This window comes from Roseateles albus (genome assembly GCF_028595345.1).
Lineage (GTDB): Bacteria > Pseudomonadota > Gammaproteobacteria > Burkholderiales > Burkholderiaceae_C > Paucibacter_A > Paucibacter_A albus.
On record NZ_JAQQXT010000005.1, the window covers coordinates 281,774 to 337,961 of the forward strand.

Genomic DNA, 56,188 nt, shown 5'->3' on the forward strand with positions numbered 1-56,188 from the left:
CAGCGGCCCTGAGTTTCGCTTGAAGCTGTATTACTTGAAGCTGTAGTCCACCAGCAGCGTGAAGGCGCGACCACGCGGGTCGGCCACACGTGGGTCCCAGGAGCTGCCCGAGCCGAGATCGGCGTCGTAGTAGGCGCTGAACGGCGGCTTGGTGTTGAACAAGTTCTTGATGCCGCCGGTCACGCTCAGGTTCTTGAAGCCGCGATAGGTTGCGGACAGCTCATAGACGATATAGGACTTGACGTCGGCCTGCCAATTGGCCGGCTTGACCGTGCCGTTGGCCACCCCTGGCAACACCGCGTCGGTATAGCCGCCGGTATAGCGCTGCGTGAAGGTGCTGCTCCAGCTGTCCTGGGCATAAGTGAGGTTGGCCACATGCTTCCAGCGGATGCCGGGGTCGTCATAGCGGTTGAACTGACCCAACTCGCTCGGGCCCCAGGGGTCGGTGTCCGCGATGCGCGACTTCTTGTTGAGCAAGTAAGAGCCCTCCAGGCTGGCCGACCAAGTGCCCGCCAGCACTTTGCCGCTGGTGGATGCGCTGAGCTCCAGACCTGAGGACTTGGCCCCGCCGGCATTGAACCAGCGCTGATCAACCCCGACCAAGCTGCCGCCCGCGTCGCGCAAGAAGCGATCCTGGAAGCGGCTGTAGTTGTTCTTCAACTCGTCCAGCGAGGGCGTGCGAATCGCGTCGCTGCGCTCGATCTGCCACCAGTCAAGCGACAGCAAGGTCTGCTTGAAGGGGGCCAGCACCAGGCCAAAGGCCGCTTGCTTGGAGGTCTCGGGGCCCAGCTTCATATTGCCGCCGTTGACGATGTCCGGGAACACGGCCACGCATTTCGGGTCATTCGGGTTGACCACCAAGCTTGGGCAAGCGGCCGGGTCGACCAGGTCTTTGCCGTCAAAGGGTGAACGCGTGGCGCCGTTCAAGGCCTGGTTGAAAGTAGGCACCCGAAAGCCGCTGGAGTAGGAGCTGCGCAAGACGAGCGACTCCACCGGCGTGAAGCGCGCCGACAGCTTGGGATTGGTGGTGCGGCCAAAGCCGGTGTAGTCATCGGTGCGCACCGCGGCGGTGACTTCCAGGTTCTTCAGTACCGGGATCATCAGCTCGCCATAGGCGGCCTTGACATCGCGGGTGACGCCGTCCACCGCATTGCTGGAGTCAAATGGTGCGGCGATCACCACCGCGCCATTGGGTGCGCCGTCGGCGCCCTTGAAGTTGAACTTCTCGCGCCGCAGGTCAATGCCGACGGCCGCCATCATCATGCCGGCCGGTAGCTTGGCGACCGGCCCGCTGGCCGAGAAGTCGCCCTGCATGACCTCGAATTTGCCGCCATACAGGGTCACGCCGCGGGCCGATGCGGCCTCCAGCGCGCTCAGGCCTGCCGCGCTTTGCTTGACGCCAGGCAGCAAGAACGGATCCAGATTGCCCGAGCCCAGCGCGGCGATCATGCCGTCGCGGAAGTAATAGCCGCTGCCGAGCTTGGACTTGTCATCGCTATAGGCCGAGGAGACGCCAGTTTTGTAGTCCCAGCCGGCCCAGGGCAGCGGGCCGTCCAGGCCGACGAAGAAGCGTGCCGATTCGGTCTCGGTGGCAATTTCGCGCGGGCCGCAATCCATGCAACGCCAGCGGAATGCGATCGGGTTGCCCTTGTTGGCCGCAATGCTGGGGAAGACCTTGGCAATCGAATCAAACACCGCGTTGTACGAAGCCCCGGTGCTGGGGTAGAGGTATCTGTTGGTGCTGCTCGAAATCAGCTGGACCTCCGAGAACTCTTTGGCCGAGTCAATCTTGGCGCCGACGAATTCGGCCGTCAGCAGATGCTCGCCCAAGGTCTTGCTGAGGCGGCCGACAAAGCTGGTGTTGGTGACCGGCTGTTGCAGCGTGGCCGACACGCCGGTGTCCCAGGCGCAGCCATATTCGGTGCCTGGCGAGGCCCAGAGCTTGGCGTCATAGGCTTGCGAGTTAGGCATGGTCTGGCAGCCTGCAGCGCCGGGCAGGCCCAGCATATTGATGCCGTTATAGCGCTGCGTGCCGCCGGGCAGCAGCACGCCTGAGCTGCTGGGGCTCAAAATCGTGGTCAGCCCTGCGCGGGCAAACACCGTGGCGACCGGGGTTCCGCGCGTATCGACCGACAAGCCGCGATCGGGCTGGAAGGTGTTGACGAAGTCGCGCTGTGTGCCCTTGAGGATTTTGTTCTCGGTGCGGGCCAGCGCAAACATCGCGTTATAGCCATCGGTAGCCAGATTGCCGATGCCGCCGGAGGCGGACAAGCGGGTGATATTGCCGCCGCTTTCTTGGGCCATGTCGGTAAAGGCTTGGACGTTGAGGCCGCTCAGGTCCTTCTTCAAGATGAAGTTGATGACGCCGCCGATCGCGTCGGTGCCGTAGAGCGCGGAGGCGCCATCCTTGAGAATTTCAACCCGCTCGATTGCGGCCATCGGGATGGTGTTGAGGTTGACGGCCGTGCCATTGAGACCGTGGGCAGCGATGCGCCGTCCATTCAGCAGCACCAAGGTATTGCGCGAACCCTGGCCGCGCAAGTTGGCGAAGCTCGCCCCGTTATTACCCCGCGCATCGCCGCCGACCACGTCGGACTGGCTGGCCATATTGTCCAGGCCATTGCCGTTGGAGGTGATGCGGCCCATCAACTGCTCGGCCGAGACGATGCCGTCACGCGCCAACTGCGCCGCCGTGATCACTTGTACCGGCAAAGCGCCTTCGTCTTGCAGGCGCTTGATGCGCGAGCCGAGCACTTCGACGCGTTCAATCTTCTGCACCGCCTCGCTGCTTTGTGCCAAGGCCATGCCGCCGATCAAGCTGAGGTGGCCGCCGAGGCCGATCAGCGCGAGTTTGCGTGTCAAGGTGTTCAATTTCATCGGGAAGCTCCGGGACTAGAGGAAGGATGGGGAGGGTGGGGTGTTGCAATGTCCAATCCATGATCCGTTAGGACTGCGGCGCCGGCCAGAGGGGTTGACCGCATTTGTTGCTTAGATCGCAATGAATGCTTGAGGTGCACACATAACCTGTTGGAATGCGCCGGCGCGGGGCTATGTCTGCAACAGACGCAGGGCGCACAAGAATTCATAGGCCAAAGTCGGTCGCCGCCTTGACCTAAGGCTACATTGGCGCTTGTTAGGCCCAGGCGTGTGGATATCCGACCTGGGCTTTGTCTTCAGAGCTTGCCGCGACACCATATGCCATTGAACAACAAAGCCGAATTCCGCCGCATGGCTAAAGTCCTCAGTCTTGCCGCCTTGTCCTTGGCGCTGGGGGGCTGCGCGGGCATGCGGGCCGCGCCGACGCTGCCGGCCGAGGTGACGCAGGCGATGGCCGAGGCCGGCGTGGCGCAGGCAACGCTGGGCGTGGTTGCCTATCCGCTGCATCAGCGCACACGCGCCTTGCAGCTCAATGCCGAGTTGGCCATGCAGCCGGCGTCCACGATGAAGATCGTGACCACGCTGGTGGCTCTGGACCGTTTGGGTCCGAACGCACGCGGCCGCACCGACTTGCTCGCTGCAGCGCCCTTGGTGGGCGATGTGTTGCAAGGGCCGCTGTATCTGCGCGGCGGAGCCGATACCGACCTCGACTGGGGCGCGCTGCACATGCTGCTGCGTGAGCTGCGCGAGCAGGGCGTGCGCGAGATCCAAGGCGGATTGGTGGTGGACCGCAGCCTGTTTCGCCCGGCGCGTTTGGACATTGGCCTGGCGCCCTTCGACGAGGCGCCGGAATTTGCCTATAACGCGGTGCCCGATGCGCTGAATCTGGGTGGCGCTGTCTTGAGCTTTCGGCTCAGCGCGGATGCGGCGACCGTGCAGGCCCGCGTCTCACCGGCCTGGCCCGGCATCGAGCTGGATGCCTCGGCCATGACGCTGAACGACAAGCCCTGCAAGGACTGGGATGAGGACTGGCTGGCGCCGCAAGTCAGCAGCACATCGCAAGGTCAACGCATCCAGTTGGGTGGGGCCTTCCCGCGCAATTGCCGCCAGACTGCCGAGCTGAATCTGCTCGATCGCCAATGGTTGACGGCGCAGGCGCTGCGGCAGATGTGGCGAGAGCTGGGCGGGGTGATGGGCGGTGACGTCGAATCGGACCGCGAAGCCGCCACCCCGAGCGACGCGCGCCTCTTGGCCAGCCACCAAGGCCGGCCCTTGGCCGAGGTGCTGCGCGGCATGATGAAGCGCTCGGACAATTTGCTGACGCGCCTGACCTATCTGCGCCTGGGCGCGGCGGCGGCCCAGCCGGGCGAAGACACGCGGGCGGCGGCCGACAGAGCCGTGCACGACTGGTTTGCCGCCAAGGGCTTGGACAGTGCCGGTCTGGTCTTGGACAACGGCTCGGGCCTGTCGCGCAGCGAGCGCATCAAGCCGGCGCAGCTGGCCGCCGTGTTGGCGCAGGCTTGGGACTCGCCTCACGCGCCCGAGCTGCTGACGACGCTGCCGGTGGCAGGTGTGGACGGCACGCTGAGCAGGCGCTTTAAAGGCGCGCCCGCCGAGGGCCGCGCCCGCATGAAGACCGGCACGCTCAATGAAGCCGTTGCCTTGGCCGGTTATGTTCGCGACGCGCAAGAGCGCCCTTGGGTCGTCGTCGTCATGCTCAATGGCCCGGACACCGGCGCCAAGGGGCGGCCGGTGCTGGATGCCTTGGTGAATTGGGTGGCGCGCCAAAATGATTGAACAGCGCCTTTGGCTTTTTGACTTCAAACCTATGCAAATTGGAACGCACATCGCTCGCGCCTTGAGTCACGGTCTGTTCCTCGGGCTGTTCCTTGGATTGGGGCCTGCTATGGCGCAAGGCCAGGAGACTGCGGCCGAGCTGCCGGCCGCCAAGACCTTGTTTGGCAAGGTGCGCAGCGCGGCCGCCTTGCCGCCGCAGACCATAGGCTTTTACTCCCGCGGCTGTGTGGCCGGCGCGCAGGCGCTGCCGCTGGACGGGCCGCATTGGCAGGCGATGCGGCCCTCGCGCCAGCGCATGTGGGGGCATCCGGACTTGATTCGTTTTGTCGAGCGTTTTGCGCCGCTCGCGGCACAGGCCAGCGGCTGGCCGGGCATTCTGGTCGGCGATATCGCGCAGCCGCGCGGCGGCCCTATGTTGACCGGCCATGCCTCGCACCAGCTGGGCCTGGATGTGGACATCTGGCTCAAACCGATGCCGGCCCAGCGCATGACGAGCGCGCAGCGCGAGCAAGTCTCGTCCATCACGGTGGTGCGGGCCGATCGTTTGGACGTGGACCGGGCGAGTTGGACGCCCGGCCATCAGGCTGTGCTGCGCGCTGCCGCCGAAGACCCTAAAGTTCAGCGCATTTTCATCAATGCCGCCATCAAGCGCGCGTTGTGCCGTAGCGCCCAGGGCGCCAGCTGGCTGCGCAAAATTCGCCCCGAGCATGGCCATGACTATCACTTCCATGTGCGCCTGTTCTGCCCCGAGGGCGACGCGCAATGCAAGGCGCAAGACCCGACCCCCGAGGGCGACGGCTGCGATGCCTCCCTGGATTGGTGGTTCACCGATGAAGCGCTGCACCCGAAGCCACCCGCAGTGAAGCCTGCGCCGCTGACCATGGCGGATCTGCCGGCAGATTGCCAGCAGGTGCTGGAGGCGCGCTGAGCGAGCCGCCCTAGGGCGCCTTAGAGCGTCCTAGAGCACCCTAGAGCACGCGCGGTAAATCGCGCCGCACCGCTTCCCGGTCGCCGAAATCGAAGTGCCACCACTCGCTGTGTATGCCTTGAAAGCCGGCTTGTCGCATCGCCGCCCGCAGCCAGCCACGCTCGGCGATTTGTGCGGGCGTCAGCAGACCCAAGGCCATGTGTTCGGCCTCGTGATCGGGGTGCGAGAGCAGGTTCATTTCGTCAAAGCCCGAACCCATATCGACCTCGCGGCCCTGCGGGTCCAGCATGGTGAGGTCTAGCGCCATGCCGAAGGAATGGATAGAGCCCCGCTGCGGCTCGGCCAGGTATTGCAGCAGCGGCGTGCCCTGCAGCTCGGCCCACAAGACCTCTTGCACGCGCTGCGGGCGCAGCGCGTCCAGCACCCGCAAACGGTAGCCGGGGCGCTGCGTCGCCAGCCATTGGGCGGCGTTGACCAAGGCGGCGGCGGCCTCGCGGCGCAGCCAGGCACAGTCGAGTCCGCCGTAGACGGCGCGCTGGACAAAGTTGTCCGGCGTGGCGTAGCGCAAATCGAGATCGATCCCGCTCAGGCTCAGCAGCGAGCAGAAGTCGGCATGCGCGGGGATGTCTTCGCAGGCAATCATCATCATGCGGTGTTCAATCCTTCCAGGCTCTTGCGGGCGGCTTCGCCCAGGTATTTCACCAGCCGCCGCGCGGTCTGGGCCAGCGGCGCGCTGGCGGTCGTCAGCAGATACAGCTGCACCGGCACGGCAGGGCTGAGCGGCCTGAGGCAGACGCGGCTGCGGTCGGCCGAGGCGGCGGTGAACGGGTCGACCAAGGTCATGCCAACGCCGGCTTCCACCAAGGCCCGCGCCAGCTGATAAGTCTGCACGGTGATGCGGCTTTGCAAGGGAGTTTCCAGCGCCTCGGCATTGCTATGCACCAGGGCGGCGAGCGGATCATCGCCGGCCAGCCCGACCAAGGGCGTGCGAATCTGCGCCAGCGACAGCGGCCCGCTTTCGGCCGCTTCGGGGCTGCCCAAGGGACATAGCGCCGTCATCAAGCCGCTGGCCAGCACCTCGGCCTTGATACCGGGGTGGTGCGGATCCTGCAGCGACAAGGCGAGGTCGGCCTCGCCCAAGAGCAGGGCGGAGACGATCTCGCGCGTGTGGTTGGTGGCCAGCGAGCAATGGCTTTGCGGGAAGGCCTTGCACCACTGCGTCATTGCCATCGGAATCACCGCCGCGCCCAAGGTGGGCGTGGCCACCAGCCGCACCAGCTCCGACTCCCCGCTGCGCAAATTGGCCGCCAGGCGCCGGATGCCGACCAGGTCGCGGTTGAGCTTGTCCACCTCGATGAACAGCCGGTGTGCTTCCGGCGTTGGGTAGAGCTTGCCGCGCACGCGGTCAAACAAATTCATGCGCAGCTGCAACTCGCAATGCTGCAAGACCTTGGTCACCGCTGGCTGCGAGATGTGCAGCAATTGCGCGGCGCCGCTGATGGTGCCGGCCTGCATGATGGCGTGGAAGACCTCGATATGGCGTAATCTCATAGGCTATTTTCTGTACACATGCTCGAAGTCAACGCTGCCATTGGGCGCCATCACGAAGCCCTGCACATCCTTGCGCATCGGGATGTAGACGGTCGAGTGCGCCATCGTGATCCAGGGCCGCTCGCGTTTAAAGATCTCCTGCGCTTGCTCGTACAGGGCGACGCGCTTTTGTGGGTCGGTGCTTGCGCGGGCCGCGTCGATCAGGCGCTCGAACTCGGGGTTGCAGAATTTGATGCCGGTCTTGTTGGCCGCGCAGCTCAAATTGGGCGTTAAGAACTCATCCGCGTCACCGGTCTCGCCGGCCCAGCCACTCATATAGACGCTGTGTTCGCCGTTGTTGGCCCGCTTCAGGTACTCGCCCCACTCAAAGGTCTTGATATGGGCCTTGACGCCGATCTTGGCCCAGTCTTGCTGGATCAGCTGCGCCATCAACTGCCCATTCGGGTTGGTGGGTCTGGCCACCGGCAGCGCCCAGAGGTCCAGCTCCAGGCCGTCGGCAAAGCCGGCCTTGGCCAGCAAGGCCTTGGCGCGGGCGGGGTTGTATTCGTTCTTCAAGGCCTTGTTGAAGCCGGCAATCGCGGGCGGAAAAGCGCTGACCGCCTGCATGGCATCACCGCGCGGGAACAGCGCTTTGAAGATCGAATCCCGGTCAATGGCGATGTCCAGCGCCTCGCGCACGTCGCGCCTGTCGGTCGGTGCCTTGCGTAAATTGAAAGCCAGGTAGGAGATGTTCAGCGCCTGCGTTTTCATCACGGTGATGTCTTTGCGGCCGTCCATCGCGCTGAGGTCAAGGTCGCGCACCGCCGCGGTGATGTGGCATTCACCGGCCAGCAGCTTTTGCACCCGCACATTGGGTTCGCGGCTGATGCTGAAGATCAGCTTTTCGGTCTGCTGCTGGGGGCCCCAGGTGTCTGGGTTGGCTTGCATGCGCAGCACATGGTCCTTGGCATAGGACTTGAAGCGGTAGGGGCCGGTCCCTATCGGTTGGGTGTTGATCTGGCTGGCCCGGCCCAGGCTGAGCAACTGGGCGGCATATTCGGCCGAGTGAATGCCGGCCCAGGCCATCGCGAAGTTGGCAGCAAAAGTGACGTTGGGCGCCTTCAAGCGAAAGCGCACCGTGTGATCGTCAATGCGGTCTATGCCCTCCAGCAGCTTGGCCAGGCCGAGGTTCTGCGGGTAGACAAAGGTGGCAGGGAAGGCTTTGTTGAAGGGGTGTTGCGGGTCGATGAAACGCTCAAAAGTGAACATCACATCATCGGCATTGAATTCGCGCGTGGGCGTGAAGTAGGGTGTTTGGTGGAACTTCACGCCTTGCCTGAGGGTGAAGGTGAAGCTCTTGGCGTCGGGCGAGATGGTCCAGGCGCTGGCCAGCTGCGGCTGCAACTCGGTGCCGCCGCGCTTGAAGCCCAGCAGGCCTTGGAACATCTGGCCGGTGGCCGTGTTGGTGCTGGCGCTGTCCCACATGCCGGGGTCAAAACCCTCGGGGCTGGCGTCGGCGCAATACACCAGCGGTTTGGCCAAAGCCGGCAGGCCGATCATCAAGGCCGCCGCGAAGCCAAGCAGGACTCGCAAGACGGTGAAGCGCTGAAGATTCATAGGGGGCAAGCCAAGCAGGCAAGGAAGAGGGCAATCCAAGGCATTGTTGAGAGCGCAAGGCCATCACCACAAGTGAATAGAAGGCCGCTATCTATAAGTTTTGATTATGGGGCAGGGGGCTCAGACGCTGCCGACGACGTGACAGGCCACTTGCCGGCCGTCAAGCGGGCGCAACTGTGGCGCCTCTTGTTGGCACCGCGCTTGCGCCAAGGGGCAGCGTTGGTGGAAGGCGCAGCCGGGCGGCGGCTTGAGCGGGCTGGGCAGCTCGCCTTGGAGCTGAATTCGCATGCGCCGGTCGGCCGCGCGCAGGGCCGGCGTGGCGCTCATCAGCGCTTGCGTATAGGGGTGCAATGGCCGCGCGAACAAGGTCTTTTTGGGGCCGACCTCGACCGCGCGGCCGAGGTACATCACCATCACGTCATCGGCCACATGCTCGACCACGCTGAGGTTGTGGGAGATGAAGACATAAGCGGTCTTGAACTCGGCCTGCAGATCCAGAAAGAGGTTGAGGATTTGCGCCTGTATCGACACATCGAGGGCAGACACCGGTTCGTCCGCGACCACCACCTTGGGGTTCAGCATCATCGCCCGGGCGATGGCAATGCGCTGGCGCTGGCCGCCGGAGAACATATGCGGATAACGCTGTAAATGCTCGGCTCGCAGGCCCACCTTGGCGACCAGCGCCTCGATGCGTTCACGCCGCTCGGCCGGGCTCAGCAAGGTGTTGAGGCTGAGTGGCTCATCCAGCGTGGCGCCAATGCTGGCGCGCGGGTTGAGCGAGGCAAAAGGGTTTTGAAACACCATCTGCACCTGCTGGCGCAGCGCCTTCAAGGCTGGCTTGTCGGCGCCAGCCACATCCACGCCGCTCAGTTGCAAACTGCCCGAGCTGGGGGCTTCGATCAGCGTCAGCTGGCGCGCCAGCGTTGATTTGCCGCAGCCTGACTCGCCCACCACCGCCAGCGTGCGCTGCGGCCATAGCTGGAAGGAGACACCGTCGAGCGCCTTCACCGTTGTTTTCGGTTTCAGCCAGCCCTGCGCGACCTTGTAGTGGCGGCTCAAGCCTTGCGCATGGACCAAGGGCGTGGCATCAGACATGCTCTGAGTTCCTTGTCAGCGGGAAAAAGCAGCGCACTCCGGTCAGCAGCGCAGGGCGCTCGCTCTGGCAGCGCGGCTGCACCTGGCCGCAGCGCGGAGCAAGCAAGCAGCCGACCGGCCGGTCCAGCGCGCCCGGCACAATGCCTGGCAAGGCCGCAAGCCGCTGGGCGCCACGGTTATGTTCTGGAATCGCGGCCAGCAAGGCCGCCGTGTAAGGGTGTTTGGGCGCCTCGAAGATCGCCGGTGCTGCGCCGGTTTCAATCACCTGCCCGGCATACATCACCGCGACCTGGTTGCTGCCGGCGCGGGCACTTTCGGCCGCTTCTGCCATCTCGGCCACCACGGCCAGATCATGCGTGATCAAGAGCAGGCCCATGCCCTGCTCGGCCTGCAAGCGCAAGAGCAGCGCCATGATCTGGGCTTGAATGGTGACGTCCAGCGCGGTGGTTGGCTCGTCGGCAATCAAGAGCTTGGGTCCACAGGCGATCGCCATTGCGATCATCACGCGCTGATTCATGCCGCCCGAGAGCTGATGCGGGTAAGCCTCGGCGCGCCGCGCGGCATCAGGGATCTCCACCAGCTCCAGCAACTCGATCACCCGGCGCTTTAGGGCCGCGCCGCGCAAGCCCAGATGCACGCGCAAGACTTCGCCGATCTGGAAGCCCACGCTATAGCTCGGGTTCAAGCTGCTCAAGGCATCTTGAAACACACAGGCGATCTCGCGCCCGATGATTTTGCGGCGCTCGGCCGCGCTCATCCGCAGCATGTCCCTGCCTTGGAATTCAAGCGCATCCGCCGTCACCCGGCCGGGCGCATCGATCAAGCCCATCAAGGCCAGCATGGTGACCGACTTGCCCGAACCGGATTCACCCACAATGGCCAGCAAGTCGCCGGCGTCAAGACGCAGGTCCACGCCGTCGACGGCCGGGAAAGCGCCGAACTGCACGCGCAGGTTTTTGATTGTCAGCAGCGCGGCCATCAGTGCAAGACCTTCAGCTTGGGGTCAAGCGCGTCGCGCAGGCCGTCGCCCATCAAATTGATCGCCAGTACGGTGATCAGAATGCTCAAACCCGGCAAGGTCACAACCCAAGGCGCGCGCAGCATATAGTCGCGCGCCGCCGACAGCATGCCGCCCCACTCGGGCAGTGGCGCCTGCACGCCCAGGCCCAAGAAGCCCAGGCCGGCGGTTTCCAGAATGGCCGAAGAAAAGCTCAGCGTAGCGTTCACGATCAGTGGCGCCATGCAGTTAGGCAGTACGGTGATGAACATCAGGCGCAGCATGCTGGCACCGGCCATGCGACTGGCGGTGACATAGTCGCGGCCAATCTCGGCCAGCGCGCTGGCGCGGGTCAGGCGGGTATAGCCGGGCAGCGCGCCGATGGCAATCGCGATCACGGTGTTGATCAGGCCAGGCCCCAGCACCGTGATCACACAGATCGCCAGCAGCAGGCCCGGCAGGGCCATCATGATGTCCATCACGCGCATGATGAGGGGCGACAGCCAGCGCGGCTGAAAGGCGGCCAGCAGCCCCAGGCTGACGCCGGGCAGCATAGACAGCAGCACCGAGGCCAGTGCGATCCCCAGCGAAATGCGCCCGCCATGCAGCAAGCGCGAGAGCATGTCGCGGCCCAGCTCATCGGTGCCGAGCAAAAAGCGCGTGCTGCCGGATGAGGCCCACACCGGCGGGGTCAGCATATGGTCGCGGAACTGCTCGGTCGGGCTGTACGGAGCCAGCCAAGGCGCCAGCACGGCGGCCGTAGCGATCAGCGCGAACACCACCAAGGCGAACAAGGCGCCGCGATTGGCGGCAAAGCCGCTGCAGAACTCGCGCCAGGGAGTGGGCATAGGCAGGGCGGGCGTTTGCGGCTGCGCCTGCTGCTGCACTTGCTCCTGCGCCTGATGCTGCTTGAGGAGGGCCTGGTTCATCAATGCGAGGCGCGGATGCGCGGGTTGAGTACGCCGTAGAGCAGATCGACGCCGAGGTTGACGAGGATGAAGCTCAGCGCAGAAATCAAGATGCCGGCTTGCACGACGGGATAGTCGCGCCTAGCAATCGAGTCGATCAGCCATTTGCCTATGCCGGGCCAGGAAAAGATCGTCTCGGTCAGCACCGCACCGGCCAGCAGGCTGCCGGCCTGCATGCCGATGACGGTCAGCACCGGGATCAAGGCATTGCGCAGCGCGTGGACGAAGATGACGCGCGCCGGTGACAGGCCCTTGGCGCGGGCAGCGCGGATGTAGTCCTCGCGCAGCACCTCCAGCATCGAGGAGCGCGTCATGCGCGCCACCACTGCCATGGTGCTGGTACCCAGCACCAGCGCCGGCAGCAGCAGATGCAAGCAGGCCGAACGAAAGGCGCCGGCTTCCTCCGAGACCCAGGCGTCGAACAACATGAAGCCGCTGATGGGCGCCACCTCGAACTCGATGCCGATGCGCCCGGAGATCGGCGTCCAGCTCATTTGCACCGAGAAGAACATGATCAGAATCAGCCCCCACCAGAACACCGGCATCGAGTAGCCCACCGTCGCCACGCCCATCACGCCCTGGTCCAGCCAGGAGCCCCGTTTGAGCCCGGCCAGCACGCCCAGCAGCAGGCCCAGCAGCACGGCCATCAGTAGCGCGGCCACCGCCAACTCCACGGTGGCCGGGAACAGCGTGGCGAACTCCTTGGCCACAGACTCGCGGCTGACCAGCGATTGCCCCAGATCGCCCTGCGCCAGCTTGCTGACGTAATCCCAATACTGAGCGGGCAGTGATTGGTCCAGCCCCATTTGCTTGACCAGCGCGGCGTGGGCCTCGGGCTCAAGGCTGCGTTCGCCCATCATTACCTCGATCGGGTCGCCTGGGATCAGCCGGATCAAGCCGAAAGAAACCAGCGTGATGCCGAGCAGCGTAGGCAGCAGAGCGGCCAGTCGTTTGAGTATGAAGGCGAACATGGTGCTGAAGCGTCTACCAGCGCGGGGTGTAGGGCTTGGCGCCTTGAGTCGGCGTGTTCAGCAACATGCCGTTCGGGCTGAGCATCACCTCCAGCAGCGCTGCGGTTTCGGCGTCGGGCGTACCGCTGTAATCGCTAGCGCGGTATTTCATCTGAAAAGTCGAGATCACATCCTTGGTCGCTTGATCAAATTCGCCGGTAAGCGCCAGCTTGTAGCCAACGCGGGCGAGCTTGTCTTGGAACCAAGCCGCGCCCGGTGGCAGGCTTTCGAACAGCGCGATCTTGTCTTTCACCTGCGCCAGATCCGGCCACGGGATGATGCCTTCGTCGGCCAGGCGCTTCCACGGGAACTTCGGGCCGGGGTCTTGCTTGCGGCCAGGGGCGATATCGGCGTGGCCGATGATGCGCTCGGGGCGGATCTGGTGGCGCGCCACGATGTCCCTGACCAGCCGAATCACTTCCTGCACCTGCTGCTCGGGGAAGTCTGCATAAACCCGACCGGCGGGTGTGTCCACATAGCCGGCGTTGACGATTTCGATGCCGATGGAGGAGGAATTCAGCTGGGTGTGGCCGGCCCAGAAGCTGGGGCCTGCGTGCCAGGCGCGGCGGTTCTCGTCGACCAGCAAATAGCTGCGCGCGGGCTCATCGCGCACCAGGTAATGGCTGCTGACCTGGCCGCCTTTCGTCAGCACGCGCAGTGATTTCTCCCAGTCCAGCACGGTGTAGTGCAGGACCAGAAAGAGTGCCCGGCTGTCTTGGTTGTCCGAGTTGTAGCTGCGGTCGATGTGGGGGCCGCCGGGCGTGGTGGCACAGGCGCTGAGCAGCAGGGCCAGTGTGAGGGCCAGCAGGGACTTTGAGTGCAGGGTTTTTGGCATGGCTTGGAGGCAGAGTTTCATATGGCCGCAAGGGCGGCGGCCAGCGCCGCCTGTCTTTGCGGCTGCAATTGTTGCAGCTGAATGTCGGCCGCCGCTCCCAGCGCCTTATTCAGATGCTGGCGCAGGCTGTGTTCGATCAGCGGGCTAAGCGTCAACGCGCGCCCTGCCAGCACGATAGGGCGCGGGCCGAAGCGGTGCACCATCGCCTCAGCCAAGCGCGCCAACTCTTGGCCGGCGCGGCGAAGCAGCGCAGCTGCACGCGGGTCCTCCTGCGCGCTGGCGGCAACGGCCATGGCCAGTTGGCCAAGCTGGCCGCGTGAGCCTTTGTAGACATAGGCACGGGTGCTGGTCCAGTCGCTGCTGCCCATGGCCGCAAACAAGGCACGCGCCATCGCCGACTCGGCCATGGCGCTGCCCGGTGCGGCGTCTTCCATGCGCCAGACCTGGGCGAGTGCTTGGGCGGCGATCCAGCCGCCGCTGCCTTCGTCACCGAGCAGCAGGCCGCGTCCACCGGCCCGGTGCAGCCGATCGTCCGAGTCGACAAAGGCGGCCACCGAACCAGTGCCGGCATAAATCAAATAGCCGCCGGCCTTGGCGCTGAAGGCGGCGTGCCAGGCTAGCCGGATGTCGCTGCGGCAATGGATCGCTTGCGGTGTCATCGCCAAGCTCTGGGCCAACAAGCATTTCATCTCGGCGATGCCTTGCAGATCGCTGTCCGGCAAACCGGTGATGCCGGCGTGGATGGCGCCTATTGGGCCGTAGGGTTGAAGCGCCGCCGCCAGCGCAGCCAAGGTGCGGGCCAACTCGGCACGGCCGCCCTCGTCCGCCATTTGCAAGCCGCTCAGGCCGGCTACCTGGCCTTGCGCCAACACCTCGCCGGCACGGGCCAGCGCCCAGCGGGTCTGCGTGCCGCCAGCATCAATGCCCAGCCCCAAACTTGTTGGCGGGGCTGTTTTTGACAACTGGTCAGGGGCGACATTCATGGCCGTCAGCCTAGGGCTGGCGATCAAAGCAAGCAAATGTCAATGCGGGCGACGGGCATAACTTTTCAGAATGGGCCGGCGTTTCAGTGCCTTGCCGGGTGGGGGTGGGGCCGGGTGCAGCACTACACCTAGATCTTGATAAAGCAGCGCCGCGCCCAGAGCGCCCAAGCCATCAGCCAGAGCGCCGCCGTGAAGGCTAGCGCATAGAGCAGCGAGGCGTTCTCGGGGCGCATTTCGAGCGCCAATATAGGGGCGTAGAGCCAAGCCTTCAGCGTTTGAGCCTTGCTGAGCTGCCAGTGTCCCAGTAGCTTGGCCAGCAGGCCCGACAGGGTAAAGATGAACAAGGCGTTCATGCCCAGCATCAGCAACGGGCTGGCGCCTCGACTCAAGCACCTGCGCCAACGAGCGCTGGGCATGGCGTCCAGCAGCCAGTAGAAAACCACGAAGATGAGCAAGGCCCATCCCGTCATCGCGACTGCGTAAGACGGCGTCCATAGGCTCTTGTTGATCGGCATCAGCCAGACGTTCAGCAATTCGCCCAAGCCAAGGCAGGCAAGACCCGCCACCATCAAGCCTTGCGACTTTTCACTCGGCTCGCGCTTGCTCAATAGCCATTGGCCAGTCAAGGCGCCGGCCAACAATCCTGCCAGCGCGGGCAGCGTCGACAGCAAGCCCTCGGGGTCCCAGGTCTTGCTGTGCTGCCACAAGTGCCCGTCCAGCAGCGCGCGGTCAAGCCAGGCGCCGACGTCTTCGCCCGGCAATAGCGAACCGCGGTGCCAGACGCCCTGCGCGTCCGGCACCGGCACGTAAAGCTGTATCAGGCTATAGCCGACCAGCAGGCCGACGGCCCACCACAGCTGGGCCCGCCAGCTGCACCACAAGACGATGGGAGCCGCCAGCAAGGTGCACAAGCCCAAACGCTGCAAAACGCCGGGAATGCGCAGTTCACTCAAACTGAAGCTCGGGATGAAGTTGAGCAGCAGGCCCAGGGCGATGATGAGCAGCGAGCGACGCGCGGTTTGCCACAGCAAGAGCAGTTTTTCGTCGCCGAGCTCGATGCGTCGAGTCAGGCTGATGGTCATCGAGATACCGCAGATGAACACGAAAAAAGGGAAGACCCAGTCGGTGAAGGTCCAGCCGTGCCATTTGGCGTGGGCCAAAGAGGGGTAGAGATGCGCCCAGTCACCGGGGTTGTTGACCAGCAGCATGGCGGCGATGGTGAAGCCTCTGAAGGCGTCCAGCGAGAGCAGGCGTTGCTTCATGGCGCCCCTGCTTGCTCACGCCGGGGTTTTTGCATATTCAATCAATCAAGCCAGCGAGCTGGCCTTGCCCTCTGCGAGCGCCTGCCTGACGTTGCCGTCGGCCTGTTCCAGCGCGATTCGCGCTTGCTCGACAGGCAGCTGCAGCCGCAGCGCGACGACGGCCAGCTTCACATGATTGCCGCAGGCCTCAAGCATGGCCCGCGCGCTGGCCTCATCGGCCGCGCCGGCCTGCATCGTCATGGCCAACGCACGCCGCACAAGTTTGGCGTTACTGGCCTTGAGGTCCACCATCAGATTGCCGTAGACCTTGTTCAGCTTGACCATCAAGGCGCTGGAGAACGTATTCAGCGCCATCTTTTGCGCGCTGCCGGCTTTCAGCCGCGTGCTGCCCGAAATGACCTCCGGGCCGGTGTCCAGGGTGATGCCGATGTCGGCTTGCTCGGCCACCGGTGCGTGCGGATTGTTGGCAAAACCCAGGGTCAAGGCGCCGGCGAGGCGGGCCTCGCGCAGCGCGCCCAGCACATAGGGCGTGGCGCCCGAGGCTGCCAGCAGCAAAACTACGTCATTGGCCGTGGGCTGCAGTGCGCGCAGGTCCAGCGCGCCTTGGGGCTCATCATCTTCAGCGCCCTCGACCGCCACAAACATGGCCGAGGGGCCGCCCGCCAATAAAGCCAGGGCGCGCTGATGGGGCCAGGAAAAAGTCGGGTGCAACTCGACGCTGTCCAGCACGCCCAGGCGCCCGGATGTGCCGGCGCCGACATAAATCAAGCGGCCGCCGGCCTGTATGCGCGGCAAGGCCTCGGCGACGGCGCGCGCCAGTTGAGGTGCGGCCAACCGCACCGCATTGACGGCGTCGGTCTGATCCTCGATGAAGCAGGAAATCAGCTCAGGCAGCGCGTACTTATCCAACTCTGGATGCGAGCTGCTGGGAGATTCGGTCTTGAGCATGAGGTGGCCCCGGAGTCTCGTGACACTCTAAGGGCCAAGCTGCATTTGTGCCAATCACGAGGGGCGTGTTGGCCATAACGGCAGGTAATTGTGTCGCTGAGCGGACTTTAGCCCGCGAAGCGTCCCCGCAAGTAAGCAATGATGGCGCCGGATTCGCCCAGCCACTGCACCGAGCCATCGGCTTCGGTGATCTTCAAGCAGGGCACCTTGGTGGCACCCGAACCCTGCATCAGCGTGGCTTTATTGCCTTCGTCGTGCTGAGCGTCCAATTGAGCGATAGGCAAAGCCAGCGCGTGGATCTCTTGCCGAACCTTGATGCAGAAGGGGCAGGTCTTGAACTGATACAAGGCCAGGCTGGCGCATTGCTGATCGACCTTGGCTTGTGCCTCGGCGCTGCGCTGCATGGGTGCCGGGCGGGCCAAGCGCTCTTTCAGCAGCATGAAGGGGCCAAGCACGATGCGCAAGGTTCTGAAGAAGAGGCGGATCAGTGGTTTCATGAAGGAGGGCCGAAATAGGAAAAGCGAGCGGCTATGAAAAAACCCCCAACACCTTTGACGATGCTGGGGGTTTAGTTTGGCTCCTCGACCTGGGCTCGAACCAGGGACCTACGGATTAACAGTTGAAGCCGTAGGCCTTCGAGGCGGTTTGCCGCCATCTAAAAGTTAAGTGTATCAAACACTTAGTCGCGCTCATCCGAATTCACGCGAACATGACCGCAGCTCTCCGAATGCTCTGCGCTATCAAATGCGCTATCAATTGGGACCTACGGACAAGGTGCCAATACGGCAACGCCCTTAACCAGAGGTTGACGTGCGCGCAGTTGGAGGTTGAGCTACGCCGCTGCCCGTTTCTGTGTGCTCGCTGTCGCGAGCAAGTTGTGCTGTGCCGCAGCTGCGACCGCGGCTGCTTCTATTGCAGCCAGGCATGCTCGAGGGCGACCCGCATAGAGTGCCAACGTGACGCCGGGCGGCGTTATCAGTGCAGCATTGCCGGGCAAGCCCTGTCGATTGGTCGGCGTCACCTATCAAATCAGCTTGTTTTATCGTCATTGGCGATATTGTTAATTTACCGCCGGCAGCGATTTTTTGCATTTATCGCTAATAACGATATGATCTGAAAATCGGCATTGGCGATGCAAATGTTTCGCCGCCTCTACTTATGAATCAACTCCTCTCCGTCCCCAGCCAAGTAGGCCTCGTTCTTCGGGCCGTGCGTAAAAGCGCCAAACTGACCCAGAAACAGCTCGCCGCAAAACTTGGCCTGAGCCAAAACCGCTTGTCCGAGTTGGAGACCGACCCCGGCTCCATGCGGGTAGATCAGCTCCTTGCCGTACTGTCCGCGCTGGGACTTGAATTGCAGGTACAGACTCGCGGCGGCCCGCCCGCTGCCGGCAGCGAGGACGGCGAGGGCCCAGCGACCGTTAACAAGGTGGAGTGGTAAGCATGGGACGCGCTACGAGCGCTCGTGCCCTCTCCGTCTGGGCCAACGGCGAGCGGGTGGGCACCTGGACCATCCCTGCCCGCGGCGACATGGAGTTCGTCTACGACCCGGACTGGATTACCTCAGAGGCAGGTCGGCCGCTGTCGCTGTCCATGCCCTTCACGGGCGTCCAGGCCTTGCGCGGTGCCCCGGTCCACAATTATTTCGAGAACCTGCTGCCCGACAGCGAGCCCATCCGAAAGCGCTTGGCTACCCGGTTCAAGACCGACACCTTGGAGGCGTTTGACCTGCTCGAGGCCATCGGGCGTGATTGCGTGGGCGCCATCCAGCTGCTCCGCGCTGACGAGTCGCCGGTCAACTTCGCAAGCATTGAGGGCACGTCGCTCAACGAGAGTGAGGTGGAGGAGCTGCTGTTGCTGGCTGCCGGCTCAGGCGCGCACCCGGGCGTGGAAGATGACGACAACTTCCGAATCTCGCTTGCTGGCGCCCAAGAGAAGACGGCGCTCTTGTGGCATGACGGCCAATGGAAGCGTCCTCACGGCTCCACCCCTACCTCGCACATCCTGAAGCTACCCATCGGACTTGTGGGTGCGCGCAAGGCCGACTTCGGCACATCGGTGGAAAACGAGTGGCTTTGCATGGAGCTGATGCGCGAGCTCGGGCTGCCGACGGCAAAGACCCAGATTCTCCAGTTCGGGAGCCAGAAAGTTCTCTCCGTAGAGCGATTCGACCGACAGATGCACTCCTCAGGCACTTGGCTGCTGCGCCTACCCCAGGAGGATTTCTGCCAAGTCGGTGGCACTGCGCCCCATCGCAAGTACGAAGCCGATGGCGGGCCCGGCATCGCGGACATCGCCCGTGTTCTCGTAGGTTCCGTGAACGCGCAAACCGACCTCAAGAATTTTCTAAAGACGCAGCTGCTTTTCTGGATGATGGCCGCCCCCGATGGTCACGCCAAGAACTTCAGCCTGCGCATCATGCCGCGCGGCCGCTACGCGCTCACGCCGCTCTACGACGTGATGTCCATCTGGCCTGTTGAAGGAAGCGGTGCAAGCCAGTTCTCCTGGCACAAGGCTAAGCTCGCCATGGCGCTGCATAGCAAGAATCGGCACTACAACTTCAAGGACATCCAGCGTCGCCACTTCAACGCGACGGCTGCAAAGTTCTTCCAGCGCGAAAGTGCGGAGGATGTCATCGAAGAGGTGCTGGAGGACCTCGAGCGAACCATCGCAGCCGTAACTGCCCGACTGCCTGCTGGCTACCCGGAGAAGGTCGCGACATCCGTCTTCGCGGGCCTGCGGCACACGGCCAAACTTCTTGCCAACTCGGCACCCTGAGTCATGGCCCGGTCGAGCGAATTTGTGGTTTCATGAAAGAGGGCCGTAATAGGAAAAGCGATCGGCTATGAAAAAACCCCCAACACCTTGGAAGATGCTGGGGGTTTAGTTTGGCTCCTCGACCTGGGCTCGAACCAGGGACCTACGGATTAACAGTCCGGCGCTCTACCGACTGAGCTATCGAGGAATTATTCGGTGTCAGCAGGCTTGACTCAAAAGAGTAGGCCTACATAAATGGGAAAAGCCGCTTGACCTTGCGATCAAGCGGCTTTTTCGTTTTCTGTGGCTCCTCGACCTGGGCTCGAACCAGGGACCTACGGATTAACAGTCCGGCGCTCTACCGACTGAGCTATCGAGGAACAGAGCCTCAGATTATAGACCAGTTTTCTAGAGCTTTACAAGTGGTATTCCAAACTGGCGCGGAAAGTTCTTGGTGCCAGCGGGTAGAGGTAAACATGGCCGAACTGGAACGGCGACTCTTTCCAGGCCCGCTTGTCGATCAAATTGTCGACGCCGACTCGCCACACCAGCAACTGCCGGCCCATCAATGCCTGCTCGAAGCGGGCGCCGGCGTCTAGGCGGGTCCAGCCAGGGATGCTGACGCTGTTGTCCGCCAGCACCGCGCGTGGGCCTTCATAGACGAGCCCGGCCTGCAGTTGCAGGCCACTCAAGGCGGCGACATCTTGGCGCGCTTGCAGGCGCAGGCTGCGCTCGGCCACGTTTTCGGGCCGCAGGCCGTTGAGGCTCGCGTCGGCGCTGTCTTCGCGGCGCGCTTTGAGCTGCATCGCGCTGGCCAGCAGGCCACCGCCGGCCCATTTCAGGTCGGCCTGCGCTTCCAGGCCTTGATGGCGAGCGATGCCGTCGGCGCGGCGCACGCAGCTGCCCGGCTTGCTATCCGAGCATTCGCCCAGATCGGCCCATTTAGGGCGGCTGGTGTTGAACCAGTTGAGCGACCAATCGACGGTGTTGGAGCCGGCTTTCAGGCCGATTTCGATCTGGCGGCTTGTCAAGGCAGGCAGGGCGCGGCCGGCAGCGTCGCCATAGCGCTTGCGGTTCGGGGTGACCTCGCTCTCGACGCCTTCGCCCCAGCTGGTATAGGCCATCAGTTGGCTGTTGATCGCATAGCTCAGGCCCAGCCAGGGCGTGGTGATGTTTTGCGTGTAGCCGGTGGCGCGCGAGCCATCGGTGCGCACGCTGTCGCGCTCCAGCCGCGTATGGCGTAGGCCGGCCCAGGCTTGCCAGTCGGCGCTGAGCTGGACGGCGTCGCGCAGATAGAACTCGCTGCTGCGCTCGTCGCGGTTGGTGTTCTCGTCCGTCAGGCTGGGGTCGGCGACGGTGATGGCCTTGCCGTCAATGGTGCCGGTGCCGGCCCAGTTATAGGCCTGCTTTTGAAAGCGGCTGTTGAAGCGGCTGAGCAAGACGCCGGTGCTGACTTGGTGGGTGATGCTGCCCGTTGCCAATTTGCCGGCCAAAGACAGATCCAGAGCCTCGCTATTGCGGCGCTCGTTCTCGCTGCGGAAGTCGTACATGTCGAAGCTGCCGTCGGGGCAGTAGCGATCGGCGTAGTAGTTGCCGTCCGCTGCGGTGCAGCCATAGGCATAGGCCAGCCTGTCATCGGTCTTCAGGCGCTGCACGCCCAGGTGCGCCTGCGCGCGCCAGTCGGCATTGAGCTTTTGCGTCACACGCAAGGAGGCGTGGCTGTTGTCAAACACCACCGGCTGCGTCCAGCTTTGGTTGTTCAGGTTGATGCGAGGGTCGAAGTCTTTGGCGCTGGGCAGCTTGTCGCCCAGCATGCTCATGCCGGGCTGGCTGGGCTGGCTCTGCTTGTTCAGCTCGAACTCGGCCTCGACCAGGGTGTCAGCGCTCAGGCGCCAGTCGCCTGCCATGGCCAGCAAATGGCTGCGGCCCTCGGCGTCGCGCAATTGCGGCTTGAGCTCGGCGGCGGCTGCGTTGACTCGCAGGCCGAAGGCTTGGCCCTCGCCAAAGCGCTGGCTCCAGTCCAAGCTAGCCTCGGTCGTGCCGCGCTCGCTGATCGCGAAACCCAGAACGGTCATGGGCTGAGCTGTCGGCCGCTTGACGATCATATTGACCAGACCGCCGGGCGAGCTGGTGCCGGCCTGGATGCCGCTGCTGCCCTTGAGAATTTCGACGCTGGCCTTGTTGCCTAGCGGCAGCACGGTTTCTGCGTTGATCGGCAGGCCGTCACGGCGGTAGTTAAAACGGTTGTCGAGGTCGAAGCCGCGAATCTTCAGGTAGGACACATAGCCTGCCGCGTTATAGGCGTCGCCGACGCTGGCGTCCAGCGCGGTCAGTCCGGATAAAGCGTTAATGCCAGCGTCCAGCAGGCGCTCGTTGCTGATCAGGCTGAGCTGCAGCGGCAGCTTGGCGACCGGAATTTCACCGAAGCCGCCGACTTGCGAGGGTGTGTCGGCAGCGCGACCGGTAACAGATACCGTGGGCAGGCTTTGCGCCAGTGCGGCAGTGCCGCAGATCAGGCCGGCCGCAGCGGCCAGCAAGGACTTCTTGGAAATTGGATTTGTTGTTGTCATCGGAACAGCAGGCGATGACAGGGCGGCAAACGACGGGGCTCTCACGTCATGAGAAAAGGGAGAGAAGGACGTGGACCGTGATGCTTGCTTCCCTGCGCGAGGATTACCTCAATCAGGTTCAAAGGGTTATCTCAGCCGACCCAAAATTAAATGAATCAGCACCCCTAGCGAAGGCAGCGACCTTGATCGCTGCTTGGGGCTCATTGTATCGGCCCATCAAAAAGGCCCGCATTTCGCGGGCCAATCAAGAAGAAAACTAAGTTCTCGGGCTTGCGCAAAGCCGTTCCAGCTGGGCGCATCGCCGAAGACAGTAGCAGCGCTACGGCAAGGCGGTGCAACGACGCCGGGCCGGCTTTTCGCGAGCCCCTTCCACCTCAGTCGAAGACTGGCGATTCCACGCCCAGCACCTTGTGCAGCTTCGGGCTGGTGGTCGTGTACTGCAGATGAATGCGCTTGTCCGGGCTGATGTAAGGCATGGCGCCGAAGGCGGCCAAAGCGCATTCATGGAAGCCCGACAGGATCAGCTTCTTCTTGCCCGGATAAGTGTTCACGTCGCCCACGGCAAAGATGCCCGGCACGCTGGTCTGGAACTTCTCTGTGTCCACGACGATCTGCTTGCGCTCCAGCGCCAGGCCCCATTCGGCGATCGGGCCCAGCTTAGGGCTCAGGCCGAAGAACACCAGCAGCTGCTCGCAAGGCATCACGCGGGTGACGCCGTCGCCGCCGGTGACCTTGATGTCGGTCAGAACGCCGTCCGCTTCGACGATGTCCGTCACCTGGCCGACCACGAATTGCATCTCGTAGGCGTCGCAGAGTTCGCGCATCTTGGCGACCGAGGCGGGCGCCGCCTTGAAGCCGTCGCGGCGGTGCAAGAGGATCACGCTCTCGGCCTTGTTGGCGCTGCCGTCGGCATTGCCGGCGCAGAAGTTCAGCGCCCAGTCGAGCGCGGAATCACCGCCACCGACGATTACCAGGTTCTTGCCGGCGAACTGCGCCGGGTTGCGAACGCGGTAATGCAGCTGGTTGCCTTCGTACTTGTCGATGCCGTCGACCTTCAGCGTACGCGGCTGGAACGAGCCCACACCGCCAGCGATGAAGATGGTCTTGGTCAGGAACTGCGTGCCCTTGGAGGTCTCGACGAAGAAGCGGCCGTCTTCTTGCTTCAAGACGGTGGTGACTTCCTGGCCCAAATGGAAGGTCGCGCCAAAGGGCTCGATCTGCTTGAGCAGGTTGTCGGTCAGCTCCTTGCCGGTGCAGATGGGCACGGCCGGGATGTCATAGATCGGCTTGTCCGGATACAGCTCGATGCACTGGCCGCCGGGGTAGGCGAGCGAGTCAATGATGTGGGCTTTGACTTCGAGCAATCCGAGCTCGAAAACCTGGAACAGTCCGACTGGACCGGCGCCGACGATGACGGCATCGGTCTGAATCGCGTCGGGTCCGGGCGTTGGGTTTGCGTCGGCCGTCGTGGCAATCTCTGCGTTCAATTGAGCATCCATTTTTTCTTGGGGCCTGAGCTTGGAGCCAGGCGGCGTTCTACAAATTAGCGGAGCAGCTCGGGCAGCTTGCCCGTGCGATCCTTCCAGTCATCGGCGTCCGGCAGCGGTGCGTGGCGCTTGGTGATGCTGGGCCATTTCTTGGCCAGATCGGCATTCAGCTTGATCATGTGCTGCATATTGCCCGGCACATCTTCCTCCGGCACGATCGCATTGACCGGGCACTCAGGGATGCAGACAGCGCAATCGATGCATTCATCGGGATCAATGGTCAGAAAGTTCTGGCCTTCGCGGAAGCAATCGACCGGGCAGACATCGACGCAGTCGGTGTACTTGCAGCGGATGCATGATTCGAGGACGACGTGGGTCATGATGGTGCAGCTCGTGTTGTTGTTTGGTCTGAATTACCGCGCAATGCCATTTCACTCTGAGGCTAAACGGCGGCAAAACGCGGATTTTAATCGCTTGGGGTACTCATGCCGGCTTGATGCGTCGCAAGACCCGGCGTGATGCTGGAATTTGTTGGCGCGGACTGGGCTTGCGGCGGCGGCAAAGCCAGCGCTTTGGCACCAGCGCCAACGGTCACCACGGTCGGCCGGCCCTTGTGCAGCAGCGAGGCCGCAGCGAGCGAATCCACCCGGTGATCGCTGGCCAAGGCATCGACACAGCCCGCTTTGGAGACCACGCTGACCGGCGTATCCGCCGGCCAACCGGCCTCGATCAGTTTGCGGCCCAAGGGGCCGAGCTGGCGTCCGGCCATATAGAAAACTTCGGTGTCGGCCGAGCGTGCGGCCTGCAACTCACCCAACTGTGTCATCGCCGTCGTCAGGCTGACGCTGCGGCCCGTGCCGCGCCGGGTCAAAGGGCGCTGCGTCTGCGCGGCAGCGGCAATCGCGGCGGTCACGCCGGGCACCACTTCGCTGGCGATGCCGGCCTCGGCCAAGGCCAATAACTCTTCTTCCAAGCGGCCAAACACGCTGGCGTCGCCGCCCTTCAAGCGCACCACCAAGCTGTGGCTCAAGGCCTGCTTGACCAGGGTCGCGTTGATGGCGGTTTGCTTGGTGGAATGGCAAAAGCCACGCTTGCCGACGTCGATCCAGACCGCGTTTGGTGCCAAGTCGCGCAGGGCCGGGTCGGTCAAGGCGTCGAACAGGACGACCTCGGCAAGACCCAAGGCCCGCGCGCCGCGCACGGTAATCAAATCGGCCGCGCCGGGGCCGGCGCTGACGAAGATAACTCGGCCCTTGCTCGTGCTCATCTTCAGCTCGCTGCGCGCACCAGCAAGGCGCCGCTGGTGCGGTTGCTGGTCGGGTCGACGACGATCAAGGCGCCGCCGATGCGGTTGCTCGCATAGGGCTCAACCGGCAGCGCGCTTTGCGTTTCGATGCGCACATGGCCGATTTCGTTGACCTTGATCTCGGCGGCCTCTTGCTCGGCCAGGGTGTGGATGTCCAGGCGGTGCTCAATTGAGCTGATGCGAGCCTGCACCCAGCGGTTGCCATGGCGCAGCCAATATTTGCGCCCGGCGACTGCCGGCTCGGTGTCTAGCCAAGCCAGCGTCGCCTCAAAGCTTTGCGTCGGCGTGGCCGAGCCGGGCGTGACGATCCAGTCGCCGCGCGAGACGTCGAGTTGACGGTCCAGCAGCACGCCGGCCGACTCGCCGGCCACGCAATGCGCGACCGTTTCGCCGGCGCGCCGCACTTCGGCCACGATGGCTGTTTGGCCACTCGGCAAAATCTGAATCTGGTCACCGGCCTTGACCTGGCCGTGCGCAATGCGGCCCCACAGCGTGCGCGGCTGATGGCCAACACCGTCGCCGGCATCGCCAGGCTCACGCGCCACATACTGCACCGGGATTGACAGCCCACCTTCGACCTTTTCCTGCACGCCGGGCAGGCTTTCCAGCACTTGCAGCAGCGAGGGGCCTTGGTACCAGGTCGCCCATTCGCCGTCCAGCGGCTGGGTCACGTTGTCACCGCGCAGCGCCGACACCGGCACGATGGCGGTCACCTCGATGCCTGCTTGTTCGGCAAAAGCGCGCAAGGCTTTGCTGACCGCCGCGAAGGCCGGGCCGGGTTGCTCCAATGCGTCGAGCTTGTTGACGGCGAAGACGATGCTGGGCACGCGCAGCAGATGAGCTAACAGGCTATGCCGACGGGTTTGCGGCAGCAGAGTGACGGCGTCCACGCTGGTGTCCAGCTTGGTGATGTCGACCAGCACCACGGCGGCGTCCGAGCCGGCGGCGGCGGTCACCATATTGCGCGTGTACTGCTCATGGCCGGGCGCGTCGGCGATGATGAATTTGCGCGACTTGGTGGCGAAATAGCGGTAGGCCACGTCGATGGTGATGCCTTGCTCGCGCTCGGCCTCCAGGCCGTCGGTCAACAGGCTCAGGTCGAGCGGTTGTCCGGCGGCGCGCTTTTCCAGCATGTCGAGCTGGTCGGCCAGGATCGCTTGGCCGTCGAACAGCAGGCGGCCGATCAGCGTGCTCTTGCCGTCGTCAACGCTGCCGGCGGTCAGGAAGCGCAGCGCGCGGTGGTGGGTGTCCACATCTAGGTCGTGGACGATATCGAGATTGGGAACTGCACTCATGGCTTGGCTCATCCGGTATTGTTCAAGTGGAGCCCATGGAACCGGCTTTGCCGGGCCATCGGGCTCGCCCCCTTGAGGGGGTGGCGCGTGAGCGCCGCGGGGGTGGTCCTAAAAGTAGCCTTCCTTCTTGCGGCGCTCCATTGAGGCCTCCGAAGTTCTGTCGTCCATGCGGGTGGCGCCGCGCTCGCTGACGGTCACGGTCAGCGTCTCGGCGACGATGTCGGTGGCGGTGGCGGCATTGCTTTCAACCGGGCAGGTGCAGGTCATGTCACCGACGGTGCGAAAGCGCACGGTGGCTGTCTCGACCACTTCGCCGGCTTCCGGCGGCGTCACCTCGGTCAGCGGCACCAAGAGGCCCTTGCGGCGAATCACTTGGCGCTCATGCTTGTAGTAGAGGCTCGGCAGCGGGATGTTCTCGCGCGCCAGATAGAGCCATACATCCAGCTCGGTCCAGTTGCTGATCGGGAAGGCGCGGAAATGCTCGCCCGGCCGGATGCGCGTGTTGAACAAGCTCCACAGTTCGGGTCGCTGTTCCTTGGGCTGCCATTGGCCGAAGCTGTCGCGGTGGCTGAAGATGCGCTCTTTGGCTCGCGCCTTTTCCTCGTCGCGGCGGGCGCCGCCGATCAGCACGTCGAAGCGGTTCTCTTCGATCGCTTCCAGCAGCGTGACGGTCTGGTGGCCGTTGCGCGACTCAAGCGGATAGGCCAGGCGCACCGTACCTTTTTTGATCGACTCGTCCATGTGCGCGACGATCAGGCGGTCACCCGACTCGGCCACCAACTGGTCACGGAAGGCGATCACTTCGGGGAAGTTGTGGCCGGTGTCCACATGCACCAGCGGGAAGGGCAGCTTGCCTTTGTAGCTGCCGTCGGCCTGGCGGGTCTTGAAGGCTTTTTCGGCCAGACGCAAGACCACGCAGGAATCCTTGCCGCTGGAGAAGAGCAGACCCGGGCGCTCGAAGGCGGCGGCCACTTCACGCAGGATGAAGATCGCTTCTTCTTCCAGGTGGTCGAGGTGGCGGTGGTCGATGTTCGGCAGCAATTGGTTCAAATTCACGGGGGCGTTCATGCCGAGGCTCCAGTCTTTTCTTCTTCTGAATTTTGGCGAGTTGCGTGCAGTCCGCACTCTTTGGCCGAACTCTCCTCCCACCACCAGCGCCCCGAGCGGAAGTCTTCTCCGACCGAGATCGCCCGCGTGCAAGGCGCGCAGCCGATGCTGGGCATGAATTGGTCATGCAAGGCGTTGAAGGGCACATCAAAGATGGCGATGTAATGCCAGACGTCAGCCCAGCTCCAGTCGGCCAGCGCGTTGATCTTGGTCCGGCCGTTGTTGTCGGTTTCGCTGAAGGGCACGACCGCGCGGTTGCTGGATTGTTCGCGGCGCAGGCCGGTGATCCAGGCGGTGTGACCTTCCAGCATGCGGCTCAGCGGTTCCAGCTTGCGAATCGCACAGCATTCTTTGCGCAAGTCAAGGCTCTCATACATGGCGTCGGCGCCGCGCACGCGCACGAAAGTGACGACCGCATCATTGACCGGGCTGTAGACAGCGACCTTGAGGCCGTAACGCGCCTCGATCTGCGGCAGCAGCGCCAGCGTTTCGGCATGCAAGCGGCCGGTGTCCAGCGTGGCGATGCTGATGGGCAGTTTGTGGCGGGCGATCAGGTCGGTGATGACCATGTCTTCGGCGCCCAGGCTGCTGGATTGCAGCAGGCCAGTGCCATGATCGAGCGCGGCCTCTTGCAGCAGCTCTACCGTCTTGGCCAGGCGTTCGGCAAAGCCGGCAGTTTCTCGAGCGTAGAGCTTGATGGCCGAGGCGCTGGTCGCTGCGCCCGGTAGCGAAAAGACCTCGCCGCTCATGCCTCACCTCGCGCAAACAAAGGCTGCTTGGCGTCCACATCGCCCTGGTAATGCCCTTTGAAGAAGCCCAGCGCGCGTTCGGCCGCGGCCTTCGACTGGTCGGCGCGCATGTGCACCGCGTCAAAGCCGGTGCGGGCCAGCAGCGGCAGCATGTCGACCAAGACTTCGCCGGTGGCGCGGATCTCGCCGGCAAAGCGGTAGCGCGAACGCAAAAGCTTGGCCTGGCTGTAGGCGCGGCCGTCCACCCATTTCGGGAACTTCAGCGCGATCATCGTCAGGCGCGGCAAGTCAGCCACCAGGCCTTCGATGTCGAAGTCGTTGTTCAGCTCAACGGCGGTGACCAGGCCTGCCGGCCAATGGTCTCGCACCGCGTGCCATTGCTCCAGGGTCAGCAGGATGTTCGGCGCCGGATCGGGGTGCGGCATCGGGCCGTCTTCGCCGACCACGTGGTGCCATTGCTGATTGTGGTTGTCAATAAACTTCATGATGTTCTGGTCTTTCAGTGAGCTGCGCTGGTAACGCCAGTCACGGTACGCACGGCGTTAGCGGGTGCCTTGAAGGGCTCCAGGCCGATGCGGCGCACGGTGTCGATAAAGCGCTCGGCTTGGCTGCTGCGCTGGGCGCGGTAGGTGTCGATGACGGACTCGATCACATCGGCCACTTCGTCGGCGGCAAAAGAGGGGCCGATCACGCGGCCGGGCACCGATTGGCTCGACAGCGTCGAGCCGTCCGAGCCGCCCAGCGAAATCTGATACCACTCCTTGCCGTCCTTGTCGACGCCGAGCACGCCGATGTGGCCGCTGTGGTGGTGGCCGCAGCTGTTGATGCAGCCGCTGATGTGCAGATCGATATCGCCGATGTCGTACTGCTCGTCCAGGTCTTCAAAGCGCTCGGTGATGGCGGCCGCCACAGGGATTGAGCGAGCATTCGCCAAGGCGCAGAAGTCGCCGCCGGGGCAGGCAATCATGTCGGTCAGCAAGCCGATATTCGGTGTCGCCAGGCCCAGCGAGCGGGCGGCCTCGAAGACGGCGGGCAGGTCGGCCTCGCGCACCCAGGGCAGCACCAGGTTCTGGTCATGGCTGACGCGTAGCTCGGCCGCGCTGTAACGGTCGGCCAAGTCGGCAGCGGCTTCCATTTGCGCGTCGGTGGCGTCGCCGGGCGCAATGCCAGCGCGCTTCAGCGACAAGGTCACGGCCCGGTAGCCGGCGAGCTTGTGGCGCGCGACATTGCGCTCCAGCCAGCGCTTGTAGGCGCCAGCTTCGACACCGGCAAAGATGTCTGAGGAGGCAGTGGCTTGTACACCGGCCGGCGTGACGAAGCAGGCGGCCACGCGGTCCAGCTCGGCCTGTGGAATCAGGTGTTCTTGGCCCCCGGCGTCCAGCTCAAGAATCTGCTTGAATTCGGCGTTAACGTCGTCGAAGAAGGCCTGGCCCTCGGCCTTGACCAAAATCTTGATGCGTGCCTTGTAGGCGTTGTCGCGCCGACCGTAGCGGTTGTAGACGCGCACGATGGCCTCGATGAAGACGAGGATCTGCTGCCAAGGCAGGAATTCGCTGATGACCTGGCCGACGATAGGCGTGCGGCCCATGCCGCCGCCAACCAGCACCTTGAAGCCGACCTCGCCGGCCGCGTTCTTCAGCAGTTGCAGGCCGATGTCATGCCAGGCAATCGCGGCGCGGTCTTCCGTCGTGCCGGAGATCGCGATCTTGAACTTGCGCGGCAGGAAGGCGAACTCGGGGTGCAGCGTGCTCCACTGCCGCAGCACTTCGGCATAAGGGCGCGGGTCGACCAGCTCGTCATGTGCAACGCCGGCAAAGCAATCGCTGGTGATGTTGCGGATGCAATTGCCGCTGGTCTGGATGCCGTGCATGTCAACGGCGGCGAGGCGGTCCATCACATCGGCCGACTTGTCCAGCGGAATCCAGTTGTATTGCAAATTCTGGCGGGTGGTGAAGTGACCATAGCCGCGGTCGAATTCACGCGCGATGCCGGCCAACTGACGCAGCTGCGCGCTGCTCAAGGCACCGTAAGGCACGGCGACGCGCAGCATTGGCGCGTGGCGCTGCACATACCAGCCGTTTTGCAGGCGCAGCGGGCGGAAGTCCTCGTCCGGCAGATTGCCGGCCAGATGGCGCTCCAGCTGGTCACGGTACTGCGCCGCGCGGGCGTGGACGAATTGGCGGTCAAAGTCGGTGTAGGCGTACATAGTTCTTCGAGATTAGATTAGGTCGCTCGCCGGGCCGCCCCAAGAGCGGCCTGCGCCCTCTCGGAGGGCAGCGAACGGAGTGAGCGTGGGTGCATTGTTTCAGTGAATGACTTTCCAGCCGGCCAAGACCAGCGAGCCACAAAGCAGGCCGCGCACGACGTTGTCAGGCAAGCGCCGCGTCAGCTGCGCGCCCAGCCAGATGCCGGGCATCGAGCCGATCAGCAGCGGCACCAAAAGGGCCCAATTTACATTGCCCAGCGTCGCATGGCCAATGCCCGCGACGAGTGTCAGGGGAACGGCGTGCGCAATATCGCTGCCGACGATGTAGCGGGCTTCCAGGCGCGGGTAGAGCAGCAGGATCAGCGTCGCGCCAATGGCACCGGCACCGATCGATGACAGCGACACCAGCACGCCCAGGATCACGCCGCAAGCCACCGTCAAGGCCGGTTTGCGCGACTCGGGGATGTAGCGCTCTAGGCGCAGCCCCACCGCCTGCCATGACTTCTTGAAGGCCACCACCACGGCGGTCAGCAGCAGGGCGATGCCCAGCGAAAAGGTCAGCGTGCTGGCCCAGCCCTTGGTGATCTCGGTCATATGCATGACGGCGACGGTGGCGATCGAAGCCGGGATGCTGCCGGCCAGTAAGAGGCCGGTCAACTTCCACTTCACATGGCCGTGGCGTGCGTGGGCCACCGAGCCCGATACCTTGGTCAGCGCGGCAAACCACAGGTCGGTGCCGATGGCGACGGCCGGGCTGAGCTTGAAGACCGACAGCAGCAGCGGCGTCATCAGGGAGCCGCCGCCCACGCCGGTGATCCCGACGATGATGCCGACACCCAAGCCGCTCAATACTGCAATCCAGTCCATGCATCTCCTTTGTTGAGCGGCCATGGTGGCAACCCTAGGGGGCGGACTTTAAAGTCCGCTCATAGATATACAAACCATTTGTTCGTAAATTGCTTATTCGAAATTTCGTATATGGGCAGTTTCCGGCTCGCGGTAAGCTCTGCGTCCCCGCCTTCCCTGAATTCCATCGCCCACATGTCCCAATTCCCCAGCTCCCGCGCCGAAGCCACCAAAGTGGCGATTTACTGGGATTTTGAAAATCTCCATGCCGTGCTGGCCAATGCCGCCCATGGCGACAGCGCTTACCGCGACAACCGTCTCAAGCTGCAGCCGGTCTTTGTAGACCTCAAGCCCATCCTGGAATATGCAGCCTCCCTGGGTGACATCATCATCAACCGCGCCTATGGCAACTGGCAGTTTTTTGCCAATTACCGCCATGCCTTGAATGAGGCTGGGGTCGATTTGATCCAGATGTTCCCGCGCGGCTCGAATATGAAGAACAGCGCCGACATCCGCATGGCGCTGGATGCGCTCAGCGATGTGCATAACCACCCGCATCTGACCCATGTGGTGGTGATCTCAAGCGATAGCGACTTCATCAGCCTGGCGCAAAAGGTCAAGCAAGCCGGCCGTTTCATCGCCGGCGTCGGCGTGGCTGGCTACAGCAACCGCTTCTGGACGGTCAGCTGCAACGAATTCAAGTTCTATCAAAACCTGCTGGCCGCGTCGGCGCCCAGCGCGGTTGAAGGAGAGCCGCTGGAGTTGGAAGCTGGGGCAGGCGTCGTGCCGCCTGCGGTTGACGAGGTGGAGTCGGTGGAGGCCGTCGGCTCACCGTCGCTGGAGGACGCCAAACAAGCCTTGCTGCGCGCGCTCAAGCAGTTGGTCGACCGCAACGGCGAGAACTATGTGTCGCGCAGCGCGCTCAAGGTCTTCATCAAGCGCCTGCTGCCTTCGTTCGACGAGCGCGCGCTGGGCTGCGACAACTTCTCCGAGTTCTTGCACCGCTTCCCTGACTTGGTGGTCGAGGTCGATGCGATCAGCGGTGGCCATGTGGCTTTCGCCAACCAGCCAGTTGGGCAGGCAGCGCCGGAAGAGCCAGCGCCTTAAGTCTTGGCCAACTGCACCAAGGCCCGCACCTGCTCCGTGATGCGCGGCGGAACGGCCTCGCTGCCGTCCAGCATCGCGCGGATCAGCGCCGCGTTGGCATGGGCTTCGCAGGCGTCTGAGAGCGGCCAATCAATGTCGTCTGTATCGGCTGGATGCAGGTCCGAACGGTGGCCGTCGGCATAGCCGTAGAGCTGGGCCTTGCGGCGCAGATGCGCGTAGGCCTCGCCCTCGCTGGCGCGCATCAAGAGCGCGCGCCCGCCGCCAGCCGTCAGCCCTGTCAGCGCCTCGCCCATGCTGAGCAGGTACTCCGGGTGTGTGACGGCCACCACCCGGACGCTGCGCCCCGGTGCGGCGTCGAGCAGTTTGGCCACGCTGTGGCCGCTATTGCGTACGCCCAGCCTTGGTCGCAAGGCCATCAAGGCGTCTAGGCCGGGGTTCAGTGCGGCCAGCGGTAGGCAAGCCAGATGGGTGCTCAACAATTGCTCGGAAGCTTCTGCCACCGAATCGGCCAATGGCAGACCCAGCGCGGCCAGCAATTCGAACGGGCTTTCGCGGCTGTCGAAATCATGCCGACCGTGGATCAAGACTGGCACCCCCTCGCGCGCCAGCAGCAGCGCCACCAATGGCAGCAGATTGGCCTGCTTGCGGGCGCCGTTGAAGGTGGGGAGCAACACGCAGCGCGGGCCTTCGGGCACGCTCACATGGGCGGTGCGCACCTGCATCGCACGCTCAAATCCAGCCAACTCGGCCTCGCACTCGCCCTTGATGCGCAGCGACAGCAGAATGGCGCCCAACTCCATATCTGGCACACCACCGTCCAGGATGGCGCCAAACAGCGCCTCGGCCGTGGCCGCGTCCATATCGCGAGCACCTTTGCTGCCGCGGCCGATTTCTTTGATGAGGGGGGCGAATTGCATGGCGGGAGTTTAGTGGCTGGATCAAGCCGCCCTGAACTTGCCAAAACCAAAGCTCGGTTGGCCTGCCAGAATGGTGCCTTTCCAAACCAATCCACTGCGGGATCATTCATGAGCAACCCTATTTTTCAAGCCTCCGTACCCGTGTTCAAGCAGATGTTGGGCGGCCTGTCCGACGTGCTGGCCAAGGCCGAGGCCCATGCCGGCGCGCGCAATATCGACGCCGACGCCTTGCTGCAAGCGCGGCTGTTCCCCGATATGTTCGCGCTGACCAAACAGGTGCAGGTGGCTTGCGATTTCGCCAAGGGCGTCTGCGCCCGTCTGGCCGGTGTCGAGGTGCCCAGCGCCGAGGACAAGGAGCAGAGCTTTGCCGATCTGCAAGCCCGCATCCAATCGACGCTGGCCTTTATCGAAGGTTTGCCAGCTGACAAGTTCGATGGCGCCGCCGACCGTGCCATCGTCACCCGTCCCGGCACCCCCAAAGAGCGCCGCTTCACGGGCCAAGACTATCTGCTGCATTACGGCCTGCCGCAGTTCTTCTTCCATGTCACTACCGCCTATGCTTTGCTGCGGCATAACGGTGTGGAAGTGGGCAAGAAGGACTATATGGGCGCCTATTGAGCATGCGGCCGGCCCCCTTGCAGTTCATGGCAAACTCGGGGCCGCAGTAAACAGCTTTAACAACATTGGCGCGATATCGATGTGATGAGCGCCACCCAAGGAGATCGCAATGGCAAAAGGTCAGCAAAAAACCAATAAGGAAGCGAAGAAGCCCAAGAAGGACACTTCTCCTCCAAAGCCGATTTCGCCTGACGCGGTCACGCCCACCCGGGTGACCGTCGTGCCTGATCGCAGCAAAAAGGCGAAGTAAGGGCTTTGCCGCCCAGGGCCTGACGCCGGCCTGCAGTCCGATCAGCTTGCCGGCCTATTCAGCCAGATAAACTGCTGCCCTTGCGCAGCAGTTTTTTTAGCGGGAACAACCCTCATGGCCGGCCTTAGCACCACCACCCCCACGCCCACCGAAATCACCGTTCACCAACAGTCGCGCGTGCTGGAAATTGCATTCTCTGACGGTGCGCGCTTTCGCATCCCCTTCGAGTTGATGCGTGTCTACAGCCCTTCGGCCGAGGTCAAGGGTCATGGCCCAGGCCAAGAAACGCTGCAAACTGGCAAGCGCGAGGTGCTGATCACCGCCTTGGCACCGGTCGGCCATTACGCCGTGCAGCCTCAGTTCTCGGACGGCCATGACAGCGGCCTGTTCTCCTGGGACTATTTGTACGAGTTGGGCGCCCATGAGGCTCGCATGTGGCAAGACTATGAAGACCGCCTGAGCGCAGCAGGCCTCAGCCGTGATCAGCCGATGGCGGCCAAGTCTGGCGGTTCAACATCGACGGGCTGCCATTAAAGAATGACAGGATGTTAGCGAGTTTGCTAACATTCGAGTGATGAATCATGGCATTCCAAATTGAGTACTTTCACGAGCGAGTCCTCACGGAAGTCGAATCTTGGCCGGTTGATGTGCTGGCTGATTACGCCAGATTGCTCGAATTGTTGGCGGAACATGGCCCCAGCCTTCGGCTCCCGCACTCCCGAGCGTTTGGGAGTGGGTTGTTTGAATTGCGTCCGCGAGGGCGGTCGGGCATTGGCCGCGCCTTCTATTGTTTTTTGATGGGGCAACGCGTGGTGATCTTGCATGCTTTTATCAAGAAAACTCAGCAAACGCCTGACAGTGAATTGAAAACCGCGCGCAAGCGCCTGAAGGAGGTCCAAGATGGCTGATCTGACTTACAAACCGGTGCGCCACGACCACGCTAGCTTTGTCGCCAAGGCCAAGCAGCGCGAGGGCTTCACCCAGGCCTATGACGAACTGGAACTTGAATACGCATTGGCCAGCCAGATGCTGGCGGCGCGCGCCAATGCCGGCTTGACGCAAGACGCCGTGGCCCAGCGCATGGGCACCACCAAGAGCGCGATTTCTCGACTTGAGTCGGCGGGCCGCCACGCCCCCTCACTCGCGACGCTGAAGAAATATGCGTCTGCCGTGGGCTGCGATCTGCAGGTCAAACTGGTGCCGCATAAAGCGAGCTGATAGTTCGCCGCCACTGATGGCTGACCCTTCCCCAAACAAACCTGAACTTGAGACAAGCCCCATGACCAGCACCCATTTCGGCTACAAAACCGTTGACGAAGGCGAAAAAGCCAGCCGCGTGCGCGGCGTGTTCGACTCGGTCGCCTCGCGATACGACGTGATGAACGACCTGATGTCCATGGGCATGCACCGCGCCTGGAAGGCCTACACGGTGGCGGTGGCCAACCTCAAGGCCGGTGAACGCGTGCTTGACATCGCCGGTGGCACCGGCGATTTGTCGCGCGCCTTTGCCCGCAAGGTCGGCGACAGCGGCATGGTTGTGCACACCGACATCAACGAAGCGATGCTGCGCCAAGGCCGCAACCGCTTGCTCGATGAAGGACTGGTGCTGCCCACCAGCTTGTGCGACGCCGAAAAGCTGCCCTTCAAGTCGGCCAGCTTCGATCTCGTCAGCGTCGCCTTCGGCCTGCGCAATATGACCCACAAAGACCAGGCGCTGGCCGAAATGTGCCGGGTGCTCAAGCCCGGCGGGCGCCTGCTCGTTCTGGAGTTCTCCAAGGTCGCCGCGCCGCTGCAAAAGCCCTACGATTGGTATTCATTCAAGATTCTGCCTCGCCTGGGTCAGATGATTGCCGGCGACGCCGACAGCTACCGCTATCTGGCCGAGTCCATCCGCATGCACCCAGGTCAGCAAGAGCTCAAGGCCATGATGAAGACGGCCGGTTTTGGCCATGTCGATGTGCACAACCTCAGCGCCGGCGTGGTGGCGCTGCATGCGGGGATCAAGTGTTGATGCATTGAGCGATGCCTTGAGCGCCACGGCCTTGGGCTTGACTAGGCTCGGTCTGAGATTCACCGCCCAGGCGATTCTGGGTAAATGGCCGCTCAGCTATCAAGCCAGGGATCGCTCAAAACATCGGGTAAACCGTAGGTAATATCACCGGGTTTTGCCACATAGTTTGAGATGAATTGTCATTTTCCAAAGTTACACTCGCACGTCCCTCAGGGGTGGCCGCGTATTGCACTGCGGCAAAAGTTCAGAGATGCCGGGGCCGGCATTTAGCAACGCTAGGAAAAAGGGTAGACAAGTTATGAAGCTGAAGACGACTCAACAACAAAAAGAATCCCTGGGCGCGAGCACGGCTTTGCGCAGCCCCATGCGCCTATCGGCCCTCGTTGCGGCCGTGTCGGTGACCCTTTTGCTGGCAGCTTGCGGCGGCGGCGCCAAGTCCGACAAGGCCTCGCAAACGGCGGCCAAGGTGAATAAGGAAGAAATCACCGTTCACCAGATCAATTTTGTGTTGCAGCGCCAGCAAGGCCTTAAGCCCGAGCAAGCCGAAGCCGCCTCCAAGCAAGTGCTGGAGCGCTTGATCGAGCAAGAATTGGCCGTGCAAAAAGGCCAGGAGCTGAAGATTGACCGTGACCCCAAGGTGGTCCAGCAAATCGAAGCCGCCAAGCGCGAAATCATTGCCCGCGCCTATGTTGAGCGCATCGGCGAGTCCATCTCCAAGCCCACCAACGAAGAAATCAGCAAGTATTACAACGAGAAGCCGGCGCTATTCAAAGACCGCCGTATTTTCAGCCTGCAAGAGCTGGCTATCGAGGCCACGCCCGAGCAAATCCCGGCCATTCGCGAGAAGCTCCAGTCGTCCAAGAGCATGGCTGAGTTTGCCGAGTATTTGAAGAGCAACGAGATTCGCTTCAACGGCAACCAAGCCGTGCGCGCCGCCGAGCAACTGCCACTGGCTGGCTTGGACGCCATTTCCCGCATGAAAGACGGCGACTCTGCTGTTACGCAAACTCCAAACGGCCTGACCGTCTTGTTCCTGGTCGGCTCGCGCAGCCAGCCGGTTGACGAAGCCCGCGCCAAGCCGGCGATCGAAGCTTTCCTGAGCAACCAGCGCAAGTCTGAACAGGTTCAAAAAGACATCAAGGCCCTGCGCGACGCAGCCAAGATCGAGTACGTAGGCAAGTTCGCCGAAGGTGCGCCGGGCAAGGATGGCGCTGCTTCGGCTGCGGCCCCAACTCCCGCGCCGACCCAGACTCCGGTTCCAGCTCCAGCCCCTACCGAAGCCCCTGCTGCTGCCACGCCTGCCGCTCCAGCCGCAAGCGGCCTGGACGCCAGCGCCATCTCCAAAGGCATGGGTCTGAAATGAGCGCAATGATGATGAAGATGAAGAAGCCCACCATGATCAAAACAATGGCTAAGCAATCTAAGCGGAATTTGCTGGTCTGCGCATTGTTTGGCGCGCAAGCGCTGGTCCTGGCACCTGCGGCCTTTGCGCAAGGCCCCGCCACAGCAACAAGCCCGGTCGCTTCGGCCGAGTACCGGCTCGGAGCCGGCGACGTCATGCGCATCTCGGTCTACCAAAACCCCGACTTGACGCTCGAAACTCGCGTCTCCGAGAACAACGTCGTGTCTTTCCCCCTGCTGGGCAGCATCAAGGTCGGCGGCTTGAGCGTCACGCAAGCCGAGCAGCTGATCACGGATGGGTTAAAAAAGGGCAACTTCATCAAAAACCCGCAGGTCACCATCGTGGTTTTGCAGGTCAAGGGCAACCAAGCCAGCGTTTTGGGCCAAGTCAATCGCCCGGGCCGCTACCCGATCGAAACCGCCGACATGCGCCTGACAGACCTGATCGCCAACGCCGGTGGCGTGGCCAGTGGAGCCGGCTCTGAAACCCTAGTTCTGACCGGCAAGCGTAATGGCCAGCCTTACCGCTTGGAAATTGATTTGCCTGGCATTTTCGCCGCAGGCGGCGGCACGCAAGACGTGTTCATCCAGCATGGCGACGTGGTATGGGTTGACCGCGCACCGATGGTCTATATCTACGGCGAAGTGCAGCGTCCCGGCCCGATGCGGTTGGAGCGCGGTATGACCTTGATGCAGAGCCTGGCAACCGGCGGCGGCATCACACAGCGCGGCACCGAAAAAGGCATCCGCGTGCACCGCAAGAATGCCGAAGGCAAGGTCGAAATCATTCAACTCCCGATGGATGAGAGTTTGAAAGATGGCGATGTTGTTTATGTCAAAGAGAGTTTGTTCTAAGGGGCCTAGGCAATGCACATAGCTCAATTTTTGTTGGTTCTGAGAGCGCGCTGGAAGGTGGCGCTCGCAGTATTTTTGATAACGGTTGTCTCAACGATTGTCGTTAGCCTCTCAATACCTAAGAAATATGCGGCAACCGCATCGGTAGTTATCGATGTGAAACCAGATCCAATCGGTGGAGCCATTTACTCGGCGATGATGGGCCCGGCTTTAATGGCCACTCAGGTCGATGTAATGCAAAGCGACCGGGTTGCCTTGAAGGTTGTTCGAAATTTAAAATTAGCGGAAAACCCGCAAATTCGGGAGCAGTTCCTAGCCGGATCGAATGGAATAGGCACTATCGAGCAATGGTTGAGCGAGTTGTTTCAGCAAAACCTGGAAGTTAAACCCGCACGTGAATCAAATGTTATCAATGTGACTTACAAAGCTGCTGACCCACGTTTCGCGGCTGCAATTGCTAATGCATTTGTGCAAGCCTACATTGAAACATCGGTTGAGCTTCGTGTTGATCCGGCGCGCCAATATTCAGCCTTTTTTGAACAGCGAGCTAAAGAGTCGCGCGAAAAGCTGGAAAAAGCGCAAGCGGCTTTGTCTAATTTTCAATCTGAAAAGGGCGTAATCATTAATGATGATAGGCTCGATGTTGAAAACAATAGGCTAAATGAGTTGTCCTCCCAGCTGGTTATGTTGCAAGCATTGGCTGCTGAGTCTGGCAGTCGTCAAACCCAAGCAACAGGTGCCTCCGCTGATCGGATGCAGGAAGTTTTGAGTAACCCATTGCTTGGTAGTATGAAGGCCGATCTGAATCGTGCCGAAGCTCGATTGCAAGAGCTGAATGCAAAATTGGGCGATCGCCACCCACAGGTAATTGAAGCAAAGGCCAGCATCAGTGATATCCGTTCCGCGATCGAAGCTGAGACAAAGCGTGTGACTGGCGGTGTGAGCATCAGTAACAAAATTAACCTCCAACGGGAAACTGAAGTTCGGGCGTCACTAGAGGCGCAAAGGGCGAAGCTGTTGCGTTTGAAGGGGGTGCGGGACGAGGGTTCTGTGTTGTTGCGCGATGTTGAAAATGCGCAACGTGCCTATGAACAAGTTTTGGCTCGTTTGAATCAGTCGAACCTGGAAAGCCAGACAACACAGACGAATGTTGCCATTCTCAACCCAGCTTCGCCGCCAAATGCCGCAGCTTCACCGAAGCCGCTGCTGAATGCTTTGCTGTCTGTTTTCGTCGGAAGCTTACTTGGACTTGGCATCATATTGCTACTTGAAATGATGAACAGGCTGGTGCGATCGCCGGAAGATGTGTCCGAGATTTTGGGCCTACCTGTCTTGGGCGTGGTGCCAAGTCCGGCCTCAAAGCGCATGTTTGGCCTAAAAGCGATTGGAACCCAGATGGAACAGCGAATTCTTGGTCAGCTGCCAATGTCTGGCAAGGGTGCATGATGACAAGTTATACAGATACAAATACAGCTGCGGCAGAAGGTTCTGGAATGGAGTCAGGGGTACCAAAACCGGCTACACGTGACCGTTCTATTGGCGACATTATTCGAGACACGCGAAATTTGTCAGCAGAACAAGTTGAGCAAGTCTTAAAGCATCAGCGGGAAAAAGGGGTCCGATTCGGAGAGGCAGCAATTGCACTTGGGTATGCAAGCTCAGACGACGTGCTTTTCGCACTGGCTCAGCAGTTTCACTATCCGCTCACAGCTGGGGAAACAAAGCATGTAAGCCCCGAACTTGTTGCCCTCAATCAGCCATTTTCTGTGCAGGCTGAAGCTTTCCGAGCATTGCGAAGTCAAATCACTATGCGTTTTAACGTCGAAGGCGAACCTAGGCGCGCCTTGGCTGTTATTAGCCCTGACTCGGGCGACGGTAAGACTTTTTTTGCGGCAAACTTGAGTATTGTTCTAGCGCAGTTGGGCGGGCGTACTCTGTTGGTCGATGCGGATATGCGCAGCCCTCGCCAGCACGAGGTTTTTGGCTTGAAGAATTCTGCAGGTCTTTCAGGAGTTTTGTCTGGACGTGTGGAGCAGCAAGTTATTCAACAGATTGCAGGAGTTGCCAATCTATTTGTCTTGCCTGTCGGATCAACTCCACCAAATCCACTGGAATTGGTTGAGCGGCCTGCATTCGGATTACTAATGCATGAGTTAGTTTCAAAATTTGATCATGTAATTGTTGATACACCGGCGGCGGCATTCGGCGCCGATGCTTCGGTAATCGCCTCCCGTTGTGGTGCTGCATTGGTAGTCGCGCGCAAAAATTCATCTCGCATTGCTGCCCTTCAAGAGCTGATCAATTCACTTGCAGAGAGCCCTGCAAAGCTGGCTGGTGCAGTTTTTAACGAGTATTGAACAATGAATTCATCCGAGGCAAAGAAGCCAGCTGGCGTTAAGGCCAATGGTTTCATTCAGGGATTGCTTCCAGTCGGATTTGATCGACTGGGTTTAGGCCTGCTTTTTTTGGCATTCTTGGCGATGTATGTCCCGACATACTTTAAGTTGGGTGCAACTATCTGGCCAACAGACGAGCAAGGGCATGGTCCGATTATTTTGGCTGTGAGCTTATGGTTGCTTTACGAGAAGCGACATGAGTTGGCGGCGTTGCCTGCCCCCGCCTTCAGTCTTATGGGTTGGGGACTGTTAGGCTTTTCTTGTATTTTGTACGCTATCGGCCATTCTCAAGATCTTCTATTCTTTGAGGCGGGCTCTAAAATTGTTTTGCTGACGGCTTTGGCATTGATTTTCAAGGGGGTACCGGGTCTTAAATTGATTTGGTTTCCCTTGTTCTTTCTGTTATTTATGGTGCCATTGCCAGAAAACTTGGTCGCGGCGGTGACGGCACCATTAAAGACGGCAGTATCGTATGTGGCAAGCGGCTTGCTTTACCAGCTTGGCTACCCCATAGGGCGATCAGGTGTGACGTTGACAGTCGGCCAGTATCAGTTGTTAGTGGCCGATGCTTGTGCTGGTCTCAACTCTATGTTCACGCTTGAAGCATTGGGGCTGCTGTATATGAATTTGATGAAATACAAGTCATTTGCCCGGAATATTTCCCTGGCCATACTGATTATTCCAATTTCATTTTGCGCAAACATTATCCGGGTGATGGTGCTTGTATTGGTTACCTATTATTTTGGTGACGAGGCCGGGCAGGGTTTTGCCCATGGATTTGCCGGTATGGTTCTGTTTTTGGTAGCTTTGACTTTGATTTTGTCAGTGGATGGTTTGTTGGGCTTGGTTTTCAAAGAGAAGAAATTACCATGAAGTTGACGCGAAGACGTGCAATTGGCGCCTCAGCTTTGATGTTCGGTGCTGTTGCTTTGGGTACTTTGGGCACGCCGAACCAATTGCTGTCAAAGAGTTATTCGGCCCTAGATTTGGAAGCTTCAATTCCTCGCGTGATAGGCGATTGGACAGTAGACTCGGCGTCAGTACCAATTTTGCCATCGCCAGATGTTCAAGCGACGCTGGGGAAGATTTATGACCAAACGGTCAACAGAACCTATGTTAATTCGACCGGGCAACGAGTAATGTTGTCAATTGCGTACGGCGGGGCTCAAACCCGGCAGTTGCGTGCTCACCGACAAGAGGTTTGTTATTCGGCTCAAGGTTTTCAAGTAAGTAAATTGCGGCGAGAGCGGTTGGAGTTGGCTGGTGCTAGTTTGCCCGTCGCCAAGATGATTGCAAAGCAGGGTAACCGCATAGAACCAGTCATGTATTGGTTCACGATGGGTGATTATGCCGTCATGAGTCTTTGGGATCGACAGAAAGTACAGTTTCTGTATTCCTTGAAAAATCAAATTCCAGATGGATTCTTGGTTAGATTCTCGTCAATTTCTGAGAATGAAACTGAGGCTTTTGATTTGCAGTCGCGTTTTGCAGAAGAAATGTTTGCAAAACTACCTCCAGAGGTGGCTGGGCGATTACTCGGCACGAAGAACTAATAAAAGAAGCACGAAGTGACGCGGCACTCAACGCGCTTTTTTTATCTGTGCAGCCCTCAATCACATATGCAGCAAAAATCAAAAATAAATCAAATGCTCGGTCCTGTGCTGTTGTTTATCGCAGTGGCAGGGTTGGCTATTATCCTGGCAGGTTTGATTGGGCTTGGTGCGGGAATATATGTTTTATTGTTTGTTTTAGGCTTGGTTTTTATTGTAATTGGATCAATTGATTTTCGGGTCTGTGTAGTGGCAATGGTCATTATGCTTCCGCTTTCGAGTACCCAGTTCTTCCCTCGACAGTTGTTTGGCTTAACTGGAGTGAATCCGTTCAACCTGATGTTTATTCTCGGGTTTTTAAGCTTCGGGTTGTCTAGATTCTTTGCACGAACTCAGACTAGCGTGAAAGTGGAAGGTTTTAGATTCTTTTGGCCTGTTATGTTGGCGATGCTCGTTGCTACTTACATTGGGTCTGGGCACCTACACCAAATCCCATTGTTCTACCGTTTGGAGCAGCCAGACTTGTTCGAATCGAGACCTCAGTACTTTCGCGACGTGTTTGTCAAACCACTAATGCTGTTTGGTTCGGTGTGGCTTTTGGCAAATGCAGTAGCCAGGTCTAAGGGCGTGCAGGGCTGGATAGCTGCCATAGTGGCGGGTTCAGCAGGAATAGCTTGTATGGTTTGGTTTTTTGTAGCGATGTCCGGTTTCTCCTTTGGTAGTTTATCCTCGGCAGGCGCCCGAACATTCTTGTCCCCTACCGGAATGCATGCCAATGAGATTGGGGTGGCCTTGTTGCCTGCCTATGCAGCCTGCCTGTTTATATTCAGGCATTTGAAGAGTGGCTGGTCTAAGGTCGGCATAGCAGGAGTTGGTGTGTTGGTGTTGTCGGCGACTTTGTTGACGTTTTCCCGCGCCGCCATGTTGGCACTTTTGATAGTTACCATTTTGTTCGTATTTAGACTTCGCAAGCCAGTTTGGATTTTAGGAGGTTTAATCGTAGTTTCAGTTGCAGTGCTGTTTGCGCCACAACCTATCCAAGACCGGGTTACCGAAGGTTTTGAAATTGGGGCGGTGGGCGCGAAGAATGACGCACTCACTGCTGGTCGGGTGAGAGATATTTGGGCTCCATTGGCTCCAGAAATTGCAAGGCAACCATTGCTTGGGAATGGCATCAACTCCACGATGTGGAGTCAGGCGGCCCGTAGCGGCATAATTGTCGTTGGGCATCCACACAATGCGTACTTGCTTTTACTGATGGACTATGGCGTAGTGCTTGGAGCCTTGGTTGTTTTCTTTCTTGTTAGCATTTGGCGGCTTTGGCGTGCACTGTCGCGAGATGCCGAACGTGATCCTGTGGAGCGGGCATTTTTCGATGGTATTTGCGCTGCCTTCCTGGCCTTTCTAGTGCAAGGATTGTCAGGTTCTTCTTTGGTTTTCGGCATTTCCCACGCGGTATATCTCGGTGCATTGGGTATAGCTCTAGGGGTAATTGCCAAGAAGCCTATCGCTGTCTTGCCAAACAAGAGTAGGAATTTGAAGCGACAGCCGGAATTGTTGCGCGTATCCAAGGGGCGCGCATGGGTTTAGGTCGTAAATCGGCCTGGTTAGGCATTGCCCAGGTGATTGAACTTGCGTTGCAAGTGCTGTTGCCGGTGTTGCTGGTGCGGCATTTGACGGTGGAGGATTTTGGCTCTTACCGCCTTTTGTGGCTCATTGCAGGTACGGCTGCAACCATGTTGCCGATGGCCATGCCTGATGTTTTGGCCGTTATGCTCCCATCCGCATCAGTCACTCGGCGCCGCAGCCTTGTCGCTTGGTCGGTTTTGTATATGGCAGTCGCCGGTGTGACAGCCGGATTGATCTGCGGGCTCGGATTGTTCCTAGCTTCCAACTCGCTTGGATTGAGCGCTTTGTTGCTTCCGGCTGCTACGTTCACATCTTTATGGATGTTTGGTGTGCTGCTTGACTACCTGCCGCTCGCCGATGAGCGGCCAGAATGGCAGGCTAAGGTAGTCATTTGTTTGGCTGCTTTTCGGGCGGTTGCAGCTGGGTGGGCAGCGTTTCATTTTGGCCAAGCTGAGCCTGTGTTTTGGGCATTGGTATTGACTGCTGCGGCTAAAGCATGCTTATTGTTGTACTACACGCAATCCCAACATTCTGTGCTGCAAGCTATGCCCTTGCGCGCAGATCTTGTAGAGCAGTGGCGGCGTGCTCTGCCTCTGGGTATTTCGGGGTTGTTGTTCGGACTTAGGCGACAAGTCGATCAGTGGATTGTGGCTGCCATGTTCAGTGTCACATTGTTTGCTTCATTCTCTTTGGCAGCGGTATTCGGGCCCTTGGTGTTCATGGCGCGCCGGGCAGTTTCAGGAGTTTTGCTGCCCACAATGAGTCGCCTGCATACTGCCGGTGACATTGATGCTCTGATAGAGACAAACCACAGGGCTAATTTGGCGGTCGCATTTATTGCTTTCCCGGTTTTGGCATTTATTTGGTGTTTCGGCGAGCCAATTTATACCTTGATTTATACTGATATCTATTTGGATGCGGTTCCGGTGATGCGAGTATTGACCATTGTTTGGCTCGTGCAAGTGGTCGATATGAATGGTTTGGTTTTGCTGTTTAATAAAAATGGATATGTCGCACGTATAAATCTGCCCTTGTTAGTATTGTCAGCTGTGTTGAGCGCAGCTGGTGGATTGATGTTTGGAATAATTGGAGCGGCCTTTGGTACCGTTGTTTCTATTGTAGTAGAGCGTTGGTTGATTGTTCGCTGCTTGGCTTCGCATCTAGGGATATCTGCTCTGGCCATGCAACCCTGGCTTGATTTGGTGCAACGGTTCTCGCTGTGTTGGGTTTTGGGGCTTCTTGCCAGAGCATTGTTCGAGGTGTTGAAGGGTGGCTGCTCTGTTATTGTGTGTATTAGCATCAGCGCTTTAGTTGCGGGGGCGGTCTATTTGGGACTGTGCAAATTGTTGGGTTGGTTCCCTAAATCACTGTCTATTGAGGGTGGGTATAGGTAATGAGTGTTGATAAAAAACCATTTATTATTACGATAGATACAGAAGGCGATAATTTGTGGGGTAAGCCGGCATTGGCCGGGGTTGAGAATGCACGTTATTTGCCAAGGTTCCAGGCTCTATGTGATGAATTTGAATTTAAGCCAACTTACCTGACAAACTACGAGATGGCGAGGTCAGCAGAATTCGTGGCGCTAGGACGGGAAGCGATTGCACGAGGTGGTGCAGAAATAGGTTGCCATATTCATGCTTGGGATAGCCCTCCGGAGCATATTATTACTAAGGCTGATCACCTTCACCACCCTTTTTTGATTGAGTATCCAGACAAAGTAATTGCCGAAAAATTGGCTTTTCAGACAAGGCTTCTCGAAGATACCTTCGGCGTGAAGATGCTTTCTCACAGGGCCGGCCGTTGGGCATTTGATGAGCGCTATGCATTGGCATTACTGAATGAAGGGTATCTCGTCGACTGCTCGGTTACGCCTGGCGTGTCTTGGCGCGCTATTAAAGGTAATCCGGATGGTTCGGGGGGCACAGATTATACAAACTTTCCAGAAGAGGCCTATTTTATAGATACTTTAGATATCTCGAAGCCAGGTAGCTCTAGATTGCTCGAAGTTCCAATGACTACGCGTCAGTCATGGTGTAAGAAAAAGATACCATGGGTCTATAAATTGCGCGGTTTTCGATCAGTGGTTGGGCGGCGGTATCCGGAGGTTTCATGGCTCCGCCCGCAGCGTGGCAATCGTGAGCAGATGCTAGCGCTAGTTGAGGCGGAAGCGTCACGCGCTGGACATCTGGAATTCATGATTCATTCCTCAGAATTCATGCCTGGGGGCAGCCCCTATTTCATCAATCAGGTCGAGGTCGATCAGATGATGGCGGACGTTCGTCAGGTTTTTGAACTGGTGTCGCAGACTCATCGGGGCTTTACCCTGTCGGAATTTTCAACGCAATTTAGAGCCCAAGCAAGGGTACCAAATCGAGGTTCGGCATGAGTGGGCTGGCGGCTTGTGTAGTGACTCATACCCGTTGGGTCATTATCAGGGAATGTTGGTTCGGACCTAGCGCAAGTGATGCAATAGCTGATGTGCAATTGATGCGGCAGTGGCCAGCGGGCGACTGGAAGGGGAATGCGACTCCAAAACACACCTTATTGATCCAGTTGAATATGCCCACTGAGCAAATCCAGGCTACGTTCAAGAAGGATGCCCAGTATGAAATTCGTCGGGCTCAGACGAAAGATGGGCTTGTTTTTGAGCTAATGCAAAGCCCCGGACCATCTGAACTGAATCAATTTTCAGATTTTTTTGACGGGTTTGCTCTTCAGAAATCACTTAGTCCGGTTGATCGTTCTTATTTGCAAGCGGCCGCGGATGCAGGATGTCTAAAGCTCACCTGCGTCAAACGTGGTGAACAGGTGTTGGTTTGGCACAGCTACATACTTGTTGGAGAGCGTGTGCGGTTGTTGCATTCTGCCTCGCAGTTCCGAGAGCATCAGGCCGAGGCTGGGTTTCGCAGTTTGGTGGGGCGGGCGAATCGCTGGTTGCATTGGCAAGACATGCAGGCTTTCGCTAGTCATGGCGTCGCAAGCTATGATTTTGGTGGCTGGTACGCTGGATGCGAGGATAAGGAAAAGCTCCGTATCAATGCGTTCAAGGAAGAGTTTGGTGGCAAGCCGATTCAGGAGTTCGAAGGTCAAATTGCGCTGACTCTTAAAGGGAAGCTATATCTTTGGTTGCGCGGTTTGCGTAGCAAGGGCGGTTAATTGTGAGATTGCTTTTCGTTTGCCCCAGCCTTGGATACGGTGGCGCTGAAACACAGTTGATTGCGTTAGCAAAAGGTTTGGGCGCTCGGGGGCATGAGGTTGTGATCTACTCTATGTCGGGGCAAAGCGAGCGTCCGCACCAGTTAGAAGAACATGGCGTGAAGGTGATTCACGATGAGAAACGTAGCCGTTTGGATTTTAGCTTGATTGGCCGAATGCGCGCATTCGTCTCAGCTTGGCAGCCTGAAGTGGTGCATGGGTTTTTATTTGATGGAAATTTATATGCACGCTTGGCTGCCGTTGCCAACGGTGGGGCAGTTTGCTTAAGCGCAGAGCGTAGCTCTGACTATAGTTTGCGGCGGGCGCAAACTATAGGCCACCATTTGACAAAGCACATTACTCGGGCAGTCGTTGCCAATTCATATGCAGGCGCTGAATTTGCGAGAAGATTGTTTGCCTTCCCGCCCGAGCGTGTACATGTTGTCTGGAATGGCATTGACTTGTGCGCTGTAAGGCAGCGAGCTAGTTTAGCCACTGGTCTGAGGGCCAGTCTTGGTATGGACCATGGCGATAAATTGTTGTGCTTTGTTGGTTCAATCAAGCCCGAAAAAGACTATGTTTTAGCTTTGAAAATTGTGCGTGAACTATTGTTGATTGAGGCCGGCAAATGGCATTGCCTCTTTATTGGTGCAGGCTACGCCAAATCAATGCCATATACAGTTCAGGAGTTTGATCAATCCCAGGCTTATGCGGCAGTTGTTGAGGGTTTGTTCTCCGATCTTCCCTCCCTAGCTAGGGTCCACCGATTTGGCGCGGTAGATAATGTAATTGAATTAATGGCGCAAAGCGATGTCCTGCTATCGACATCAATACGAGAGGGCTTTCCCAATGTCGTGCTGGAAGCCATGGCCAGCGGATTGCCTGTTGTCAGTACAGAGTATTCTGATATTCGTCGCATCTTGCCTTTGCCTTGGCAGGTAGTTGCTGAAAGGAATGTTGCTTCGCTAGTGTCGGCATTAGAGCGTGCTAGTGGTGCAGAGGCGAAAGCTGTAAAACTGGCACAAGAGGTTTGGGTAGATCAGCATGCCAGCATTGAACAAGCAGTACTCTCGCTGGAAGCGGTCTATAGGGCTTGTTTATTGGAGGCAGGCAAATGACCAAACAGGGCATTACTGCAAAGCCTTTGCACTTGTGTATGGTCGCATTGACCGCGTACCCTGTGCTTGCCGGGCGCTCGGACTACCGATTAGTGGGCGGCGCACAGGTGCAGCAGGTAATGATTGCCCGGGCTCTGGTCGAGGCCGGCGTTCGTGTGAGTTTGATTTGCCTGGACTTCGGGCAGCCTGCCATCGAGGTGATCGACGGCATAGAGGTGCACCGCTGCTTTGCCCCTGGCGCCGGTGTGCCGGGCCTGCGGTTTTTCCATCCACGCATGAGTGGTTTGTTCGCGGCCATGAAGCGAATCAATGCAGATGTTTATTACCAACGTTGTTCGGGCATGACCACGGGTCTAGTGGCGGCGTGGGCGCGCATGGCCGGAAAACCATCAATCTATGCGGGAGCTTCTGATCTGGATTTTCAGCCCGGCCCACCCAACCTGACCGGAGCCAAGGACAGGTTTGCATTCAATCGTGGCTTGGCTGCCGTGTCAGCGGTGGTGCTACAAAATCCGCGCCAGCAAGAATTGCTGCGGCAGCACCATGGCCGGGAAGGCGTGTTGATTCCCAGTTGCTACAACCCAGGAAAAAAAGGCGGTGAATTGGCGACATCTCCTGGTCAACATGGCGAAGTGCTTTGGGTCGGCATGATCAGGCCGGTCAAGCGGCCGGATCGCTTTTTGCAATTGGCGCGAGCGCTGCCTCATTTGCGGTTTCGCATGATAGGGGGCGCCCTTGGGGAAACGGGTGCGGTCAACGAGTATTTTGAAAGGATCAAGGCCGAGGCTGATGACCTTCCAAATGTGAGCTTTATGGGCTTTGTGCCATTTGCCGATGCCGACCAATTTTTTGATCAGGCAGCGCTGTTGGTCAATACATCGGACCATGAGGGCTTCCCCAATACATTCTTGCAAGCATGGGCCCGAGGTGTGCCCTGTGTTGCGATGTTTGATACAGGTTCGAGGTTGAATGGCTCGCCACCCTACGCCCTGGTCGCCGACGATGCTGCCTTACTTGCAAAAATCATGGAACTCATGTCCGACGCGTCAATTTATGCGAACTTCAGCGACCGTGCATTTCTGTATTTCAAGCAAGAGCATTCGCCCGAGCAGGCGGCCGCTAGGTACATTCAGTTGCTATTGAGCTTGTGCGACAAAACAGCTGGTGCTGTGGCGGCAAGCACTTGAAGATTTTCTCTTGTATGACTTGTACTGCTTAGTTGAATATATATATCTAAAATTACTATTGTGGCGTGAGATTTGAATATGGAATTTTTCTATGGATTGGCGTGAATATAGTCATTGTGTCAAGGCTGATGCGTTCAGAATTTCCGGCAGTTATTCATTCTTAAGTGTCGCAAAATTGCTCCTGCTTGGCGAGTCATATAAGTATATATTTTGGTTCAGGACCGCGGCATTATTTCGGTCTAAGTTTATTTTGAAGGTGACTTTTTTTCCGCTTTGTTACCTAGTGTTGCGTCACTATAAATACAGGTTTGGTATTTCAATTCCGCTGTCCACAAAAATAGGTGTGGGATTTTATGTTGGGCATTTTGGTGGCATCGTCATTAACGGCGCTTGTAAAATCGGTGATAATTTCAACATTTCGCAAGGGGTTACGCTTGGTAGCATTAGTTTCGGTGACAAGAAGGGTTGTCCAACGATTGGTAACGATGTTTATATTGGGCCTGGTGCGAAAGTTATCGGCTCAGCAGCTATTGGCGATGGCGTAGCTATAGGGGCGAATGCGGTAGTTACGGGGGATGTTGTTTCAGGTGCTACGGTTGCAGGAGTGCCTGCCAGAATCCTTTCCATGAAGGGCTCAAAGGGTTACGTAAACAGAACAAACTATCCTCCACAAAAAAAGTAAAATAAATATTGAGAGGAGAGGTTTGATATCTTGCAAGGGAAGCGGCAACGGACTGTCGGAGCTGGCAATATTTTTTCGAGGCTTACTCTTGGCAGCATGAAAACCCTGAATTGTATTGATTTTCGGCACCCGGCCATGGCCTTGTGTTCATCTATTGTTCAAGTCGATTTGCGACTTTTTAGTTAAACCCTAGCCGTTTCTGGCGAGGGCTGATCGCTATGATTATGAAGCAGCGGTGATTGATATTCTTAACTTCCGGGTTTTAAATGACGCTTGACCGACTGTTGAAAAAATTTTCGATACGTGGTTCCCGGACAGGGTTACATGGGATTAGTACAAAGTAGGTGGGGCGAATATTTTTCCCGCCATATGGAATGCATAAGAAGCCTGACGCTGGCTAAATTTAGATAGTATTGTGTTGGGGTTTTTAATTATTTTGCGTGCAGGCAAGGGCACGGTATAGCCAGAGATAGGGCTGCGCAAAGGGTATTGTCATTTTTTCTGCTCAGGGCCAAGCAGATGGAAACCCGAAATGAACATCAATTGGCCACAGCTAGTTGGTTAAGCTAACGCTCAGGGATTTCAATTGCGTTTGATGATACCGAATGGGTCAATGCTTGAATCGTGGCCCATCGGTTATCGGCGCGTCAATAGCAGCTGAAGGTCCCATAATCCTCGTGAAGATCCTGCGGGATTTAATAGGCGCCGGGTAGACTTGTGTCCTGCTGCGAAACTTTTTCAATCTGACATTCTGCACTAGTCCCGATATTAGTGGTTAAAATTCATTAATTTATTTGAAACAATCGTGTACTGCAGTCATCTGAATATTGAATAACTGTAGTGGTAATTGGACAAGAAATGAAGCCACACGCGTCTCACGGTAACATTAAATATAGACCTGAAATTGATGGTCTTCGAGCCTTGGCTGTTTTGCCGGTGGTCTTGTTCCACGCGGGGTTTTCTGGGTTCGGAGGAGGGTACGTCGGCGTTGATGTTTTCTTTGTTCTCAGTGGTTACTTAATCACGACTATCATTGCTCATGATTGCAGTCAAGATAAATTCTCAATTGCTGCATTCTATGAGAGAAGAGCTAGGCGGATATTGCCCGCGCTTTTCTTGGTGATGGCGGCATGTATTCCGTTTGTTTGGCTATGGATGCTGCCTACCGAAGCACAGTCTTTTTCGCGAAGTCTGCTGTCTGTATTGGCCCTGATCCCAAATGTTTATTTTTGGCGAACGACGAACTATTTTGCACCATCTGCAGAAGAGGCTCCACTTCTGCATACATGGAGCCTTGGAGTAGAAGAGCAGTTCTATATCTTGTTCCCTCTGATCATATGGGCTGCCTGGCGATTTAAGCTTCGTGCGTCCCTTACATTCTTGATCGTTTTAATGTTAGCAGTAATGTCTTTTGGGCTAAGTGAATGGAGTTGGAGAACAGGCAAGCTATCAAGCAATTTCTTTCTGCCTTTTACGCGGGCATGGGAATTGATGGTTGGAAGCTTGATTGCGCTTTGGTCAAGGAGTGATATACAGCAAAGAAAATTTAATCTGCTAGCTTGCAATATGGCATCATTGGCCGGATTCTCAATGTTGGTGTTCGCCATTGTCGCATTCGATAAATTTACTCCAATGCCCAGCGCCTATGCACTATTGCCCACGATCGGAACTGGGTTAATTATATTGTTTGCTAGAGATCGAACCTGGATAAATCGCTTGCTTGCACACCGCGCATTGGTTGTCATAGGGCTTATATCCTACAGCGCATACCTTTGGCATCAACCCCTGTTTGCTTTTGCTCGAATTCGAATTGAGGGCGGTCCTTCAGTTGTAGTATATCTTGCTCTTACGTTTGTCTCTTTGGCTTTGGCCTATTTGAGTTGGCGGTTTGTTGAGGTTCCTTTTAGAAACAAAAAAAATATAACTAAGCTGGTTCTGATCCGGCTTTCATTGTCTGCTACGGTGATTCTTGGGATGGTAGGCGTATGGTCCGAAAAAACCGATGGTTGGTCGGGCCGATTTGTTGATGCCGACCTTAAGTTAGCTGCACTGGCCGATGTTCCCGCCCAAGGGAAATATGTTCAAGCTAAATTTTTTGCGCTCGCCAAAGATTTTTCGAGGGATGATTCGCTGAAGATATTGGTTATCGGAGATAGTTATGCGCAGGACTTTGTCAATTCAATTTATGAGAGCAATAGGTTGCCCGGCGCAGAAGTTCGGACGTTTTTAGTGCCTAAAGAGTGTCAGGTTTATTTTGGGAAAAGTGATGTGAAGGCCAATGTGGAGGATCGCTACCGTCCGACGTGCCAAAAACTTCGCAACTCAATGGAACTTAAAGGTAGGGCGGCTGCCGCCAATGTAATTGTATTGACAAGCAGTTGGGCAAAATGGTCGGCTGTAAAATTGCCTGAGACAATTGAGTTTTTGGCCTTGAATGCCAATCAAAAACTTTTTGTTGCTGGACCCAAGCGTGTTGGAGATGTTGTGGTTCGCGACCTCGTTAAGACGCCCGAGGACCGACGCTATTTGACTGCTCATCGTGTAAGGTCGGAGACTCGACAAATGGAAGCCCTTCTCAAAAGGAACTCGCCTGCCGGTACATTCGTAAGCATGCAGGATGCAATATGCGGGAGTGGAGAAAGTTGCTTGCTGTTTACGGATGAGAAGGAGTTGAAATCTTTTGACGGTACTCACCTTACCCAGGCTGGGGCAAGGTTTGCCGGGATGCGCCTTTTCGAACATTCCGCATTGTCTGTTCTTTTGCAGGCCAGATAGCAATTTTTGGGGCTTAGGCCTGCTTTATCTGGTGTACGACTCCGTAGTGCTTGGACACCGAAAGGCGGGCTTCACATGATTGAATCCACACGAGGTAAGCGACTCAACGTATTGGCTATCATCCTGTCTACGGGCAGAATATCCAGCATCAAGGTAGGGCAATCGATGACCAGCAATGTACTCACTGAATTTCTCATTTCGTTCAAAGAATATGTTGGAAACTGTTGACTGCAATTCATGACAACACATCCTTACATAAATCCAACGCCAATCGACACATCATCGAAATTTTAGAGAAAGAAGGTTTGGCGTTATATTTTTGCCGCCCTTTAGCCCTAATCCCAATCGCATTGAAAAGATTTGACACCTGATGTAGCCCGCATGGATGGCTGTTAAATGTGTAAGCAATCAAGTGTTCGAAGATGACATTGTTGACATGTTTTCCAAACAACAGTTCCAAGTGTAAAATTAAAATTTTGCGGGCTTAACTTATTTGAGGCGGCTTGTAGCGGATCACTTGTATATTGCCCTGTGTGGGCTAATTTTTGGCAGGATAACAATTGGCAACTACCTGAAGATTAGCGCCAATACGGTCCTGTAGGGACATATAGGGATATTTCAAGCAATGTGATTCTTGCGTTGAGTTCAGGCTTGAAGATAATATATAGGACTGGGAGTGGGAGGTATTGGGTTGTTTGAAATCAGCAGTACATCATTTTTCCTCAATTGAAGGGCGATAATTATTTTTTTCCTTTTTTTTCGGGGTGGGTTTTTTAAGTGCTCTGTTGTTGCCGCATAGTCGGAAGACTATTTATTATTTGAGGTTTTGCATGAAAACGGTTGGCGCTAGGGTTAATGAAATAGATTTGCTGCGTTTTCTTGCGGCTATGTCTGTAGTATTATTCCATTATGCCTTTCGTGGCTTTGCTGCCGACGGTAAGTCGGTGATGCCATATCCCTTATTGGCGCCTTTGGCAAAGTACGGGTATCTTGGCGTGGAGCTATTTTTTATGATCAGTGGATTCGTTATATTAATGACTGCCGCTGAGGCTAACTTGCGTGGCTTTTTGATATCGAGAGTGGTGCGTCTCTATCCTGCTTTTTGGGCCTGTTGTACGTTGACATTTTTGGCAATTCTTGCATTCGGTTCCCCTGTATTTCATGCAAGCATGAGCCAATATCTAATAAATTTAACCATGCTAAGTGGATTTATTGGCGTGAGTTCGATTGATGGTGCGTATTGGTCGCTCTTTGTTGAGATGCAATTCTATGCATTCGTTTCATTGGTTCTGGTATTCAGAAAAATCCACCACGCTGAACGCTATTTATGGGTCTGGCTCGTAGCCGTGGCGGCGGTGGAAATGTTTCCGAATGGGAAAATTGGGCGCCTACTGATTCAAAACTATGCGGCATACTTCATTGCCGGCGCAGCTTACTATTTGATTATGAAAAATGGGGCTAGTTGGTCTCGGATGTTAATTGTGCTGCTTTCTTGGGTGTTGGCGGTTTCTCAACAAGCAAGTGTTGTAGAAAACTTTTATTCGCATTATCGTACAGCTTTAAATGTCTATGTTGTTGTTGGTATTATCTCAGCTTTCTTTGTTGTTCTTTTATTGGTGGCCCTTCGGAAAACAGGGGGAGTAGGACGGATAAGTTGGGTAATCCTTGGTGCTTTGACTTACCCACTATATTTGGTTCATCAGTATATTGGGTTTATGGTTTTTAACAACGGCTATCCTCGAGTAAATTCGCATGTGTTGCTGTGGGGGATGGTGGCGCTTTCCTTATTTTTGGCCTATGTGGTGCATACGCAAGTTGAGAAACGCTTTGCCTCTAGGATGAAAAATGCGTTGAATTTATGGTGGGACCAAGCTTTGCATCTGCGGTTTTTATTTAAATAGGTCTTGGTCGCGCCTTGGGAATAAATTTGTCAATTCGGCTTGCTTTAGGTCCTTGATGGTAAGTGTTATCTATGTTTGTTATTTTGTAGCATGGAAGTTGTGTATTAATATTGAGATGTTTAATGATTGAGCGATTAAATGTCCGGGGATTCATTTTGATCTTGCGGTTGAAGAAGTAATTCTGCGATGCAAATATTCCCTTGGCTAAGATTTTTGATGTAAATTTAAGGCGTATGTCAATGTGGGTGCAATTTTCCGTTGCTCGAAATTCGATATTTGGCGGCGCGCCTTGTGTGCCTCATTTTACGAAGTGTATTAGTTTTGCTTGGGGCGGCTGGGTTACGCGAAAGTTTTATTATTCACTGCAGGTGGGGACCGGCTCAAACTGGTTGGCTAACTTAAAGGTTAGGGTGTTCGGATAAGTAAATTGATAGTTAAAAATATTGACTGGGATAGCTAGATTAAATTGATTGAATTTTTGAAAAGCAGCCGGGGCTGTGGCGATATCTTGTGTAATATATATCGGTGAAATGATAATTTCATATGGTGCGCCAAGCAGCATTGAACTTGGTTTCTAAGAGGCGAGTTGCACTGACGGAGGCAGTCGCCAGAATTGAAAATTGGAGGGAGAGCGTGAGCACAATCTTAAATGTTCTTCAAGATGGGTTATCGTTGGGATTTGTTTCCCTAAGATTGGTGTTTCATATTCAAGCTGTTGGGTCTGTACGTTTGTTTTGGTTTTTGTGTCATTTTATTCCTCGATTGATTGTGTGCGGCCTAGCGCGTATATGAAGATCACTGCGGTGCACTCGATACTATCGTCGACATGACCTCCGTTGACCCCTGGACGGTGGAGGTGCTTCTCGATAAATACATCATGGCTGGCGGAGACGCGGGATTTGTCAACATGCTGGTGGGCGTATTGAACATGAAGGAATTGTTTGTTGGCGAACACGGTATTCACCAAAGAAGCGACTAAAGGGTTTTTGGGGTGGCGTATTTCTAGATTAGAGAACGTTTGACACTAGCCTGCCAAACAATAATCTGTCTTTTCTTGCGCGAGCGATGCTTGGTTTATCAAGTGCAGCCGAATCGTTGTGCTTGGTCTCCGAATGGAAATCATAAATTGACTGAATCCAAATGAGGTCATTGGCGGCCATGCTCCGTGCAGTGGACTATTAAGCGTCAAGCTTTGGCATTCGATTAATGGTGATGCACTCATAGGACCTCTCAGCTTACTCAAAGAGCAAGTTTTCAAGCCGTTGGCTGAAATTATTGACGGTGCCTACCTGCATTAATTTCATGCGACTCTGTCCGTCATTGAATTTCTATGGAAACAACGTCTGACGTAATGTTTTTCATGCCAATAACCCTTAACTTAATCGCACTAAAAAGCTCTGTCTTCTGGCGCATCGTACATGGAT

General features: G+C 58.2%; 51 protein-coding genes, 2 tRNA genes and 1 riboswitch. Of the genes, 27 read left to right on the forward strand and 26 right to left on the reverse strand.

Annotated elements, in window-relative coordinates:
• Positions 1 to 30 precede the first annotated feature (30 nt).
• Positions 31 to 2,877 carry a TonB-dependent receptor domain-containing protein gene (locus PRZ03_RS10670; protein WP_273600279.1) on the reverse strand — a complete coding sequence of 949 codons (2,847 nt, stop codon included), beginning with the start codon at positions 2,875 to 2,877 and terminating at the stop codon, positions 31 to 33.
• Positions 2,878 to 3,228: 351 nt separating this feature from the next.
• On the opposite strand from PRZ03_RS10670, the gene dacB reads away from it, so the two are divergent.
• Positions 3,229 to 4,674, forward strand: a complete 1,446-nt coding sequence (gene dacB, locus PRZ03_RS10675) for a D-alanyl-D-alanine carboxypeptidase/D-alanyl-D-alanine endopeptidase (protein ID WP_273600280.1) — start codon at positions 3,229 to 3,231, stop codon at positions 4,672 to 4,674.
• Positions 4,675 to 4,705: 31 nt separating this feature from the next.
• Positions 4,706 to 5,602, forward strand: coding sequence for a penicillin-insensitive murein endopeptidase (gene mepA / locus PRZ03_RS10680; protein WP_273600281.1), 897 nt, complete (start codon positions 4,706 to 4,708; stop codon positions 5,600 to 5,602).
• A 40-nt stretch (positions 5,603 to 5,642) separates the two neighbouring features.
• Here the strand turns inward: mepA and PRZ03_RS10685 are convergent, their stop codons facing one another.
• The 12 genes from PRZ03_RS10685 to PRZ03_RS10740 form a co-directional block, all read right to left on the reverse strand.
• Positions 5,643 to 6,251 carry a M15 family metallopeptidase gene (locus tag PRZ03_RS10685; protein WP_273600282.1) on the reverse strand — a complete coding sequence of 203 codons (609 nt, stop codon included), beginning with the start codon at positions 6,249 to 6,251 and terminating at the stop codon, positions 5,643 to 5,645.
• Entirely contained in the window at positions 6,248 to 7,153 is a 906-nt protein-coding gene (locus PRZ03_RS10690) for a LysR family transcriptional regulator (protein WP_273600283.1), read from the reverse strand. Before PRZ03_RS10690 ends, PRZ03_RS10685 begins: the two co-directional genes overlap by 4 nt.
• A 3-nt stretch (positions 7,154 to 7,156) precedes the next feature.
• Positions 7,157 to 8,749 (reverse strand): ABC transporter substrate-binding protein, encoded by a 1,593-nt coding sequence (locus PRZ03_RS10695; protein ID WP_273600284.1) that lies wholly within the window; start codon positions 8,747 to 8,749, stop codon positions 7,157 to 7,159.
• Between the two features lie 120 nt (positions 8,750 to 8,869).
• Complete coding sequence (locus PRZ03_RS10700; RefSeq protein ID WP_273600285.1) at positions 8,870 to 9,844, reverse strand: peptide ABC transporter ATP-binding protein; 975 nt, start codon at positions 9,842 to 9,844, stop codon at positions 8,870 to 8,872.
• Positions 9,837 to 10,823, reverse strand: coding sequence for an ABC transporter ATP-binding protein (locus PRZ03_RS10705; RefSeq protein ID WP_273600286.1), 987 nt, complete (start codon positions 10,821 to 10,823; stop codon positions 9,837 to 9,839). The genes PRZ03_RS10700 and PRZ03_RS10705 overlap by 8 nt, the downstream gene beginning before the upstream one ends.
• Positions 10,823 to 11,689, reverse strand: coding sequence for an ABC transporter permease subunit (locus tag PRZ03_RS10710; protein WP_273600333.1), 867 nt, complete (start codon positions 11,687 to 11,689; stop codon positions 10,823 to 10,825). The genes PRZ03_RS10705 and PRZ03_RS10710 overlap by 1 nt, the downstream gene beginning before the upstream one ends.
• Positions 11,690 to 11,769: 80 nt before the next feature.
• Positions 11,770 to 12,780: an ABC transporter permease subunit gene (locus tag PRZ03_RS10715; RefSeq protein ID WP_273600287.1), complete on the reverse strand. Its 1,011-nt coding sequence runs from the start codon at positions 12,778 to 12,780 to the stop codon at positions 11,770 to 11,772.
• A 13-nt stretch (positions 12,781 to 12,793) separates the two neighbouring features.
• Entirely contained in the window at positions 12,794 to 13,654 is an 861-nt protein-coding gene (locus tag PRZ03_RS10720) for an N-acetylmuramoyl-L-alanine amidase (protein ID WP_273600288.1), read from the reverse strand.
• Between the two features lie 17 nt (positions 13,655 to 13,671).
• Complete coding sequence (locus PRZ03_RS10725; RefSeq protein WP_273600289.1) at positions 13,672 to 14,637, reverse strand: N-acetylglucosamine kinase; 966 nt, start codon at positions 14,635 to 14,637, stop codon at positions 13,672 to 13,674.
• 128 nt (positions 14,638 to 14,765) lie between these two features.
• On the reverse strand, positions 14,766 to 15,899 hold the full coding sequence (locus tag PRZ03_RS10730) for an acyltransferase family protein (RefSeq protein ID WP_273600290.1): 1,134 nt from the start codon (positions 15,897 to 15,899) through the stop codon (positions 14,766 to 14,768).
• A gap of 45 nt (positions 15,900 to 15,944) precedes the next feature.
• The gene (locus PRZ03_RS10735; protein WP_273600291.1) at positions 15,945 to 16,847 is read right to left on the reverse strand and encodes an N-acetylmuramic acid 6-phosphate etherase; all 903 of its coding nucleotides are present in this window, start codon (positions 16,845 to 16,847) and stop codon (positions 15,945 to 15,947) included.
• A gap of 107 nt (positions 16,848 to 16,954) precedes the next feature.
• Positions 16,955 to 17,344 carry a glutaredoxin family protein gene (locus PRZ03_RS10740; protein WP_273600292.1) on the reverse strand — a complete coding sequence of 130 codons (390 nt, stop codon included), beginning with the start codon at positions 17,342 to 17,344 and terminating at the stop codon, positions 16,955 to 16,957.
• Positions 17,345 to 18,005: 661 nt separating this feature from the next.
• On the opposite strand from PRZ03_RS10740, the gene PRZ03_RS10745 reads away from it, so the two are divergent.
• Positions 18,006 to 18,287 (forward strand): helix-turn-helix domain-containing protein, encoded by a 282-nt coding sequence (locus tag PRZ03_RS10745; RefSeq protein WP_273600293.1) that lies wholly within the window; start codon positions 18,006 to 18,008, stop codon positions 18,285 to 18,287.
• Between the two features lie 2 nt (positions 18,288 to 18,289).
• Complete coding sequence (locus PRZ03_RS10750; RefSeq protein WP_273600294.1) at positions 18,290 to 19,624, forward strand: type II toxin-antitoxin system HipA family toxin; 1,335 nt, start codon at positions 18,290 to 18,292, stop codon at positions 19,622 to 19,624.
• A 111-nt stretch (positions 19,625 to 19,735) separates the two neighbouring features.
• Here PRZ03_RS10750 and PRZ03_RS10755 read toward each other — a convergent pair.
• The 12 genes from PRZ03_RS10755 to PRZ03_RS10810 form a co-directional block, all read right to left on the reverse strand.
• A tRNA-Asn gene (locus PRZ03_RS10755) sits at positions 19,736 to 19,811 on the reverse strand.
• Between the two features lie 96 nt (positions 19,812 to 19,907).
• Positions 19,908 to 19,983: transfer RNA gene (locus PRZ03_RS10760), tRNA-Asn, on the reverse strand.
• A 36-nt stretch (positions 19,984 to 20,019) separates the two neighbouring features.
• Complete coding sequence (locus tag PRZ03_RS10765; RefSeq protein ID WP_273600295.1) at positions 20,020 to 22,173, reverse strand: TonB-dependent siderophore receptor; 2,154 nt, start codon at positions 22,171 to 22,173, stop codon at positions 20,020 to 20,022.
• 72 nt (positions 22,174 to 22,245) lie between these two features.
• A riboswitch (TPP riboswitch) is annotated at positions 22,246 to 22,349 on the reverse strand.
• A gap of 198 nt (positions 22,350 to 22,547) precedes the next feature.
• Entirely contained in the window at positions 22,548 to 23,672 is a 1,125-nt protein-coding gene (locus PRZ03_RS10770; RefSeq protein WP_263559511.1) for an NAD(P)/FAD-dependent oxidoreductase, read from the reverse strand.
• Between the two features lie 44 nt (positions 23,673 to 23,716).
• A complete protein-coding gene (gene fdxA, locus PRZ03_RS10775) occupies positions 23,717 to 24,040 on the reverse strand; it encodes a ferredoxin FdxA (protein WP_263534495.1) in 324 nt (107 codons plus the stop codon).
• Positions 24,041 to 24,126: 86 nt separating this feature from the next.
• Positions 24,127 to 24,927 (reverse strand): uroporphyrinogen-III C-methyltransferase, encoded by an 801-nt coding sequence (cobA, locus tag PRZ03_RS10780; RefSeq protein ID WP_273600296.1) that lies wholly within the window; start codon positions 24,925 to 24,927, stop codon positions 24,127 to 24,129.
• A 2-nt stretch (positions 24,928 to 24,929) separates the two neighbouring features.
• A complete protein-coding gene (locus PRZ03_RS10785) occupies positions 24,930 to 26,261 on the reverse strand; it encodes a sulfate adenylyltransferase subunit 1 (RefSeq protein ID WP_273600297.1) in 1,332 nt (443 codons plus the stop codon).
• 108 nt (positions 26,262 to 26,369) lie between these two features.
• Positions 26,370 to 27,329, reverse strand: coding sequence for a sulfate adenylyltransferase subunit CysD (gene cysD, locus PRZ03_RS10790; protein ID WP_263534492.1), 960 nt, complete (start codon positions 27,327 to 27,329; stop codon positions 26,370 to 26,372).
• A complete protein-coding gene (locus PRZ03_RS10795) occupies positions 27,326 to 28,117 on the reverse strand; it encodes a phosphoadenylyl-sulfate reductase (protein WP_273600298.1) in 792 nt (263 codons plus the stop codon). The genes cysD and PRZ03_RS10795 overlap by 4 nt, the downstream gene beginning before the upstream one ends.
• Positions 28,114 to 28,602, reverse strand: a complete 489-nt coding sequence (locus tag PRZ03_RS10800; RefSeq protein WP_273600299.1) for a DUF934 domain-containing protein — start codon at positions 28,600 to 28,602, stop codon at positions 28,114 to 28,116. Before PRZ03_RS10800 ends, PRZ03_RS10795 begins: the two co-directional genes overlap by 4 nt.
• A 14-nt stretch (positions 28,603 to 28,616) precedes the next feature.
• Positions 28,617 to 30,323, reverse strand: a complete 1,707-nt coding sequence (locus tag PRZ03_RS10805; protein WP_273600300.1) for a nitrite/sulfite reductase — start codon at positions 30,321 to 30,323, stop codon at positions 28,617 to 28,619.
• A gap of 99 nt (positions 30,324 to 30,422) precedes the next feature.
• Positions 30,423 to 31,190 (reverse strand): sulfite exporter TauE/SafE family protein, encoded by a 768-nt coding sequence (locus PRZ03_RS10810; protein ID WP_273600301.1) that lies wholly within the window; start codon positions 31,188 to 31,190, stop codon positions 30,423 to 30,425.
• Between the two features lie 174 nt (positions 31,191 to 31,364).
• On the opposite strand from PRZ03_RS10810, the gene PRZ03_RS10815 reads away from it, so the two are divergent.
• Positions 31,365 to 32,276 (forward strand): NYN domain-containing protein, encoded by a 912-nt coding sequence (locus tag PRZ03_RS10815; protein WP_273600302.1) that lies wholly within the window; start codon positions 31,365 to 31,367, stop codon positions 32,274 to 32,276.
• Here PRZ03_RS10815 and ybiB read toward each other — a convergent pair.
• Positions 32,273 to 33,193, reverse strand: a complete 921-nt coding sequence (gene ybiB / locus PRZ03_RS10820; protein WP_273600303.1) for a DNA-binding protein YbiB — start codon at positions 33,191 to 33,193, stop codon at positions 32,273 to 32,275. The two genes, PRZ03_RS10815 and ybiB, sit on opposite strands and share 4 nt — an antisense overlap.
• Before the next feature lie 108 nt (positions 33,194 to 33,301).
• Between ybiB and PRZ03_RS10825 the strand changes: the two genes are divergently transcribed.
• From PRZ03_RS10825 to PRZ03_RS10930, 22 genes are all read left to right on the forward strand, one after another.
• Positions 33,302 to 33,811: a DUF1993 domain-containing protein gene (locus PRZ03_RS10825; protein ID WP_273600304.1), complete on the forward strand. Its 510-nt coding sequence runs from the start codon at positions 33,302 to 33,304 to the stop codon at positions 33,809 to 33,811.
• 109 nt (positions 33,812 to 33,920) lie between these two features.
• Positions 33,921 to 34,061 carry a hypothetical protein gene (locus tag PRZ03_RS10830; protein WP_263534484.1) on the forward strand — a complete coding sequence of 47 codons (141 nt, stop codon included), beginning with the start codon at positions 33,921 to 33,923 and terminating at the stop codon, positions 34,059 to 34,061.
• Positions 34,062 to 34,175: 114 nt separating this feature from the next.
• A complete protein-coding gene (locus PRZ03_RS10835; RefSeq protein ID WP_273600305.1) occupies positions 34,176 to 34,595 on the forward strand; it encodes a gamma-butyrobetaine hydroxylase family protein in 420 nt (139 codons plus the stop codon).
• A 47-nt stretch (positions 34,596 to 34,642) separates the two neighbouring features.
• Positions 34,643 to 34,969, forward strand: coding sequence for a type II toxin-antitoxin system RelE/ParE family toxin (locus tag PRZ03_RS10840; protein WP_273600306.1), 327 nt, complete (start codon positions 34,643 to 34,645; stop codon positions 34,967 to 34,969).
• On the forward strand, positions 34,962 to 35,279 hold the full coding sequence (locus PRZ03_RS10845) for a helix-turn-helix transcriptional regulator (protein WP_273600307.1): 318 nt from the start codon (positions 34,962 to 34,964) through the stop codon (positions 35,277 to 35,279). The genes PRZ03_RS10840 and PRZ03_RS10845 overlap by 8 nt, the downstream gene beginning before the upstream one ends.
• Positions 35,280 to 35,340: 61 nt before the next feature.
• Positions 35,341 to 36,072: a bifunctional demethylmenaquinone methyltransferase/2-methoxy-6-polyprenyl-1,4-benzoquinol methylase UbiE gene (ubiE, locus tag PRZ03_RS10850; protein ID WP_263534482.1), complete on the forward strand. Its 732-nt coding sequence runs from the start codon at positions 35,341 to 35,343 to the stop codon at positions 36,070 to 36,072.
• Between the two features lie 298 nt (positions 36,073 to 36,370).
• Positions 36,371 to 37,435: an EpsD family peptidyl-prolyl cis-trans isomerase gene (locus PRZ03_RS10855; RefSeq protein ID WP_273600308.1), complete on the forward strand. Its 1,065-nt coding sequence runs from the start codon at positions 36,371 to 36,373 to the stop codon at positions 37,433 to 37,435.
• Between the two features lie 44 nt (positions 37,436 to 37,479).
• The gene (gene epsE, locus PRZ03_RS10860) at positions 37,480 to 38,328 is read left to right on the forward strand and encodes a polysaccharide export protein EpsE (protein WP_273600309.1); all 849 of its coding nucleotides are present in this window, start codon (positions 37,480 to 37,482) and stop codon (positions 38,326 to 38,328) included.
• A gap of 12 nt (positions 38,329 to 38,340) precedes the next feature.
• On the forward strand, positions 38,341 to 39,774 hold the full coding sequence (epsF, locus tag PRZ03_RS10865) for a chain length determinant protein EpsF (RefSeq protein ID WP_273600310.1): 1,434 nt from the start codon (positions 38,341 to 38,343) through the stop codon (positions 39,772 to 39,774).
• Positions 39,771 to 40,685, forward strand: coding sequence for a polysaccharide biosynthesis tyrosine autokinase (locus tag PRZ03_RS10870; RefSeq protein WP_273600311.1), 915 nt, complete (start codon positions 39,771 to 39,773; stop codon positions 40,683 to 40,685). Before epsF ends, PRZ03_RS10870 begins: the two co-directional genes overlap by 4 nt.
• A gap of 3 nt (positions 40,686 to 40,688) precedes the next feature.
• Positions 40,689 to 41,597 carry an exosortase B gene (gene xrtB / locus PRZ03_RS10875; protein ID WP_273600312.1) on the forward strand — a complete coding sequence of 303 codons (909 nt, stop codon included), beginning with the start codon at positions 40,689 to 40,691 and terminating at the stop codon, positions 41,595 to 41,597.
• A complete protein-coding gene (epsI, locus tag PRZ03_RS10880; RefSeq protein WP_273600313.1) occupies positions 41,594 to 42,277 on the forward strand; it encodes an exosortase-associated protein EpsI, B-type in 684 nt (227 codons plus the stop codon). The genes xrtB and epsI overlap by 4 nt, the downstream gene beginning before the upstream one ends.
• 66 nt (positions 42,278 to 42,343) lie before the next feature.
• A complete protein-coding gene (locus PRZ03_RS10885) occupies positions 42,344 to 43,864 on the forward strand; it encodes an O-antigen ligase family protein (RefSeq protein ID WP_273600314.1) in 1,521 nt (506 codons plus the stop codon).
• A complete protein-coding gene (locus tag PRZ03_RS10890) occupies positions 43,855 to 45,297 on the forward strand; it encodes a lipopolysaccharide biosynthesis protein (protein ID WP_273600315.1) in 1,443 nt (480 codons plus the stop codon). Before PRZ03_RS10885 ends, PRZ03_RS10890 begins: the two co-directional genes overlap by 10 nt.
• The gene (locus PRZ03_RS10895; RefSeq protein ID WP_273600316.1) at positions 45,297 to 46,292 is read left to right on the forward strand and encodes a polysaccharide deacetylase family protein; all 996 of its coding nucleotides are present in this window, start codon (positions 45,297 to 45,299) and stop codon (positions 46,290 to 46,292) included. The genes PRZ03_RS10890 and PRZ03_RS10895 overlap by 1 nt, the downstream gene beginning before the upstream one ends.
• Positions 46,289 to 47,062: a GNAT family protein gene (locus PRZ03_RS10900; RefSeq protein ID WP_273600317.1), complete on the forward strand. Its 774-nt coding sequence runs from the start codon at positions 46,289 to 46,291 to the stop codon at positions 47,060 to 47,062. Before PRZ03_RS10895 ends, PRZ03_RS10900 begins: the two co-directional genes overlap by 4 nt.
• 2 nt (positions 47,063 to 47,064) lie before the next feature.
• Positions 47,065 to 48,219: a glycosyltransferase gene (locus tag PRZ03_RS10905; protein WP_273600318.1), complete on the forward strand. Its 1,155-nt coding sequence runs from the start codon at positions 47,065 to 47,067 to the stop codon at positions 48,217 to 48,219.
• Entirely contained in the window at positions 48,216 to 49,406 is a 1,191-nt protein-coding gene (locus tag PRZ03_RS10910) for a glycosyltransferase family 4 protein (protein WP_273600319.1), read from the forward strand. The genes PRZ03_RS10905 and PRZ03_RS10910 overlap by 4 nt, the downstream gene beginning before the upstream one ends.
• A gap of 91 nt (positions 49,407 to 49,497) precedes the next feature.
• A complete protein-coding gene (locus PRZ03_RS10915) occupies positions 49,498 to 50,088 on the forward strand; it encodes a serine O-acetyltransferase (RefSeq protein ID WP_273600320.1) in 591 nt (196 codons plus the stop codon).
• An 858-nt stretch (positions 50,089 to 50,946) separates the two neighbouring features.
• The gene (locus PRZ03_RS10920; protein WP_273600321.1) at positions 50,947 to 52,863 is read left to right on the forward strand and encodes an acyltransferase family protein; all 1,917 of its coding nucleotides are present in this window, start codon (positions 50,947 to 50,949) and stop codon (positions 52,861 to 52,863) included.
• 830 nt (positions 52,864 to 53,693) lie between these two features.
• Positions 53,694 to 54,764, forward strand: a complete 1,071-nt coding sequence (locus PRZ03_RS10925) for an acyltransferase family protein (protein ID WP_273600322.1) — start codon at positions 53,694 to 53,696, stop codon at positions 54,762 to 54,764.
• Positions 54,765 to 55,590: 826 nt separating this feature from the next.
• On the forward strand, positions 55,591 to 55,743 hold the full coding sequence (locus PRZ03_RS10930; RefSeq protein ID WP_273600323.1) for a hypothetical protein: 153 nt from the start codon (positions 55,591 to 55,593) through the stop codon (positions 55,741 to 55,743).
• The last annotated feature ends 445 nt before the right edge of the window (positions 55,744 to 56,188 follow it).

What these genes read in the sequence shown, in the direction of transcription:
- PRZ03_RS10670 (WP_273600279.1), bottom strand. Translation starts at nt 2,877, where the DNA reads ATGAAATTGAACACCTTGACACGCAAACTCGCGCTGATCGGCCTCGGC.
- dacB (WP_273600280.1), top strand. Translation starts at nt 3,229, where the DNA reads ATGGCTAAAGTCCTCAGTCTTGCCGCCTTGTCCTTGGCGCTGGGGGGC.
- mepA (WP_273600281.1), top strand. Translation starts at nt 4,706, where the DNA reads ATGCAAATTGGAACGCACATCGCTCGCGCCTTGAGTCACGGTCTGTTC.
- PRZ03_RS10685 (WP_273600282.1), bottom strand. Translation starts at nt 6,251, where the DNA reads ATGATGATGATTGCCTGCGAAGACATCCCCGCGCATGCCGACTTCTGC.
- PRZ03_RS10690 (WP_273600283.1), bottom strand. Translation starts at nt 7,153, where the DNA reads ATGAGATTACGCCATATCGAGGTCTTCCACGCCATCATGCAGGCCGGC.
- PRZ03_RS10695 (WP_273600284.1), bottom strand. Translation starts at nt 8,749, where the DNA reads ATGAATCTTCAGCGCTTCACCGTCTTGCGAGTCCTGCTTGGCTTCGCG.
- PRZ03_RS10700 (WP_273600285.1), bottom strand. Translation starts at nt 9,844, where the DNA reads ATGTCTGATGCCACGCCCTTGGTCCATGCGCAAGGCTTGAGCCGCCAC.
- PRZ03_RS10705 (WP_273600286.1), bottom strand. Translation starts at nt 10,823, where the DNA reads ATGGCCGCGCTGCTGACAATCAAAAACCTGCGCGTGCAGTTCGGCGCT.
- PRZ03_RS10710 (WP_273600333.1), bottom strand. Translation starts at nt 11,689, where the DNA reads ATGCCCACTCCCTGGCGCGAGTTCTGCAGCGGCTTTGCCGCCAATCGC.
- PRZ03_RS10715 (WP_273600287.1), bottom strand. Translation starts at nt 12,780, where the DNA reads ATGTTCGCCTTCATACTCAAACGACTGGCCGCTCTGCTGCCTACGCTG.
- PRZ03_RS10720 (WP_273600288.1), bottom strand. Translation starts at nt 13,654, where the DNA reads ATGCCAAAAACCCTGCACTCAAAGTCCCTGCTGGCCCTCACACTGGCC.
- PRZ03_RS10725 (WP_273600289.1), bottom strand. Translation starts at nt 14,637, where the DNA reads ATGAATGTCGCCCCTGACCAGTTGTCAAAAACAGCCCCGCCAACAAGT.
- PRZ03_RS10730 (WP_273600290.1), bottom strand. Translation starts at nt 15,899, where the DNA reads ATGAAGCAACGCCTGCTCTCGCTGGACGCCTTCAGAGGCTTCACCATC.
- PRZ03_RS10735 (WP_273600291.1), bottom strand. Translation starts at nt 16,847, where the DNA reads ATGCTCAAGACCGAATCTCCCAGCAGCTCGCATCCAGAGTTGGATAAG.
- PRZ03_RS10740 (WP_273600292.1), bottom strand. Translation starts at nt 17,344, where the DNA reads ATGAAACCACTGATCCGCCTCTTCTTCAGAACCTTGCGCATCGTGCTT.
- PRZ03_RS10745 (WP_273600293.1), top strand. Translation starts at nt 18,006, where the DNA reads ATGAATCAACTCCTCTCCGTCCCCAGCCAAGTAGGCCTCGTTCTTCGG.
- PRZ03_RS10750 (WP_273600294.1), top strand. Translation starts at nt 18,290, where the DNA reads ATGGGACGCGCTACGAGCGCTCGTGCCCTCTCCGTCTGGGCCAACGGC.
- PRZ03_RS10765 (WP_273600295.1), bottom strand. Translation starts at nt 22,173, where the DNA reads ATGACAACAACAAATCCAATTTCCAAGAAGTCCTTGCTGGCCGCTGCG.
- PRZ03_RS10770 (WP_263559511.1), bottom strand. Translation starts at nt 23,672, where the DNA reads ATGGATGCTCAATTGAACGCAGAGATTGCCACGACGGCCGACGCAAAC.
- fdxA (WP_263534495.1), bottom strand. Translation starts at nt 24,040, where the DNA reads ATGACCCACGTCGTCCTCGAATCATGCATCCGCTGCAAGTACACCGAC.
- cobA (WP_273600296.1), bottom strand. Translation starts at nt 24,927, where the DNA reads ATGAGCACGAGCAAGGGCCGAGTTATCTTCGTCAGCGCCGGCCCCGGC.
- PRZ03_RS10785 (WP_273600297.1), bottom strand. Translation starts at nt 26,261, where the DNA reads ATGAGTGCAGTTCCCAATCTCGATATCGTCCACGACCTAGATGTGGAC.
- cysD (WP_263534492.1), bottom strand. Translation starts at nt 27,329, where the DNA reads ATGAACGCCCCCGTGAATTTGAACCAATTGCTGCCGAACATCGACCAC.
- PRZ03_RS10795 (WP_273600298.1), bottom strand. Translation starts at nt 28,117, where the DNA reads ATGAGCGGCGAGGTCTTTTCGCTACCGGGCGCAGCGACCAGCGCCTCG.
- PRZ03_RS10800 (WP_273600299.1), bottom strand. Translation starts at nt 28,602, where the DNA reads ATGAAGTTTATTGACAACCACAATCAGCAATGGCACCACGTGGTCGGC.
- PRZ03_RS10805 (WP_273600300.1), bottom strand. Translation starts at nt 30,323, where the DNA reads ATGTACGCCTACACCGACTTTGACCGCCAATTCGTCCACGCCCGCGCG.
- PRZ03_RS10810 (WP_273600301.1), bottom strand. Translation starts at nt 31,190, where the DNA reads ATGGACTGGATTGCAGTATTGAGCGGCTTGGGTGTCGGCATCATCGTC.
- PRZ03_RS10815 (WP_273600302.1), top strand. Translation starts at nt 31,365, where the DNA reads ATGTCCCAATTCCCCAGCTCCCGCGCCGAAGCCACCAAAGTGGCGATT.
- ybiB (WP_273600303.1), bottom strand. Translation starts at nt 33,193, where the DNA reads ATGCAATTCGCCCCCCTCATCAAAGAAATCGGCCGCGGCAGCAAAGGT.
- PRZ03_RS10825 (WP_273600304.1), top strand. Translation starts at nt 33,302, where the DNA reads ATGAGCAACCCTATTTTTCAAGCCTCCGTACCCGTGTTCAAGCAGATG.
- PRZ03_RS10830 (WP_263534484.1), top strand. Translation starts at nt 33,921, where the DNA reads ATGGCAAAAGGTCAGCAAAAAACCAATAAGGAAGCGAAGAAGCCCAAG.
- PRZ03_RS10835 (WP_273600305.1), top strand. Translation starts at nt 34,176, where the DNA reads ATGGCCGGCCTTAGCACCACCACCCCCACGCCCACCGAAATCACCGTT.
- PRZ03_RS10840 (WP_273600306.1), top strand. Translation starts at nt 34,643, where the DNA reads ATGGCATTCCAAATTGAGTACTTTCACGAGCGAGTCCTCACGGAAGTC.
- PRZ03_RS10845 (WP_273600307.1), top strand. Translation starts at nt 34,962, where the DNA reads ATGGCTGATCTGACTTACAAACCGGTGCGCCACGACCACGCTAGCTTT.
- ubiE (WP_263534482.1), top strand. Translation starts at nt 35,341, where the DNA reads ATGACCAGCACCCATTTCGGCTACAAAACCGTTGACGAAGGCGAAAAA.
- PRZ03_RS10855 (WP_273600308.1), top strand. Translation starts at nt 36,371, where the DNA reads ATGAAGCTGAAGACGACTCAACAACAAAAAGAATCCCTGGGCGCGAGC.
- epsE (WP_273600309.1), top strand. Translation starts at nt 37,480, where the DNA reads ATGGCTAAGCAATCTAAGCGGAATTTGCTGGTCTGCGCATTGTTTGGC.
- epsF (WP_273600310.1), top strand. Translation starts at nt 38,341, where the DNA reads ATGCACATAGCTCAATTTTTGTTGGTTCTGAGAGCGCGCTGGAAGGTG.
- PRZ03_RS10870 (WP_273600311.1), top strand. Translation starts at nt 39,771, where the DNA reads ATGATGACAAGTTATACAGATACAAATACAGCTGCGGCAGAAGGTTCT.
- xrtB (WP_273600312.1), top strand. Translation starts at nt 40,689, where the DNA reads ATGAATTCATCCGAGGCAAAGAAGCCAGCTGGCGTTAAGGCCAATGGT.
- epsI (WP_273600313.1), top strand. Translation starts at nt 41,594, where the DNA reads ATGAAGTTGACGCGAAGACGTGCAATTGGCGCCTCAGCTTTGATGTTC.
- PRZ03_RS10885 (WP_273600314.1), top strand. Translation starts at nt 42,344, where the DNA reads ATGCAGCAAAAATCAAAAATAAATCAAATGCTCGGTCCTGTGCTGTTG.
- PRZ03_RS10890 (WP_273600315.1), top strand. Translation starts at nt 43,855, where the DNA reads ATGGGTTTAGGTCGTAAATCGGCCTGGTTAGGCATTGCCCAGGTGATT.
- PRZ03_RS10895 (WP_273600316.1), top strand. Translation starts at nt 45,297, where the DNA reads ATGAGTGTTGATAAAAAACCATTTATTATTACGATAGATACAGAAGGC.
- PRZ03_RS10900 (WP_273600317.1), top strand. Translation starts at nt 46,289, where the DNA reads ATGAGTGGGCTGGCGGCTTGTGTAGTGACTCATACCCGTTGGGTCATT.
- PRZ03_RS10910 (WP_273600319.1), top strand. Translation starts at nt 48,216, where the DNA reads ATGACCAAACAGGGCATTACTGCAAAGCCTTTGCACTTGTGTATGGTC.
- PRZ03_RS10915 (WP_273600320.1), top strand. Translation starts at nt 49,498, where the DNA reads ATGGATTGGCGTGAATATAGTCATTGTGTCAAGGCTGATGCGTTCAGA.
- PRZ03_RS10920 (WP_273600321.1), top strand. Translation starts at nt 50,947, where the DNA reads ATGAAGCCACACGCGTCTCACGGTAACATTAAATATAGACCTGAAATT.
- PRZ03_RS10925 (WP_273600322.1), top strand. Translation starts at nt 53,694, where the DNA reads ATGAAAACGGTTGGCGCTAGGGTTAATGAAATAGATTTGCTGCGTTTT.
- PRZ03_RS10930 (WP_273600323.1), top strand. Translation starts at nt 55,591, where the DNA reads ATGACCTCCGTTGACCCCTGGACGGTGGAGGTGCTTCTCGATAAATAC.